Source organism: Elusimicrobiota bacterium (assembly GCA_016218575.1).
Lineage (GTDB): Bacteria > Elusimicrobiota > Elusimicrobia > UBA1565 > UBA9628 > JACRDN01.
Genome location: JACRDN010000016.1, coordinates 114344 through 172014 on the forward strand (window position 1 = coordinate 114344; position 57671 = coordinate 172014).

Genomic DNA, 57671 nt, shown 5'->3' on the forward strand with positions numbered 1-57671 from the left:
CGCGGGAGAAACTGCAGACAACAGACGAACTCTGCTGGTTTACGACAAAATCATTGGTGAGCACGGACGCCAGCTCAACGCTCACGAGACCCGCATATCCTCCCTGGAAAATCGCTCGTAGTCAAAGCCTTGCCCTGCGCCGTTTCTCGCTCTATACTTATTGCCAATGCTGGAATACGCGCTCTTGACCTTCGCCTCGCTTTTCGCCATCGTGGATCCCTTCGCGGCGATCCCGGCGTTCTTGGCCATGACCGCGCAGGACACCGTGGCCCAGCGCCGCCGCATCGCCCAGACCGCCTCCTGCACCTGTGCCGCGGTGATGATGGTCTTCGCCGCGATCGGGCCTGCCATATTCCGGACCTTCGGGATCACCTTGCCGGCCTTCCAGATCGCGGGGGGACTCATCCTCCTCCTCTCGGCCTTGGACATGCTCAGAGCCAAGAGATCACCCCTCCAGGAAACCGCGGAGGAAACCGAGGAAGGGCGCAGCAAGCAGGACATCGCCATCACGCCGCTCGCCATCCCCATGCTTTCCGGGCCCGGCGCCATCACCACGGCCATCGTCTTGGCCGAGAAGGCCCACGGCTGGGGGCATCGGGCCATCTTCTACCTGTGCATCGCGGCCGTGGCCTATTCCACTTATTGGATATTGGACGCGGCCGCCTCCGGCGCGAAAAAACTCGGGCCCACCGTCCTCAACATCATCACCCGCCTCATGGGGCTGCTACTGGCCGCCATCGGCGTGCAGTTCATTTTGACCGCCTTAAAAATGGGATAATCTCTCGTGCTTCGGCTTTTCTTTTTCTCCATCATGGAAAAGATTTGGCAAGCCTTGCGCCCCTTGGCCAGGACTTTATTAGGCCCCCGGCTCTTCCACGGCGCCATGGAATTTTCCGGCCTGCGCCGTCTTAAGAGCCGGTTTTGGCTCCTCGAGACGCGTCTGCCCGACGGAGGCCGCCTCCGGTACCGCCCGCATGACCAATGCGTCATCTCTGAGATTTACGAGCAAGGAATTTACAGGGGAAGCCGCCCTTATCTGGCGGGTCAGACCGTGGTGGACGTCGGCGCCCATATCGGGGTTTTCACGCTTTACGCGGCCCGGCAAGTGGGGCCGAGCGGCCGGGTGGTCTCGGTGGAGCCTGATCCCAAGAACCTCGAACTTCTCAAGGCGAACATCGCCCTGAACGATTGCGGGAATGTCCAAGTCCTTCCGGCGGCTCTCTCGTCCCGGGCGGGGAGTGGCAAGCTCTTCGTGGCGGACAAAAGCTCGGACAACCCCGCGGCCAACACCTTGCATGAAACGCCGGGCAGGCGGGCCATCATGGTGGACGTGCGAACCTTGGACGACACCTTGGAGGGCGTGCCTCGAATAGACCACCTAAAGCTGGACGTGGAAGGCGCCGAGCTCGCCGTCCTGGAAGGAGGGGAAAGGGCCCTCGCCAGGACTTCCCGCGTCATCATGGAGCTTCACCCGAGCCGCGTAGCACCCGACCGAGTCCTGGACTGGCTCACGGCCCGGGGCTTCGACTGCCAAACTCTATGCAAAGAACCCCTTATCGCCGAGGCGCTGAGAAAAGTCCCGGCGGGGCAAAACCAGTGAAAGTCCCCTTGCTCGACCTCAAGTCCCATCATGAGCCAATTCAAGGGGAGCTTCTGGAGGCCGTCCGGCGCATCGTTGGAACCGGGCAATTCATCCTAGGCCCAGAGGTCGTCCGCTTCGAGGAAGCTTTAGCCGACTACTGCGGAGCCCGCCACGCGATCGGGGTCTCTTCCGGAAGCGACGCGCTCCTTCTATGCCTCATGGCCTTGGGCATCGGGCCCGGCGACGAGGTGGTCACCTCGCCCTACTCCTTCTTCGCCACCGCCGGAGTCGTCGCCCGGCTCGGCGCCAAGCCCGTGTTCGCGGACATCGAGCCGGAAAGCTGCAACATGGACCCGAAAAAAATAGAGAAAGCACTCTCCCCAAAAACAAGGGCGCTCATACCGGTACATCTCTACGGTCAATGCGCGGACATGGCCCCAATTATTGAACTCGCCCGGAAGCGGAATATCCCGGTGATCGAGGACGCGGCTCAAGCCGTCGGGGCCGAGCACCCCGCCGGACGCGCGGCAAGCATGGGCTTGGCCGGCTGCCTCTCGTTTTTCCCCACCAAGAACCTGGGAGCCCTGGGAGACGCCGGGGCCGTGCTCACAAACGACCCGGCCTTCGCCGAGAAGGCCCGCCTTTTGCGCGTGCACGGCTCCCAGCCCAAGTATTACCACAAGCTCGTGGGAGGGAATTTCCGCATCGACGCCCTCCAGGCCGCCCTACTGGGCGTGAAGCTGAAATATTTGGATTCTTGGACCCGGAAGCGCCGGGAGAACGCCGAACGTTATCGCCGGCTTTTCTCGGCCGGCGGCTTGGTCAACAAGGGCCCCACCCTACCGCGAGAGGTCCATGCCGCAAAAGGCCTGGTCCTCCCGCATATCTACCATCAATTCGTCATCCGCGCCCCGCGCCGGGACGCCCTGCGGGAATTCTTGCGCGAGAAAGAGGTTGAAACCGAGGTGTATTACCCAATCCCTCTGCATCTGCAGGAGTGCTTCCGCTCCTTGGGATACAAACCGGGGGACTTCCCGGAGGCCGAGAAAGCCGCGGCAGAGACCTTGGCCTTGCCCATCTATCCCGAGCTGTCGGCCAAGCAGCAGGAGTACGTGGTGGAGTCTATCGCGAAGTTCTACCGCTAAGGCCGGCCCTTCAACACATCCTCGATCCTGGGGGTAATCGCGTCCCAGTTCCGCAAGCGCGTCCGTTCCGGGGGCATAAAGCTCTGTTCGTGGGGAATATAGACCAGATAGGCGTCATAATGGCGGTCCCTGGATGGCTTATAAAACATGCCCGACCTCGCCGCGGCGTCGCGCCAGGATCTGCCTTTGATGGCGAAGGAATCGATTCGAGGGTTTCTGCGCCTTAAGAATGAGGGAATGCGCGACTTGTGCGCGTGCATGGCTCCCACCAGGGCCACAGTTTTTCCGTCCAGATTGTGCGTCCAAATCTCGGCGATGCGCTCGGCCATGTACTCCGCCCTTTTGAGATAAAAATCGTGGTCCGTGGAGGAGCGCCTGAGCTCGTCCTTTCCCTTGTCGGCCATGTCTATGAACGTGATTCTGATCCCCTGATCGGCCGCCGCTTTAAGCAAATCCACCCAGATCTTGGTGGAACGCTTGCTGAACTCGATTTTGAAGGGACTGTCGGAAGAAGTCAAATACCAGGACATTTCATTCAGCCCTTTGATGTCGCCCCCGTACTGGTATCTATCAATGAAGCGCTGCCAATCGCGCGGAGCCTCTATAGCCAGATAGGTCAGGCCACCCTCTTTGAGGCGAGGCAAAAGCGCGGTCAGACCCTTGCGGAAACCGTCGTCTTCATGGGTTTCTCCGATGATGACGACGCGGCGCCGCGCCAATATTTTGGCCAACTCGGCATCGGCCGGGACGGCTCTTCCGGCGGGAAACGGATCATCCTCAAAAACCCCGGGAGGGGCGGGATCGGGGCCCCCAGGGAGCCCGACAGGGTCGCGATCGCCCCGGCTGAAGGAATTGGCGCCGGCTGGAGCTTGGAATAGGAATAAAATACAGGAATAGATGAGACAGGCCAGGCTCTTTCGTTTCATTGTGCGCGATCCCCCTATTCTATCGAGCATAACTGAGCATAACGGCGCCGGCTCGGAAATATCAGGGCCATAAGTCCTATTAACGCTTGGGTCTTTAGACCTAAAATCCCGGCCGCCAACGGGTGGAAACTCGCGCATTGACGGCGGCCAAGCCGCGGGATATACTCCCCGGGATGCGGTGGAAAACAGCGATTATCGCGGCTTCCTGCCTGCTGGGAGCGAACCTCCCCCATGCCATGCAGACGGCGTCTGGGATCGCCGAGGCCCGATCAAGCCCCTCTCCTCGCTTCGTCAACGACGTCGTCAAGGCCAACGCCTGGCTGCGCCTGGCGGGCAAGCCTCCTCTCAGCATTCCCAAGCTTATGGCACAATCGCAGCCGGATGCGGCTCTGCGGGCGGCCCTGCTTGGAGCGGCGGCGGAGGTCTCGGGCCGAGCGAGCGCGAACCCCGGACAGGGGCCGTGGGATGCCGGGGCTTTAGCCCTGTTCTCTCCCGAACAGATAAACGCCTTGGCGGCAGAGGCCAAAGCCTTGATCCTGAGCGCACCCGCCGATGATGTCTCCAAGCACCACGAGCAGACCGCGCAAGCGATGGCGGGCAAGTTCGACGGCGCGGTTTCCCGGCACGCCCTCAATGGACCAGGAACAGCGTCTTCCCCGCGCGAGGCGATTCCGGCTTCGGCCATCGAGTTTGCCGCGAAAATCGAGACCGCCCGCCAGAAAATGCTCCGCAATTGGGAAGGGAACCCTGAAAGCGCCCAAGGGCGATACATCACGCCGGATATTCCCCACCCCCGCTCCAAGCTGCTGGAAGAGAACGTGGATTTTATTCAAGCCGGCGGCACCATGCCCAGGACCATACGAACCAGGAATAACGCCTATCTGCATTTCGAGACCGGCACCCCCGGGGTCATCTTGGCCTGGACCACGGACGGCCAACGCCGAGATTATGTCCTGCGCGCCATGGGCGACAGTTACTACGAGGTTTTTCTTCCGCCTGACATAGAAATATTCGCCTTCGCCGCCTATATCTCAGGCTCTCGCGCATTCGGCTGGGGAGAAATCGAGGACGGCCAAAAGCATGTGCAAATTATTCGCGCCGCGGACGACCCATCGGCCTGGCGGAAATGGCTAGAGGAAAAGCTGCGCCCGGAATCGGTCGCCGTCAAGCGGCGAAACTTCCTCTATGGAGCTATGCACGGCCTTTTTCATATCAGGAGAAAGGCCAAGGCCTCAAAAGATCCGGAGGCATTGAAAGAGATGCCTCCCGTGCCCCCCGGCTCGGCGCAGGCCAAAGACGTCATAAAAATATTGGCGCGGTTCTGGGAAGAACAGGGCTTGGAGGAGGTTCACGGCTCCTTCGATTATTGGCTGGTGATGGCCGCCCTATCCGACTTTCAAAGCCCGGCGGTTCTTTGGAAAAATGTCCATCTGCTGATTGCGCTTGATCGCCCGCGGGCCTTCCTTTACATGGCCAAGACCTTGGCCATGCATCTAAGAGCCTTCCCAGGCCATCCTCTCGAGTATTTCGGAGACCCCGGCCGGCCCCAAGTAGGCTTGGTGGACTTGGCGAATTTGGCCGAAATCCTTCCCCGTTTGGTCTCCACCTGCCTTGAAAAGTTCCCGCGGCCCCATACCCCGGGAGAACACGATCCATCACGGGTGGGCGAAAGGGTCCTCTATTTGTGGGTGATCGCCACCTCGTTAGACCCGGCCATATACTTGGAAAGAATGGCCTGGGTTCGCTTCGGCATAGAGCTCCCCTATCGCCAGAATATCATCGAAGGCCTCAAGGCCCTCGGGCGGCCACGGGAGACCGAGGCCCTGCTCCGTGAAATATACGAAACCCGCTGGGAAGACTACGGCTTGGAAAACCCCTGGTCCGCCCTATCGCTTGCCGATGCATCGGACAACTCCGCGGGCAGGTCCAAATTCTACGCTTTATTTCAAGATTCCCGTCCCATCAAATTCCTCGTTCTTCCACCCTCCAGCAGCGAAAAGGAAAAACCATCCTGGCTGGGAGACCCGGGGCTTTCCAACATGAAGCGCAGAAAAAAAGCCCTCACCCACATAACGAGCGATGACCCCGATGGATTCAATTTGCCCGATACCGTGGATGAAAGGCACGCGAATTTCCTTCAGGCTCTGGCCCAGACCGCCGACTCTTTATAACCGACACCAGAGCTCGAGCATGAGCAGGGCCCAGAGGCGGTAGCCGTGGTCGCGGCGGCCTGACTGGTGCTCGACCCAGATCCGGCGCAAGGCCTCCTCGCGGAAATAGCCGCGGGAGAGGGCCTCTGGGGAGATGACATGGCTTTCCCAGTAGCCCTTGAGGGGGCCGCGGAACCAGCTTCCAAGGGGAATGCCGAAGCCCATTTTCCCGCGATTGCAGATCGCGGGCGGGAGCTTGTCCCCAAACGCCTCCTTAAGCAGCCATTTATGCCCTTTAAGTCCCTTGAGCTTCCACTCCCCGGGCAGGCTATAAACCAACTCCACGAACTCGTGGTCCAGAAACGGCGAACGGCCTTCCAGGCCGTTGGCCATAGAGGCGATGTCCACCTTGGCCATCAAGCACTCCGGAAGATAGCTCTTGAAGTCCACGTAAAGCAGGCGATTGACGAAATCTTCCTGCGCGCAGGCTTTAAAGAAGCCTGCGAGATATTCTTGCGCGGACTCAAAGTTCTCTCCCAATCTCTCTCGGAACTCGCTGGTATAGAGGTCGTCCTTATCTTCACTGGAAAAATACCCCACCATCTTGAGATGCCGGCGCGGCAGCTCCGTAAAAAGGGCCGAGCGCAGGAAGCGCTTGAGCTTCCAGGTGAATCCATAGGGGGCCTGGTATTCCGGCAAGCGCTCGGCCCCGGCCTTGAGGGCGGCCCGGACCGGGCCAGGGAGGGCATCGAAAAGCCGGGCGAGCTTCATGGCCCGGTAGCGGACATAGCCCCCGAAGTTCTCATCTCCCCCGTCGCCGTTCAAGGCCACGGTCACGTGCTTGCGAGTCTCGCGGGCCACGTAGTAGGTGGGCAAAGCCGAGGCGTCGGCGTAGGGCTCCCCGTAATGCCAGGCGAGCTTCGGAAGGACCTCGGCCATCTCGGGCTTGACGATGAACTCGGTGTGCCGGCAGCCGTAGCGCTCGGCCACCTCCCTGGCGAAATGGAGCTCCGAAAAGGCCTCCTCCTCGAAGCCGATGGAGAAGGTCTTGACCGGAGCCGGGGAAAGCTCGCTCATGAGGGCCACGATGATGGAGGAGTCTATCCCCCCGGACAAGAACGCCCCGAGAGGAACGTCGGAGATCAGGCGCAGGCGCACGGCTTCCTTAAGCTTCTCCACCACCAGTCTCTTGGCCTCCTCAGGATCCCGGGTGGCCGGAGCCTTGCCCAAAGGCAGATCCCAATAGCGCTCGACATGGGCTTCCCCGTTCTCGTAAACCAGGAAATGCCCGGGAGGAAGCTTCTTCACCCCGCGGTAGATGGTGTGGGGCGAGGGGATGTACTGCAGGGAGAGAAATTGGTCGAGAGCCTCGGGCAGAACCTCCCTCGAAATGTCCGGCCAAACGAAAAGCGAGCGCAATTCCGAGGCGAAGGCCAGAAAGCCCCGGCCCTGGGCATAGACCAAGGGCTTCTTGCCGATGCGGTCGCGGGCCAAAAACAGCCTCTTGCGGCGCTTGTCCCAAATCGCGAGCGCGAACATGCCCCGGAGCTTCCCGAGGCACGCGGGCCCCAGCTCCTGGTAAAGGGCGAGTATCGCCTCGGTGTCGGTCTTTGTCTTGAAACGGCGGCCGCGAGCCTCCAGCTCACGGCGCAGTTCCTGGTAGTTGTATATCTCGCCGTTGAAGACGATCCAGAAATCGCCCTCGGCGTAGGAGAGGGGCTGGTGCCCCGTGTTCAAGTCTATGATGGCCAGCCTTCGCATGGCCAATCCTGCGGGCCCATCCACATAAAAGCCCTCGTCGTCGGGCCCGCGGTGGGCGAGGAGGTCGTTAGCGGTTTTGAGAAGCCCGGGATCCGGGCTTCTCGAGTCGCTGTAGACTATCCCGCAAATGCCGCACATATCGGCGTCACTCCCCCCGGTGCCAGGCACCGGCCGTTCCGGTGCCTGGCACCGGGTGCAGATAATCCCTAATCCAGCGCCGATCCGCGTCTCCCATGAGGCGCCAGAGGCAGGCCCCGTAGAGAGCGCTCCCTCCACTGGCCAGGAGAACGAGCTTGGCCCAACTCGTGGCCCAGGCGTGGAACGGGAACACGGCCGCCAAAAGCACGGCCGCGCTCGCGGCGGGAGCCGAGAGGGCTTCACCGCCGTAACGCCCCAATGAGATTCCCAAGAACTCTCGGTGCACCACGGCCAAATAGACGGCCATAGGAAGGGCCTGGGCCAACAACGAGCCCAAGGCCACGCCCAAGAGGCCAAGGCGCGGAATCAATATTATCCAGGCTGTTACGCTCAAAAGGGCCTGGGCCCAGGTCACGGCGGAGGCGTAGCCGGGCCGGCCGCGGCTCGTCACCACGGAATTTGGAATATACACCAGGATGAAGAAGCCCTGGACCAGCACCAGGATCCGGGCCGGCCAAACCCCAGGACCGGCGAAGTCCCCGCCCAGCCACAGCCCCAAAAACTGCGGCATGAGCGCGAAAAGAAGGGCCAGGACCGGTAAAACGGTGGCCAAAAGCAGCCTCACCGACCTCAAATACATGCGCGCCAAGGTCTCCCGAGCCTCGGGGCCCTGCTCTTGGCTCATCATGGGGATGAGCACGGTCGAGATCACGGCCGGTACTATCTGCAGGCGCTGGAGGAGGCCCGAAGGCACCCCGTAAAGGGTGAGCTCCGCCAGGGAAAGTCGCCGGGCGATCAGAATCTTGTCGAAATGGAAGGTCACGATCCAGGCCAGGCTTCCGAGCCAACCCGCCAGGGCGAAAGACAAAAAAGGCTTGAATCCAAGCCCGGGGCCTTCGGGGAAAGCCCGGAACTTCCTCCAGGTCGGAATCATCAGAAGGACGCCCAGAAGGAAAGCCAGCGCCTGAACCGCGGCATAGCCGAGCCCGACGGCCGAGAGCCCGCCCCCAGCGCGCACAAGCGCAACCGCGGCCAAGGGGAATATCCCCGCCTGAAAGAAGAGTAAGAGGTTTTGCGCGCCGAAGCGCTGGAAGCCCTGCAGGGCGGAGCTCGCCCATTGCGCGCCGAAGAGGCCGAGCCCGGCCGCGGCAGCGCAGCGTAGTATGCGGGCTCCGGCTTCAACGGAGCCCGCGGGAAGATTAAAGATTTTTTCTGCGCAAAACCGCGCGCCCAGGAACAGCCCGGTCGAGCCGGCCGCAGCGCCCAAAGCGCAGATACCGCCGGAATAGGCCAGGACGCGCGACAGGCCCCGCCGGTCCCCGGCGGCCTGGAACTGCGCCAGGTACTTCATGTTGGCCGTGCCGCAGCCCAAGGACAGGAGCAGGAGATAGCTCGCCGCCGCGTGCATCAGGATGTAAAGGCCGTAGGCCTCGACCCCCAAGCGCCAGACCAGATAAGGAACGCAGAAGAAATTGACCCCAGCCACCGCGACCTGGCCCAGGAAATTCCAGCTCAAGTGCCTCGCGAACAGAAGAGATCTCCCTTGGGCCGTCACCGGGCGCGCCCCCCGGCCGCTTCCCGGTAGACCGAGAGGACCTGCCGCGCGGTATTCTCCCATTGGAAGTCCATGGTCCTGGCAAAACCCTTTTTCCGAAGCTCTTGCGCGAGAGCTTGATTCGTCAAGAGGCGACTCAGGCAATCCGCCATTTCCTCCGGGCTGCCTGGGTCGAAATAAAGGCAGGCATCCCGTCCCAACTCAGGAAGCACTCCAGCCCGCGACACGATCGCGGGCGCCCCGCAGGACATGGCCTCGAGCAGGGGCATATTATAGCCGTCGTACCATGAGGGATACGCGTAGGCCGCGGCCATGGTGTAGAGCCCGGCCAGCTCCTCCCGGGACACGTAGCCGGTCCAGATGACGCGCTCGCTAAGCCCGAGCTCGTGGACGCGACGCCTCAAGCCCTCGACGTAGGGGCCTTCCCCGGAGCCGACCAGGACCAAGGAGCATTCCTGGGTCTGAGGCCGGGAGACAAGAACGCGCAAGGCCTCGAGCTCGGTCTCGAGGTTGCGCCGCTCTTCCCATGGTCCGACCGAAATCAAATAGCGCCCGGGAAGGGCGAATTTCTTCCTCAAGCACTCCTGAATTTTCGGTTCTTCAACGGGCTTGAAGGCTTCGTGATCTATCCCGAGATAAACCCGGCGGATCTTCTCCTCGGCGGTTCCGAACCTCTCCATCAAGTCGCGCTTGGTGCATTCCGAGTCAACCATCACGAGATCGGCCCTGCTCACCTGCTCGCGCGAGAAGGCCGACCAGCCGGCGCGCGCCTGGGGCGCCAGGAATTCCGGATGGACCTCGCAGACGAGATCATGGACCGTGATGACGCCGGCCGCGCGGCTCAGATGCGGCAGCCTGGTCGCAGGGGAGTGATACACGGCAACGCCCTCTCCGCGGCAGAAGGAATCAATCACCGGCAGGCCCCACTCCCACTCTAGGCGAGTCACCCAAGATTCAGGCCAGCGCTTCAGCGCTGGCCTGAATCTTGGGTTTCTTGGATAATAGACTTGCTTGTTTTTGCTCTCGAAATCGCGAAAAAAGAACCCGAAGAGCAGGAACTCCTCATCGGCTCCGGAAATCTCGGCCAAGGCCTTGACCAGGCTCCTCACGTAGGTCCCCACCCCGCGCACGCCCCCGAGGTAAATGGCCTGTTCGATGGCGATCCTCATGGAGATTTCAAGGCGACGTAAAGGGAATAGAGCGAAAGATATAGGCTGGGCGACAGCGCGGCCAATAAAACCGTGGAGCGGCGAAATAGGGAGAAGGAAGATCTCCCGAGGCCGGGAGCGCCTGCGGCCCAGGTCCGCCAGGCGGCCGCGGGATCGCCCTTCAACGCGTGATACAGGACTTCGCGGCGCCACAGCTCGAGGCTCTCCAAGGCCTTGGCTCGCGGAGAAAACTCCAGCCCCCTCTCGGCGAGCCTCGGCTTCAAATGTTCTCGAAAAATTCGCCTCATCCTGAAGTCCATCTCTAGCTTGCGCGCGTCCGCGTAGCCGCCGGCGCAAAAATTGGCCCCATGAAGCCGGTGCCGGCCCAGGACCTTGGAAAGATTGGCCAATTCCTTCTGGAAGAGCACCCCGACGCTCAAGAAATCGTCCAAATAATAGAAGAGCTCGCCTGGGATGGGCAGGGCCTTGAGCAAATCCTGCCTGCGGAAGGCCAGGGCGCTGGTCGCGGTGAACTGCGTCCGGCCGTCCAAGAAATCGGCCAAGGCGTAGCGCGGCGGCCAACGCGGGAAGGTCTGGGGGAGGGGCTTGAGTTCACTGTCCGCGTCGCGCAGCCAATGTTGAGCGCCCCCCACCTGTTCGTCATCGAACAGGGGCGCGATGGCGGAGAGCTTCTCTCTCTCCCATGAATCGTCCGAGTCCAGGAGGCAAACCACCTCCCCCCGCGCCTCCTCGAAGCCCCGGTTGAAGGCCGAGGCCTGCCCTCGGCGCTCCTGGAAAACAGCTCTGATGCGCCCCCGAAAGCTCTCCAGAACCTGGCGAGAATTATCGTTGGAACCATCGTCCACGACGATGACCTCTATTTCCTTGGCGTTAAAATCCTGATCCAGCGCGCTTTGCACGGCCGCGTTTAAAAAGCGGCCATAGTTGTGGTTGTCGATGACTACGGAAAAGAAAGGCGCCATCAGGGCTTGCGCCCGCGCACGATCAAGTTGGGCGTGAGGAGGCACTCGCCATGCGCGTAAGATTCGGCGAAAAGGTAAGCCTTGAGCGCAATCTTGAACAAATTCCAGAGGATCACCCTCGCGGCGCTTCTGACTCCGGTGACCACCGGCTCCTCGGGGGAAATTTCCACGTCCGCGAAATCCGCGGCCGCCATCAGCTGCCAGGCGCTGGATTTGGTGAAGGAAATCTCATGGGTAAGATCCCCGTAGCGCAGCCGCCCCGCGAAAAGCCCGTCCGCGTTTGGCGCTCGCCAAACAAAAACGCCGCCGGGCTTGAGCGCGCCCATCACTGAGTCCAGAAGGCCGAAAAGCTCCTCTTTTTTGAAGTGCTCGACCACGTCGATGGCGATCACGCAGTCATACCTCTCCCGAACCCCACTCAAGTGCTTGAGCGCGTCGCCGCAGGCCGCCTCGGCAACACCGAACCTCCGGGCCGCCACGACATGCTCCGGATCCTGCTCGAGCCCGGCGACATTCTTATAGCCGCTTTCGCCCAGGAAATAAAGGAAAGAGCCCGAGCCGCAGCCGAGTTCGAAAATAGCGGCGTTTTTATCCGAGGGCAGGAGCGGGCCGAAAACCTTCCGGAAAACGCGGGCTTCGTAGCGCAGCCCCTCCAGGGTCAAGGGGGAAACGTCTTTGATATGCGTCGAGCGGTAGCGGCTATAGATGCGCTCTCGGTAATCCACCGAAAAGTATTTTACATATAATCCGGGCGCGCCCGCGCCGCGGCAGCCTTGACGCGCCATGCCCGGCGGGCTATACTCAATCAATTCCAATGTTCGCAGGGAGAAAGCCCTCATGTCCATAAATGCCCGCCTGGGCGCCGGTCTGTTGAGCCTGGTCGTCGCTCTTGCGCCGCCGCTGTGGGCGGCCGGCGCCGCGGAGGACTACGCGCAGGACAAGGCGGCCGACTACATGGTCGAGTCCGCGACCAAGATTGTGGGCGAGCTCGGAGGCCAAGTGATCGGCGCCGCCAAGACCGGCATCGATCAGGCCTCCGACCTGGCCGGCGAGTACGCAAAGGCGCCCGATGGACAGAAGGCCGCCGCCGTACTGAGCCGGCTGACGCAGATGGGTCTCACCTTCGCCTTCCCGGAGCTGGGCCTCACGCTGAAGGCGGGGAAACTGCTTTACAACGGAACGGCCTACGGCATCGAGGAGGCCCTCTCGCAGGCCCAGCGCCAGTCGCAGACCAACTTAATCTTCGGCAGCGGCTTCTCCTGGGGCTCCGGGATCAACTCCTTGTGCGACTCCTTCTTTGAGAGCGGCACGGCCGCGCATTCGGGGATCACCCCGGACAACATCGGCGAAAAGGTGAAGGACGTGCAGGAACTCGCCCGCCTTTGGGAGGCTTACAAACAGACCGCCATCCTCGGGATGTCCAGCGCGCTCGGACCGAAAGGAAAGCAGGAAGCGCTGCTGGACGCCAGCCGCGCCTACGACATCCTCCACGATTATTGGAGGAAGAGGCGCGCCGACGCGGTCTTGCGAAACTTGGACGCCCAAATCGCCTCCGCGGCGCAACGGCGGGCCGATGAGCTACGCGCGGCCCAAGCCAGGAAGGACTCGGAGAGTTTGGCTGGGATCGCCCCCGACGCAGTCTACATCTTCGTGACGGACGCTTCCTACGGGCTATATCTAGGGACGTCAAAGGAGTTGGAGAAGATCCCCAAGTGCAGATTCCCGGGCGGAGGGCTGGACTGCAGCGCCTTCGTGCGCCCCCACAAAACCCTCGCCGGACCCTTCAAGACCATGACCGAGGCGCGAGCGAAGCTCTGCGAGAGCATCTCGGAGCGAGCCGTCTGGCCCCTGGGCATAGGCCTCAAGGGCCAATGGCGAGGCGACAAGCACCAATGGTACGGACTGTGGCATGAATCGGTGACATTCGATTGTCCAGAGTCGGCCGCGACGCGATGATCCGGCCGCCGCGAGGAGGACGCATGAAAATCAGTCTTGGGCTTCTGTCGTTCCTATTGGCGGTGGCCGCGTCGCAAGCAACCGTGACGGTGCAGCTGCGCAACGGGGAGGTCCGCACCATCGACGTGAACAAGGACGACGTCGTCGGCATCAGCTTCGCGGACGCCGGCGCTTCGGCGCGCCCGGACGGACCGGCGGCCGCCTGCCGCGGCCGAAGCCTCAACACGGAGGTTCAGGCCGTGACGGGCAGCTCCGATGAGAGCAACGCCGGAAAACTGCTCGACGAACACGCGCCCAGCGGGAACTACAGCTTCCACACTGCGCGCGAACGCAACCCGTGGTGGGAAGTGGACCTGGGTGCGGTCTACCGCCTAGACCGGGTCAAGATATTCAACCGGACCCAGCCATATAGCTGCGGGGAAGGAACTTGCCGCGGCAGGGCGAAGACCCTGCAAGTCCTCGTCGCCAAGGATAAGCCGGAAAATCTAAACTCCTGGTATCAGGACGGCTGGACAAAGACGTACGACAACGTCTCGGACAACGGCGGCAGGGAATTCGGCGGCATGGACAGCGACGGCCCCCTCGTCGTCTCCCTCAAGTGCCGCCCCGCCCGTTGGCTGCGCCTCCAACTGGGTCAAACGGGCTACCTGCACCTCGACAAAGTGGATATCTTCGGGACCCCCGCGGCGGAATAGGAGAACGGCCCTTCTTGCCCCTCTTCCACGGCCGAGGCCGTCGACGCTGCCGTTTCCTGATTCAACAATAGCGCCGCCCCGCCCTCTGGGACTTATCCACCGAGACTTCCCGGGAAGTTTTGGTGGATAAGTTTCCGGTATAGCTCCTCGTAAATTCCGGCGATCGGAGCCATGGCGTATCTTCGACAGGCTTTTTGCCGGGCCGCTTGGCCCAAGATAAAAACAGGCTTTTCAAGGAGGCGTTCGATCCGGGACTTTAACTCGGCGCCATCTTTGGGATCAAAGAGAACACCCTCCCTCCCCTCTTCTACGACCTCGATGGTGCCCCCCACGCGGCTGGCCAGAATGGCCAGGCCGCTGGACATGGCTTCGAGAAGTGCGTTCGATAATCCTTCCGAAACTGATGGGAGAATGAATATATCGGCCGCTTGGTAAACCTTCTCCAAGCCTTCTCGGCGCCCGTGGAAGAAGACGCGGCCCGGGACGCCGAGATTCCTGGCCGCGGCGCGCATCGTCTCCTCTTGCTGGCCCTCGCCCACGAAGGCCAGAAAAGACCGCTCGGCGGCCCGGGACGCTCCCGCCCAGACTTCGATGAACCTAAGCAGGTTCTTCTCCCAGCTAAAGCGGCCCGTATATAGGAAGCACAGGCCCTCCTCGGGCCAGCCCAGCTCCCGCCGCAAAGCCGACTTCCCCTGGGGGGAAGCCGGCTGGTAGCGCTCAGAGTCCACGCCGTTCGGGATGACTGGAATAGGAACAGGCCCCAAATACCGTGCTCCCTCCTCCGCCAACTCCCGTGCCACGGCTATGACTTGGGGCTTAAGCCGCGCCAAGAGCCGGAGCTTGAGCCGCCCGCCGAAGGTGCGCGCCGAGGCGGCGAGCTCTCCGATCCCCTTGCCCCCTCCGAGTTTGACGACCACTGGCTTGCCGAGCAGGCGGCCCGCGAATGCCGCAGCTAAGGCGGGCGAGCCGGCTAAATGGACGTGAATTACGTCGTATAGAGGAGCCTGACGCCAAAGGTAGATGAACAGCGAGGCCATGAAACTAGCCGCATTTAAAAATCCGGCTCCCCTGCAGGGGAGCCGGATAACGGGAATCCCCCTCACGAATTCTCGACAAGAAAGGCCCGGAAGCTTTCTGGTCAGGACGCGCACTCCCAGCCCGCGGCGCTGAAGCGCCACGGACAATTCCAACGCCTGATTCTCCGCTCCCCCGATGGATGGATGGAAGCTCGCGCTCACCATCACGACGCGCAAGGCCGCTTCAGCCATGCTTGCGGCCGAGTATCCCGGGCTTGGGGACAAGCCCATGGGCCAAGATCTTGAGCGGGTCAAAGCCGGCCTCCACGAACCAGGAGGCGAGCTCCTCCTTGGTGTGGTGGTATTGGTAGGGAGGGGCCAGCCAATCGAAGTTTTCTATCAGCCTCACGCGAAAGCGGGGGTGAACGGAAAAAGTGAGATACTTGATTCCCGGCAGGGCCCCGGCAAGGGCCAGAGGAAAGCACAGGACGTAGAGCAGGGGGATCGGTAGGCGAGTAGTGAACATGCGCAGAAAGTCGCTGATCCAATGCCGCAGCGTAACAATGACCCAGGCCAGGCGGCGCCGCCGCCGGACCCAGGCGCGATCCTCCCGGATGGGGTTGGTCGCGAACTCCTCGAACTTTCCCGCCTTGCCGTAAACCCAGACGCTTAAAAATCCGCCAGGCCTGACTCTTTGCGCGACCTGGCGGAAGGCTTGCCCCGTGCCGGGAGCATGATGCAGCACTCCCTGGCTGTAGACGATGTCGAAGGCCCCTTTCTTCAAGGGCAGGCGCAGGAGGTCTCCCTGCACCAGGTGCAGTCGGGGCTCGGCCTCGGCCGCTTGGCGCAGGCGCTCGAGACTTTCGGAAAGGTCCAGGGCCACGACCTCGGCCCCCAGGCTCAACGCCTCCAGGGCGTAACGCCCCATGCCGCAGCCCGCGTCGAGCACGAGCTTGCCCGCGAAGGCCTCGGCGGGTAGCTGGGTCTCCGCCAGGAATACCGCGCGGTCCTCGGGAAAGGACCCCGGATAGCGCATCCATTCCCACGCGAAGCTCTTGGCCGTGCGCCGATCCCGCCGGTCCTGCCCGGGGCCCAGGAGGCGGGGAATGCCGCCTCTAATCGGATACTCCTTCCCGCAAGCCCGGCAGGCCAAACTCCCGAATTGCAGTTCGGTGACCTCCCGGGTCGGGTATTTCTCAAGCGCCGCGAATTTCATCTCCATGGCGCAGCAGGGAGAGGAAAGCCAGGTCAAAAGGCGCGGCTTCATCGCCGCGCCTTTTCCAGGCCCGCCTTGAGCTCGCCCAAGGAAAGCCCGACGCGGTAAAGGAAAACCAAGCCCAAGAGCGTCACTATGAGGTACGACAGCATATGGCTGAAAAAAGCGTAGGCGAGAGCCTGATGGGGGCTCGCCCCGAAGGACTGCAAGAGGGACTTTACCATGGCCTCGAAGGTGCCGAAGGCCCCGGGAGCCGCGGGCAGGGCCGCCCCGGCTCCGGCCCAGGACAAAATCAATATAGAGCGCGGGTAATCCACCATGGTCCCGAGGCCCAGGGACTGGGCTACGGCCCAGTAGAGCCCGGCGTCCACCCCCCAGAGGCCCAGGCTGAGCAGCGCGGCCTCGAGAGCGGTTTTAGGATCGGCCAGGGCCGCGGCTCCCTGCGCCAAGGGCAGGACCAGGCTTTGGACCTTGGGCCAGGGCTTAAGACGCTCCCTCAAGGCTCCCCCCGGTTGGAGCAGGCGCCTGGCCAAAACCAGGAAGCACAGGGCGCCGGCGATTCCGCAAAGGAGCAGGAGGGCTGCGCGGCGCAGGGCCGCCGGAACCAAGGGCGAGCCGACGCTGGCCGCGCAGAACAAGGTCAGAAGCGCGGCCACGTCCAGGACCCTTTCGACGGCGACGCTCGCCAAGGCGGTCAGCCAGGAAATTCCGAGCTCGCGCCCGGCCAGGAAAGCCCGGGCCAACTCGCCCAGGCGCAGGAAGAGCACGTTATTGACGGAAAGCCCGATCGCCTCGAGCCTCAGGCAGGCCCAAAAGCACTCCTTTTTGGATAACAGCAAGGTCCAGCGCCGCGAGCGCACCACGAGATCAAGGAGAACGATGCCCGACATCATGGGCACCCAGCGCCAGCGCGCGCAGGCCAGAACCAACCAAAGCTCGGAAAGCGCCACGTTGCGCAGGGCCAGCCCCAGGAAAACCGCGGTGAAGGCCAGCCCCCCCGCCATGGAGAGAGCCTTGCCGTACTTCATGCCAAAAACCTCCGCGTCCAGAAAACGCCGCCGTAGATCCAGAGCCCGACGCTGAGCATGACCCAAACCGGCCAAAACGTGGGTCGGAAAATAATATCGATCTCTGCCGTGGAGGAATGGAAGTCGGCAGCATTCAAGAACTGAAGGAAGCCCTCCCAACGGCCAAGCGGAACCTCTTGGCCGTTTACATAGGTCCTCCAGCCCGGGTAGAAAGGCTGGGCCAAGACCAGGCTCCCGGCCTCGCCGGGGACGCGGGCCCGCAGACGCCAATGCTCCGGGCGCGCGATTTCGAGTTTCACGTAATTTTTGACGGCGGCCCCGGAAAGGCCGACGAAATAAGCCAAAGGCAGGGCGGCGGGATTATGACGCCATTGCCCGTCTTCGGCCAGGAAATATTTCACCCCCAGACGGCTCATCTCGAGAGTTTCGTGGCGGCGCAGATAGCCTCGGCTGGCGTCCACCGCGGCGCGGCCTTCGCTCTTGGCCGCGTACTCCGGGAAAGCCGAGAGAAAAAAAGCCTCGTAGCCGTTCACGTTCATGGCGCGGTAGAGCATGGTTTTATTGGGGTTGGCAAGCTCTGGATCGGTAATGAGCCGCCAAGCGCCTCCCCCCATTTGCTGGGCGAAGCTGGCGCTAGGCCTAAGATAGGGCAGGTTCTCCTCGGGGCGCAGATATGCCCAGTCCCAAACCAGGAGGTCCAAAGCCAAAACGGCAACCAACGTTCCCCCAGCTCCAGCGGAAAACCGCCTTCGCCGCTGGAGCAGCTTCCACCCCGCCCCTGCGGCCAGGATCAAGCCCCAAAGGCATAAAAACAAATAGCGGGAGGGAGTCCTTAAAAACCCGAGGGGGGTCCAAGACAGAAGGGCGCGGTAGAAGGGATTGCGGCCGCCAGAGGCCAGGAAGAGGCCCGCGCCCAATAAAATCCAGCTCCGCCGCGCCTTGCCCGAACAGAGACCGAAAGCCGCCAGGACCAGGCCCAAAAGCCCTACGTAGACCCCGGAGGTCTCGAAAAATACCGAGGGAGGGCCGGAGTAGCCGCCGCCCACCGGACTGCCCCAGGCTCCGGGGAAGAGCCACGAGGCCAAGGTTTTCAGCTCGAAGGAGTAGCCCAAGGCGAAGTCGAGCGGCCAGCCCCGGCGCCCCGATTGACCCAAAAATTCCAAAGTGGGCGCGGACTGGACCGCGCACAAGCCCAAAGCCAGGAGACCCTCGCGCGCCAAGGCGCGCCCGGTCTTGCCGATGGAGGGCGAGGAAGCGGCCCAAAGAGCCAAGGCCATGGCGTTGGCGATCATGAACTGCGGGTGCCCGGAAAGGAACTGCAAAGCCCAGCAGGCGGCAAGGGCCCCAGGGGCGCCGCTGAGCCACGCGAGCCAGCACCAAGGCGCCCAGGCCAGGCTCGAGAGCAGGGTGGGGATCCCCTCGGTTATCCGGTACACCAAGAAGGGGGAGAGGGCGTAGGCCAAAGATAGGGATAAGGAGCCGGAGCTCGATAGCCTTTGGCTCCGGCTCAGAAGAAAAATCCCCAATCCCGACCAGAACACGTGGAAAAGACAATCCCAGCTCAACGCCAGGCTCAGCGGGAATATCCCGCATAGCGCGGAAACGGGATAAAAAAACGCCGCTTGGGAATTGGCCAGCAGGGGAAGGCCCGCGAAGATGTAGGGATTCCAGAAGGGCAGGCGCCCGGCCTGGAGCGAGCTCCATGCCAGGTGGCGCAGGGGATAATGGTAAGTATAGAGGTCTCCAAAATTTTTGAAGGAAAGGCCCGGGCAGAGCCAGACTGGAAAAGAAATCGCCAAGATGAGCAGAGCCCAGACAACGAGCAAGGAAAAATCCCTGGGTGTCATTTTTGGAGCGCCATGAAAAGCCGCGCTCGATTATACCAATAGCGGGCCAGCGCCAGGAGAGAGGCTAAAGTCAGAGCCAGCCCCCAGCGGAAGCTCGCTGGCCGGTAGAGGAAATGAAGGGTCCACGGCCCCGGAGGCGCCAATAGCTTTTGGAAGGCCCCCAAGGCGGGAAGGCTGTCCACCTCGGCGGCCCGGGGCGGAGCCTCAAGCCATGACCGCCACCCGGGATAGCGCGGCAGGGAAACGTAGATCCAGCGCGGCTTGTCCTCGTCGCCAAATATCTGGAGCCGGTCCTCGCGCGGGCTCTGCCAGGCAAGTGGCGAGCCTGGCTCGCCGTCGAGCCAGGCGATAGAAAGTGCTTCCGGAAGTTTCTGTCCATCCTCCAGGCTCAACGCGTAAGCTCGCGAGATCCGCCCCTTTTTCCGGTAGATCCGCCAGAGAACGCTTCCCTCATGACTCAGCCCCGGGGATCCGGCCAGGGGCTTCGGCGTCATCAGATAACGGATGCCGGCCCAGGGAAAAAAGGCCGCGGCGGCCTGCGCGCTCGGCGCCCGGTAAAGGGCGTCCATCCACTCGTAGTTGCGCCGCGGCACCAGGGGCTCCCCGAAGTTGGCGGCAGCACTCAGGCGGAAGGGGGCGTTGGTGAGGCCGTAAAGCCGGTGCTTCCAATCCCAAACGTCGGAGCCCTCGTGCTTTTCCAAGGCCAGGGGAGAGAGAAGATACCGGTCGGGGCCTAGGCGATTTTGTAGCAGTCGCACCAAGGGCCCGGCCGATGTGAAGAGTCCCCTTGGTGCGGTGGGTGAGCCTCCAATGGCGTACAGGAAAAGTTCGCCAGCTATCGCCGCCAAAATCCAAGGAGAGCGTTTGCCCATTCCCACTGCCGTCAACAGGGCCAAGGCGGGCAAGGCTAAATAGGCCATATTCCCCGGATAGCGCACGAAGCGCAGAGGCGCGAAATGAGCCCAAAGCCAAGCCGAAGCCACGTTGGAGTCTCCCAAAAGAAGGAGAGCCGTGAACGCCAAAAAAACCGCAAGAAGCGCGGCCCTCCGAGTCTTGAGCCCCGCCAGGCCCAGCACCGCCAGGGAAAATCCCGAGAATCCGATATAGCTGCATTGCCACCATCGCCTCGCCGGATCGAAGCTCCGGGAGAGCCACGGACTCACCCATTGCCACAAATCCCTCGGCGCGTAGCCAAAGCGCAGGGCCTCCTCCAGACCGAGGCCCCCCGAGCGCCTGGAATTGGCGAAAAGCTCGAGGGCTGGAAGTAATAGGCAAGCCGTTAAAAGAAGAGCCTGTGCCCCTCCCAGCGTCCAAGCTCTGGCGGCTTCCAAAATTGTCTTGCCCTTCCGAAAATTGGCGAGCGCCAAAAATAGAATCCAAGCCGCCGCCATGGACCCGGCCAGGAAGGGCGGATAGCCCGCCCAGAAGGCTAGAGACAGCGACAAACCTAGAAGAGCGGGCCGTCGGAAAAATAGAAGAAAAGCGGGAACCAAAGACAGCAAAGCCAGATGATTGAGAAAAGGCAGGCGGCTGGCAAGGAACCCTCCCAGCCCGTAGCAAAGTCCCCCGGCCCAGCAGGCCCGGCGCGGAAGTCCCAGGGACCTCAGCCATAGAGCCGTCAATAAGCCCGCCAGCCAATAATGGAAAAGCTGAAACAGGGCCGCGGCCGTGGCGAAGCCGAAAATCATGAAGAGGGCGTTTCCCGGGTAGAAAAAGGAGTCCTGCATGGTGGCGGCCTGGGGCATGCCCATGTAGAGGTAGGGATTCCAGAGAGGGACCCGCCCTTGGGCCAAAGATTGGGCTTGGAACGCCTTCCAGGGATGGTGGATGTAGGTAAGGTCTCCCCAGAAAAAAGAAAGGCCGCGGCACCAGACCGGCAAAAACAACGCCAATAGGACGCAAAGCCAAAGCCCCGCCGCCGCGAGATCGCGGTCCCTCATGGCCGGGCGGCGCGCAAGGCCGGGCAGAATAGAGCTCCATGCCCCATGGCTTGGAGGGCTCTCCCGGGCTCGCCCAACTCCAGGTAGACACGACTGAGCGCCGACCAGGATGAGGCGCGGTAAGGGTTGAGTTCCGTGGAAACCTCGAGGTGCGCCGCGGCCCGGACCAAATGAGCCCCGCGGTCGGGACCGGCCTTGGCCAGGCCCATCTCCATCTCCGCGGCGTAACGCTCGGTCTCGGGATGGCGCAAGAGGTGAGACGAGCCCTCCAAAAGAGACAAGACCTCCCCCGGGGGGGCTCCGCTCTTGGCCTTCTCGACGGCTTGGGCCTTGAGCCTGTCGGCTTGCCACCCTCTCCAGGTCCAGGAGCAAAGCCCGTAAGCCAGAGTCGCGACCAAAAGGCCCAAGGGGAGCTTGCGCCCGGAGGCGATGTTTACCCCGCGCTTGCTTTCCGATATGGTCGAGGCCGAGAAATAGCAGAAAAGCCAGAAATTAGCCGGGATGGAGAGGGAATAGTCCCATAGGGATTGGATCAGGATGGCCACGGCCCCGAAGCGCTTATGGGAGCCCCCGCGCCGCAGACAATGCAGAAGCCCGGCCGTCCAGATCAGCACATAGGGTAGCCCGCTTTCGGCGGCCGTTTCCAAGAAGTGCTGGTGGGCATAAAGCGCGGAGAGATCCACCCCCGGCCTCTGATAGGCAGGCAGGGCGTAGGCGAAGCTATTCGGACCCAGGCCCAACCAAGGCCGGTCCCAAACCATGCGCAGGGCCGCCTGCCACCAGTACCAGCGATGCAGGACGTCCGGCGACTTGAGCTTGGCGTATATGATGACCAGACAGACCAGGCCGATGGCCGTGCCCACGCGGTAGGCCGCGGAGCCGGCCTGGCGCCGGTTGAGCGTCAAGGCCCCGGCCAGGCCCAGCCAAGCTCCGACGCTGCGCGACCAAGCCAAGGCGCACAAAAGCCCGGCGCAGAGGATCCAGTCCCTCTTTTGAACGCAAAGGGGAAGCAGCATGAGCACCGTTCCCGCGAAAATATTCTGGTTGAGGAAGGCGCTGGAAGGCCTTTCGATCCCCTGCCGGAAATGCTGGTAGAACGCCAAGAGGACCAGGACCCAGGCGACGGCGCGAACGGCCTCGTCCACGGCCGAGCGCTCGTCCTTGGAGACCGCCATGATCGCCGGAAAAATCCACAGTCCCAGGAGGAGGGCCCTCCAGGCCGGGATGGAGTAGCTCGCAACCGGGCTTGAGAACGCCGCCCAGCCGGAGAGTGCGGCCAAGACTCCGGTCCAGGCCAGGTTCCTGGTGGAGGGAAGGGGAAAGTAGCCCACGAAGAGCCGAAAAAGGACCCATAGGGCGGATCCGCAGACGACCGCGATAAAAAGGAGGGATTGCGCCCAAAGGTCCCAACTCCCCCGGAGCAGCGGGCCCCCCGCGACCAGGAGCCCGATGAGCAGCGGAAGCACGATGAGAGCGCTAGTCCTGGAGAATCTTGGTCGTGACGAAGATCAAGAGCTCGTTGCGGGTCCTGGTCAGGGCCTTTTTCTTGAAGAACCAGCCCAAGAGCGGAATGTCCCCGAGCAGGGGAACCTTGGCGATGGTGTTGCTCATGGTGTCGCTGATGAGGCCACCAATGACTATGGTCTCGCCGTCGCGCACCAGGATGGTGGTCTTGGCGTTGCGCGAGTCCACGGCCGGGGCCCCGGTGGCGCTGGCCGCGATCGTGGAGGAAGGTTGGCTCACCACGGGGTTGAGATCGAGGGTGATGCGCCCGTCGGCGTTGATGCTGGGGGTCACCGAGAGCTGGATGCCGGTGACGGCGTAGGACACGGTCTGGGTCTGCACGCCGGTCGAGGCGACGTTGGAGGTGACGTAGGGAATCGAGGTCGTCACGTTGATGTTGGCGGCCTGGTTGTTCAAGGTCGCGACCTTGGGGTCGGAGAGGACCTTCACCTTTCCTTGGGTCGCGGCGGCCGAGAGAGTGGCGGAGAGGAAGTACGTGTTCGTAATGCGCCCGATCGTAAGCGCCCCGAATATGGAGGAGGCCGGCAGGCTCACGCCCGTGCCCCGCCCTCCAGCGCCCGGCCCGACCACCGCGGGCGTGGCGTTAAGATCCAAGGGCCTGGCCTGAGCCGTGGCGACGGGGCTCTCGTTGGTGCCGATGAGGTTGGTGCCCTGTTTGCCGCCGATGCGGGCCGGATCGAGGGACTTGTAGTCCCATTGGATGCCGTAGTGAAGGGAATTATTGAGGCTGACCTCGATGAGCTTGACCTCGATGAGGACTTGCTTGGGGCGCACATCGAGCTGGGCCACCAGGCGCTCGGTCTCGGCCAGGCCCTCGATGGAGTCGGTGACGACCAAGGAATTGGTCTTGGCATCGGATAGGGCCACGCCGGTGCTGCGCCCCTGGGCCAGGCGCACTTGGTTGACCATGGACAGGATCTCCGAAGCCTTGGTGTAGTTCAAGGGCAGCACCTTGGTGACGGTGGCGGCCGCGGACTGGGCCTTGGCCAGGGCCCCGGGAGTCAGAATCCTGAGTATGTTGTCTCCCACCTGGGTGGTGGACAGGTTGGTCATGGAGAGAATGGTCCGAAAGGCCTCGTTGAAGGGGACGTCGGCCAGATGCAAGGTCAAAGTCCCGTTCACGTCGGGTCCGTAAATGATGTTGATCTTGGCCTTGGCCGACAGGAGCTTGATGATATCCTTGATGTCGGTGCCGTCGAAATCCAGGGAGACCGGATCCTTGGGCAGGCGGCTCATGATGTCGGCCCTCGGCGCCCGCGGACTCCCCGAGCCGGCCTTGGCCGGGCGCGCTTCCGGCGTCGGCGGCGGCTCCTTGGCGGCTTGCTCATCTATGTTGACGTCGGACTTGGCCGCCATGGCGGCAAGCTCCGAGGCCGCCTGGGTATTGACTCCTCCCGCCTCGCGGGCCGGACCGGCCGCGGCTGGGACCTGGACCTTGGGCCGAGGCTTGCCCTCGGGGTCGGGCCCCAAGCGCACGGTAAGGACGTTGTCCTCCTTGAGGACCTTATAGCCCGCCGGCTCGGAGAGGTCCATGACCACCCTCGCGATCATGGCGGGGCTCCTCTGGAACTGCCCGACGCGCACGCCCTTTAAGTATTTCCCCTTGCCGGCCCAAGACTTAGCACCCAGGCTGTTCTCGGCGCCCATGAGCTCCAGGACGACGCGAGGCGAGGGGGAGGCCGTGGTGAAGGCGTTGTACTCGGCCTCCTCGCTCAACAAAACTTGGACTTGATCGGGGCTCACCTCGAGGCTGGTGAGATACGCGGTCTCGGCGGCCCACGCCGGCAGGGCCGCGCCGCCGGGCAAGATCAGGACGACCGCCAGGACCCAGGCCAGGCTTTTCTTGAGTAGTGTCACTTTGGCTCCTCCTCCCCTAATCGGAAAACCTGCACGTCCTTGTCCTCGGTCATCAGATGGGCCGTCTTCTTTTTCACGTTGATGGAGCCGGCCACGCCCGCGACCATCTTGCCCCGATCGTCGTAAAGCTTCCCCTTGCGAAGAATGAAGCTGACTCCGAAATTGTTGTCGTTGAAAAGGGCGTACTCCACGCCGGAATCCTTCATGATCCCCTTGAGAGAGAGGTTGTGAATGTTGAAATCCTCCCGGTCGAAGGGCTTGCCGGTGTTGGCGCGCGATGAGCCGCTGGCGGCTGGGGTGAAGGGATCGCGCAGCTTTTCCACGGTATAGATGGAGCCGACGCTCGGCGCCGGCGCCGTGGAGGCCTTGACCTCGACCGGTTTGCCTCCCGGCTCGAGAGCTTGAGTCGAGACTCCGGCTAGGAACATCAAGACAGCCAAAACTTTCGCCATGTCCATCAGCCCTTGTATTGGTACGAGATCAAGGTGAAGCTTATCTGCATCTGCCCATCGGGGCCCGGCTCGGCGTAAACCACGTTCTGGACGTTGAATATCCTCTCCTCGAGCGCCAGGCCCGCCAGGAAGCGGCCGATATTGTGGTACGAGCCGCGCACCGAGATGGGATAGGAAAGCTCGATAAAGAAGGGCTTGTCCGTCTGGCCTCCGGGCGTAAAGCTCAGAAGCGAGACATGATGCTTGTCCGCCAACCCGCTCAAGGTCACCAGAATGTCGGGCACCGACTTGTTCTTGGGCAAACGCCTCTCCGCCTCCACCGCCTTTTGGCTGAGCTCCACCAGCTCGGCCTCCAGGCGCGGCAGGCGCGCGGCCTGCCGGGTGGCCTTCTCTATCTTGGCCTCGACCTCCTCGGTCTTCTTCTTGGTATCGGCGATGCGCTGGGAGACCGGGGACCAGAAGAACATGAAATAGCTGTAGCCGAAGCCCCCCAGGAGGAGAACCCCCAGGGCCGCGTACTTCTGCTGCTCCTTGGTCAGCTTGATCTTGGCCATGTCAAAGCTGCGGCGTGTAAACCGAAATCAAAGTGAAGGTGTAGACCCGCTCCGCCCCGTCCACGGCGGTCACCGGCCCCATCTCGACTTGTCCGAACCGCCCGGACTGCTCCAGCTTCTTGATCCAAGCCGCGATATCCTCGTTGCTGCGGGAATCGGCGGACAGAGAAATCTTGAGCGGCCCGGCAGCGCTTCCCCCTCCCGAGGTGCTCAGGCTTTTCACGCGCACTCCCATGGGCACGCTGCGCACGAAATCCGACATGAAATACGGGTAAAGGGGGCGACCCTTTAGAAGGTCCGTGATCACGGAGAGCCTCGAGCGCACCGCCCCCGCCGTCTTCTCGAGCTCCTCGACCTTGGCCACGACCACCTCGAGCTTCTTGAGCTGGGCCTGCTGGGTCGCGGCATGTCTCTCCAGCCTTTTGAGTTTGAACCAATGCGCCACTGAAATGCCCACGACGAGCAGCAGGATGAACCCAGCCCCCACGCCGGCCTGGATCATCTGCTGTTTCTGCTGAGCCTTGGCCAGGATCTCAGCCGGAACAAGATTGATCTTGATCATGCTTGTCTCACACCCAATCCCGGTTGCGCCTGAGCGCCAATCCCAGGGCCACGGCGAAATCCGGGGCCAGCTCCTTGGGGAAATCCGCGGGAATCTGCTTCAAGAATGATAGAGGATCAAGCACGCTCACCGGCACCTTGAGCTCGGCGGTCAAATGCTTGGCGAGGTTCTTGACCTTGGCCGTTCCCCCCATCAGGACGATTCGCCCGATCGAGCGCTCGGCTCCCTGAGACAGATAAAAATCCACGGACCGATGGACTTCCCCGACCAGATCCTTGACCACGGTGACTATGGTCTGGGAAACGGCGAGCGCCTCCTGCTGGCCCTGTTCCACGGCCTTCTCCTTTTCCGCCGCCTCCAGGACTATCCCATGCGCCTTCTTAAGCTCCTCGGCCTTCATGAAGTCGTTCTGCATGGCCTTGGTGATCGCCTTGGTCAAGGTCGCGCCCGATATGAAAATATCGCGCACCACGCGGGTGACTCCATTCTCGATAATGGAGAGGTTGGTCACCATATGCCCCAGGTTAAGGTAAAGGGTGGCGCCCATCTCGGATTTGGGGTCGCGCAACCTTTCATAAATGTTCTCGAGGGCGAAGGAATCCACGTCCACGATCGTGGGGAAGAGCCCCGCGGCCTGGAGAATCTCGAGCCGGGCCGCGATCAAGTCTTTCTTCGCGGCCACGAGGACGGTTTCCATTTTTTTCTGGCCTTCCTCTGTGATCTCGCTCAGGATGTGGGCGCCTAACTGGACCTCGTTGATGTCGAAAGGAATGAAGGGCTCGGCCTCGGTGGGCAAGGTCGCGGCGAGCTCCGTCTTGGTCAGCCTGGGAAATTTGACGTAGCGCACGATCACCGAGTTCCCGGAGAGAGTGGTGGCCGCGTCCTTGATCTTGACGCCCTTCTCGACAAGGAAGGCTTTAAGGGAGTTGATGGTCTGGGCCTTGCGCTCGTCGGCCGTGGCCTCGGGCTTGATGTTGAGGGGGAGGTGCCCCCAGGTCTTGAGGACCGGCCCCGCGCTTTCCTGCTTGACGTGGGCGATCTTGATGGCGTAATTGCCCATGTCCACGGCCAGGAGATCGGGAGAGCCCATGAGGAACTCCGAGAACCCCTTGGCCTTCTTGAGGGCTTCTCCCAGAGCTTCCTTTACCTTGTCCAATTTTATAGGCATAAAAAAAGCCGAAAATCCCCTCCGTTTCAGGGGGGTGTACTCGGCGTTTTTGCCGTCGTGAAAAGCGACGGCAAGTGCATTTATAACAGGTATGGGGAGCTTTGTCAAGACAAAGCAGTTACATAATTATTAAGGAAAGGAGACAAGCCAGGATCAATGATTTTTGTATAATAGAAAAATGCCTTTTATTTTGTTCGATTTCGGGGGAACCTTGGATGGTCCCGGAACTCCCTGGCTTGAGCGTTTCCACGGCATTTACCGCGCCGAAGGCCTGGATTTCGCGCGCGAGCGCTTCAGCCAGGCCTTTTACCGGTCGGATGACGAGCTTGCCTCGCGCTTTTCCCTGCGGGGCTTGAGTCTCGCCGAGACTTTGGAGCTGCAGGTGCAATGCGTTTTGGAAATTTTAGCTCCCGAAAAAATCGGGCTCAAGAGCCGCCTGGCCGGGCTTTTCCTAGAGGAGTGCCGACGCCATTTTCGCGGAAATCGCCCCATCCTCGAGCGCTTGAGCCGCCGCCACGGCCTCGGCATAGTTTCGAACTTTTACGGCAACCTTCGAAGCGTCTTAGATAGCGAGGGACTCCTGTCCTTCTTCCAATGCGTGGCCGATTCCGGGGCGCTCGGGATGGAGAAACCCCAGCCCGGCATATTCTTGGAAGCCCTCAAGGGCTTGAAGGCCGCCCCCGAGGAAACCTTCATGGTCGGCGATTCCGTGGCCCGGGACATGCGCGGCGCGGAAAACCTGGGCCTCAAACACGTGCTTCTATCCCCTTCCAAAAAAACCCGCTGCTGCCCGCAAGGCCTGCGCATCGAACGACTGGACGAGCTCGAGGCGGTCCTGCCGTGATTCGACACGCGGGCGTCATAGCGGCCGGAGACGGCCTCCGGCTCCAAGGAGCGATCGGGGCAACGGTCAAGCCCATGGCTCCCGTGGCCGGGGTCCCCTTGGTCCATTGGGTGGTGCGCTCCCTGCGCGGGGCCGGCATCGAGAGCTTCACGGTCATACTCAATTCCCGGGGAAACGCCGCCAGGGAGAGCCTGGTAAGGGAATTCCCTGCCGTGTCCTGGACCTTCCTGGTCCAGGACACGGCTTCCTCATGGGAAAGCTTCAGGCTGGTGGCCCAAGCCCTCTCCCAAAAAGCCGACATCTTTCTCATGAGCACGGTAGACGCCCTGATGCCTCCCCAAGAGGCCGAGCGCTTCGCCCGGGAGGCTGCGACGAGCCCCGCCCCGGCGGGGCTGGCCCTCACCTCCTTCATGGACGACGAGAAGCCGCTTTGGGCGGAGCTGGGGGAAAACGGCCTGGTCTCGGCCTTGGGGCCTTCCTGCCGAAGCCGCTCCCGGGCCACGGCGGGGCTCTATTTCTTGACAAAGGCCGTCGCCGACGCCATGCCCGCGGCCGAGCGTCATTCCAAGCTGCGGGACTATTGGCAGTCCCTGCTCGATTCGAAGACTCCCGTGGCCGGAATCGCCCTGGGAAAGACCTTGGACGTGGATAGGCCTCGGGATCTCGCGGCCGCGGAGCGTTTCGCCACATGGTGAGCGCGCTCGGCATTTTCCGCGAGCTCCATAACTCCCCCAACCGGGAGAACGACGACGCGGCCATCCTCAAGGCCGTCATGGAGCAGTTGGAGCTCCTGAAAGTCCGGGCCATGGTCCTGGATCCCGAGGCCGCGGACCAGCAGGATTTGAAGGCCTGGGACATGCTGGTTCCCATGTGCGAGTCCTATGCCAGACTCATGCGCCTCAAGGCCTTGAAGGGTTCCGGGGCTCCCGTCATCGTCAACTCTCCAGAAGCGGTGCTGGCCTGCTACAGGACCGAGATGCTGGCGGCCTTCGAGCGCTCGCCCGAGCTCGATTTCCCGGAAACAGAACTGAGAATAGTGACGGGCGATCGCCCGCAGCCTTTCCCGGCTTTCGGCTCGTCCACGGGGGTATGGGCCAAGCGCGGGGACGTGCACAACACCCGCGGCGGCCGCGATGTGGTCTTCGCGAAGTCCTCCCAGGAGCTCGAGGCCGTCCGCAAGGATTTCGCCCGACGCGAGATCACTCACATGCTTCTGCAAAGGCACGTCGACGGAGACCTGATCAAATTCTACGGGGTCGGGCCCGGCCAGTGGTTCACCTGGTTCTATCATGACCCCGCCTCGGCCCGCAGGCTCTCCTTCGAGGTGGAGGAGCTGGCCCTCCAGGGAGAGCTCGCCGCGCGAGCCGTGGGGCTCGAGGTTTTCGGCGGCGACGCCATCGTGTCGGCCGCTGGAACGATTTGCGTCATTGACATCAACTCCTGGCCGAGCTTCGCCCGCGTGCGGGCCGAGGCCGCGGTGCAGATCGCCAGGCACCTGCGCAAGAAGCTCACGACCCTGCGGGTCCCGGGAAGACAACCATGAATATCGCGTCAGAATCCAGCGCCGCCGGTCCCAAATCACAGGCTCTATTCGAGGAGGAGCAGGCCTACATCGCTCCCGGCCTGCAGTCCGTGGCCCTCTATTCGAGAATCGCCCTGGAGGAGGGGCGGGGCGTCTGGCTCACCGACGCGGACGGACGGCGCTACCTGGACTTCATGGCCGGAATCGGAGTGGCCTCGGTGGGACATGCCCATCCCGAGCACGCCAAAGCCCTGGCAGAGCAGGCCGCTAGGCTCAGCGTGGGCTCCTTCACCACTCGGAGGCGCCTGGCCTTCCTCAAGAACCTAGCCTCGGTGACTCCGGCGGGCCTTTCCAGGGTCCAACTCTACTCCTCCGGGGCCGAGGCGGTGGAAGCGGCCCTGCGCCTAGCCAAGAGCCACACCAAGAATTTCGAGATGATCAGCTTCTGGGGCGGTTTTCACGGCAAGACCGGCGGGGTTATGGGCCTTTTGGGGGACGGCTTCAAGCACGCCTTGGGGCCCTTGATGCCCGGCCTCTACCTCTCTCCCTATCCCGACCCACGCCGCTGCCCCTTGGGCGCGCCGGAACCCCATGACTGCGCGGCCCACTGCCTCGAGTTCCTGCGCGAGATGATCCAGCGCGAGACCTCCCGCTCCATAGCGGCCATTATCCTCGAGCCCATCCAGGGCACGGCCGGCAACGTGGTTCCTCCTCCGGGATTTTTCAAGGGAGTGCGGGACATCGCGCGCGAGAACGGAGCCCTATTCATCTCTGACGAGATGATCACCGGGTTCGGCCGCACCGGGAAATGGTTCGGCTGCGAGCACGAGGAGGTCGTCCCCGACATCATGACCGTGGGCAAGGGCATGGCGGGAGGCTTCCCCCTATCGGGAATCGTCACGAGCGACTCCATCGCCCAGGCCAAGCCCTTCGCCAACCCGAGCGGCTCCTCATCGAGCTACGGCGGCAACCCCTTGGCCGCGGCCGCGGCCGACGCCACCCTCTCAATCATGAAAAGGGAGAACCTGCCGGCCAACGCGCAAAGAGTCGGCGCGGCTCTGTTGGCGCGCCTGGGGGAGCTGCGGAGCCGTTCGCCCCTCGTGGGCCGGGTGCGCGGGCGGGGGCTCATGATAGGCGTGGATCTGGTCCATCCCAAGACCGGAAAGCCTCTTCCCGGGCCTCTCTGCCGGGAGCTTTTCAGCGACTGCCTGGACCGTGGCCTTCTCAGCATGTGCTACAGCCCGGCTCTGCGCATCAACCCGCCCCTCACCATCACCGAGGCGGAGGCCCTTCAGGGAGCCGACATCCTGGAGGACTCCCTAGGCGTCCTGGCGCGAAGGCACGGCATTTAATGAAGAACCGCCTCAAGGGAGCCTTGGCCGGCTTCGGGCAAGTGGCCCAAAGGGCCCATGCCCCGGCCTTCGCCTCGTCCGAGCATTTCTCCATCGTCGCCGTGGCGGAGGAGAATCCCGCGCGTCTGGAGGCGGCCAAGGCCTTCTTCCCGCGAGTCCGGCTCTATTCCAGCCTGGAGGTTCTCTTGCGCTCGGAAAGCGAGCTGGATTTCATCTCCATCGCCACCCCCCCCTTCCTGCACGCGCCCCAAACCCTGGCGGCCTTGGAGCGGGGCTGTCATGTGCTCTGCGAGAAGCCATTGGCCTTGAGCCGAGAGGAATTGGACGCCATGGAGGAACTCGCCCGAGCCCGCGGCCGCGTCGTCTTCACCGTCCACAATTGGGCCCATGCCGCCCAGTGGAAGAAAGCCTTGGATTTGATCCAGGCCGGAACCTTGGGCGAAATACGCCACGCAGAGCTGCACGTCCTGCGCCAGAAGCCGGCCTCGAGCGCGCTGGCGGATTGGAGGCGCGACAGGAGCCTCGCCGGCGGCGGGATACTCCTCGACCACGGCTGGCACAATCTTTACCTGATCTACCGCCTGCTAGGCTGCCCAGAGGCGCGGCCCAAGGTCAGCGCCAGGTTCTGGCGGGAAAGCCCCTCCCATGTCGAGGACGAAGCGACCGTGCTCCTGGATTTTCTCGCCTCCTCCGCCCTTCTGCACCTAAGCTGGAGGTCCTTTGCCCGGACCAACTGGGCCGTGGTTTACGGGACCCGAGGCAGGCTTGAACTCGCGGACAACGAGCTCCGGCTTGAGCTGTCCTCCGGCCATTGCGAAACCTTCCAGTTCCAGGAAAAGCTCTCCCAGCTTTCGGCCCACCCGAGTTGGATGGCCTCTCTCATCGAGGAATTCCACTCCGAGCTCCTGCAGCCGGGGCCCCGACGCAATCTGGCGGAAGCCCGTTTTTGCCTGTCCGCCATAGAGGAAGCCTACCGCCAAAGCCCTGAGCCCTGCCCGGCCGGAGCGCCCGCGTGAGCCAAGCTTCCCGGGTCGTCCTGGTCGTGGCCCATCCCCGGCTCGCTTTCGAGCGTTTGGGAGGGCTCACCATCTTGGAAAGGCAGCTTTTCACCTTGGCGCGCGCCGGGGCCGGAAAGGTTTGGATCGCCATGCCCAAGCCAGACGCCGCGGCGCTTTGCGCCCTGCGCCTGCCTCCGGGGCTCGATCTCTCATGGTCCCACCGCTCCGGCCTGGTCCCGGGAGAGTGCGAGCCGCCGTATCTCACTTTGTCGGGCGACCACCTCCTGCGCCTGGAGGCATTGCGCGGCATCCTCTCGGCCGAATACGCGGCCCATTCCCGAATGGTCGACGCCGAGGGCCGGACCGTGGTCCAGGCCGTGCCGTTCCGGTCCGAGACCATTCCTCCCGCCCATGAGGAAAGGCTCTCACAGGGAGCCTTCCTCCATCTGCGCATCCCAGCCGGGCAGGGGTCGAGCCTCGATTGGCTCATGGCCTCTGGAGGCAAGAGTCAGGACGGCTTCATGGCCCGGAACTTCGACCGGCACATATCGCTCGCCTTGTCGCGATTTCTGCTGGACACCCGGGTGACCCCCAACATGATGACGTTGTTTAGCTGCGCCTTGGGGCTCTTCGGCACTGTCTTCTTCCTAAACCCCAATCATCACGCCATGAGCTTGGCCGGGGCCTGCTTGATATGGCTTCACTCGGTTCTGGACGGCTGCGACGGGGAATTGGCGCGGCTGAAATTCCTGGAAAGCCCTCTCGGAGCCGACATCGACTTTTGGGGCGACAACCTGGTGCACCTGTCGCTTTTCGGCTGCCTGGCCTGGGGCTTCCACAAAGCCGACCACAGTCTCCTGCCGCTGATACTGGGAACCTCGGCCTGCCTGGGTGCCCTGGGCTCGGCCCGGCTGGCATACGTTGATAGACGCTCTAAACGGCAAGCCCCCGCCTTGTCGAGCCCGGTGGGCGGCTCGGCGACGGCCTTGCAGCGCCTCGAGACCATTTTAGCTCAAAGAGACTTCATCTACCTTCTGCTGCTTCTGGCCTACTTCGACAAGACCTACGAGGTCCTCTGGGCCGGAGCCGTGGGCTCCGTCCTTTTTCTCATCATGATGATGAAACTCAGGAGATCACCGCATGAACACCCGCAAACACGCCTCGAAATCCCCTCCAAAATCCACAGTTGAGCCGGCTTCCGGCCGCTTGGGAGTGCTCCTCCCGGGCATGGGAGCGGTCACCAGCACCTTCATCGCGGGCGTCGAGCTCTTCAAGAAGGGCTTGGGAGAGCCCGTGGGGTCGCTCACGCAGCTGCAGACCATTCGCCTGGGCAAGCGCTATGAGAACCGCAGCCCCCTGATCAAGGATTTCGTGCCCTTGGCGGATTTGAGAGACCTCGTGTTCGGAGGCTGGGACCTCTACCCAGACAACATGCACGAGGCCGCGGTCAAGGCGGAGGTCTTGAGCCCCGCCCAGATCGCCCCGGTGCGCCGGGAGCTCGCGGCCATACGCCCCATGCCCGCGGTGTTCGATCCCGCCTACGTCAAGAACCTCAAAACGGGCTTCGCCAAAAAGGGGAACAGCAAATGGGACCTGGCCCGGCAAATCGTCGCCGACATCCAGGCCTTCAAGAAAAAGAACAAGCTCGAGCGCCTGGTCATGCTGTGGTGCGGCTCGACGGAAATCCTTCCCGAGCCGAGCCACGTCCACGAGACCTTGGCGGCCTTCGAGGAAGGCCTGCGCAGGAGCGCCCCGGAGATTCCCCCCTCCATGATCTACGCCTACGCGGCGGTGAGCCTCGGCATCCCCTACGGCAACGGCGCGCCCAACCTGTCCGCGGACGTCCCGGCCCTGGTCGAGCTCGCCGAGAAAACCGGCGCGCCCATCGCCGGCAAGGACTTCAAGACCGGGCAAACCTTGATGAAGACCACGATCGCCCCCATGCTCAAGGCCCGGATGCTCGCCCTGCGCGGCTGGTACTCGACCAACATACTCGGCAACCGCGACGGCGAGGTCCTCGACGACCCCGGCTCATTCAAGACCAAGGAGAAGAGCAAGATGTCGGTGCTCGACTCCATCCTGGACCCGGGGCTCTACCCCCGGCTCTACGGGCAATACTTCCACAAGGTGCGCATAGACTACTACCCCCCACGCGGGGATGCCAAGGAGGGCTGGGACAACATAGACATCTCGGGCTGGATGGGCATGCCCATGCAGATCAAGATCAACTTCCTCTGCCGCGACTCGATCTTGGCCGCCCCGATCGTCCTGGATCTGGTGCTGTTCCTCGATCTGGCCAAGCGCGCGGGGCTCAAGGGCATCCAGGAGTGGCTCTCGTTCTACTTCAAGTCCCCGCAATGCCGCGAGGACTTGAAGCCCGAACACGATATTTTCATACAGCACCTCAAGCTCAAGAACACCTTGCGCCTGCTCATGGGCGAAGAGGTCCTCGACCACTCGGGGCTAGACTACTACGACGCCAAGAAGGGGACCCCGGTCGCGGCCCCGGCGCCAAAACCGGTCAAGGAAAAGAAGTCAAAGACCCTGGCCGCTAGCGCGCGCCGGGCTTGACCACGGTCCAGCGGAACTCCTTGACGCCATAATTGCCGGCGAGGTCTCCCGCGCTCAGGAGCAGGCGGTGCTCCCCAGGCGCCCGGGGGAATTGATACGGCCCCTGCCATTGAGTTCCCTCGAAGCTGAACCCCAGGTTGATCGAGAACCGTCTTTCCTCATAGTCCCCCCGGGACTGGCTGGGCCAGAAAAGGTCGCGCACGTAGACTTCCTCAGAATTACCCGGCAAGAGGTCGAATTTCCAGACCTGGCGCCATGATCCGTCATCCACCTTGAAGTGAAGAGAGTAAGGCGGTTCGTAGAATTTCCTGTGGTGGATGAGGTCTCGAACCTCAGCCACGATATGGTAATCCGCGGACACCTCGGCGGATTCGAGCCTTCGGCCATCCTGGACCAAGGCGATATCCACGATCTCCGGCGCCGAGACATCGAAGACGGGCTTCAGGAAAATGAGCGGGTTGAGAAGAAGACCGTTTTTATCCAAAATCGTCAAATGGATATGGTTGTATTTCTGATTGAACACTTCAAACTTGGAAGATGACAGCCACTCAACAACCGCACCTAAAATCGCCCCCTCTGGAATGGCCTTGTTTTCGCCAAAGGCCCGATAAATCTCATTAGGAATCGAATCGCCTTGGAGATGCCAATATCTCCACGTATAGCCCGCCTCGTCCTTGACCGCGACCCCGCAATATTTTCCGCAATCCCCTCCGCTCATCTCAACCACTTTCCCTCCCGCCGAGGCTCTGACCACGGCGCCGGCTTCGGCGCGAATGTCTATGCCCCTGTGAAAGTACGGACCTTTGCTATCATCATATTCTGGATAGTTTTGATAGGAGCCGAAAATATGCCCCAAGGTCTTCATTTCGACAGGCCATTCATACTGTTGCCTGGGCGCCGGATAAAGCAACGCTGGAATACGCTCCGGCGGGGTCAATTCCTTGTGGGCAACAGCCTGGGGACCGCTTTCCTCTTTGAGCCCCTGGAGAATAGCTCTTGCGCTGAAGCCTTTGTCGAAATCCACGGCCCCTGCCCCGGACGATGCCCGGGCACAGAGGCTAAGAACCAGCGCAACTAGGCCGTATGCCCTCATGGCTTTAGTGTAGCGGGGGGGCCCGGGGTTGAAAGGGCCGTTATACCCAGATCCAGCTGGGTCCAAAGACCCAAAATGAGAAAAAGTTATCCCCAAGACTTCGCGGCGAAGTTTTGGGGATACCTTGGCCGCCTGGAGCGCTGTGGACGAAGAAGATAGACCGCCCATTGCGCATTTGATATACTTCTTCGTCGTGTATTTTTGGCTGATAAGCGCCGTCTTGGCCGCCGCCGGAACGCCGAGCTGGGGGCAGGCTTTAGCGCCCTCTACCGGGACTTTCACCGGGGCCTCCTTGGACGCCCCCCAAGAGGCGGCGCCGACCCCTCAAGCCTCCACTCCCGGACCCTGGGTCATAGGCGAAATCGCCATATCCGGCAACAAGAATTTGACATATAACGTCATCCGCTCCCATATCAAGGCACGCAAGGGCAGCCTCTACGACCGGGCCGAGCTCGACCATGACATCCAGACCCTTCTGGGCCTGGGAAGCTTCGAGCGCGTGGCGGCCGACATCTCGACGCTCGACAAGCCCGTCCCGGAACCCTACCGCAAAACGGCCGGCACGGACCGCCTCATCAAGCTTTCCTTGCTGGTCCAGGAAAAGCCCCTGGTGCGCAAGATCAAGTTCGAGGGCAACAAGAAGCTGTCCCGGGGCACCCTCATGGACATCGTGTCCATGAAGCAGAAGGACCCTTTCGACGGGCTCAAGCTCCAGGAAGACCAGGAGAAAATCCTCAAGAAATACCGGGAAAAGGGCTTTCTCGACGCCGCCGTCCAGTACCGCGTGGACAAGGACACCGAGGCCCTCAAGGCCGACGTGACCTTCATCGTCCAGGAAGGCGCCAAGTCCCGCATCTTCTGGGTGGCGCTCAAGGGCGTCAAGTCCTTCAAGGAAAAGAAAATCCTCAAGCTCATGAAGAACCGCCGCAAAAAGGTCTTCGTGGAAGCCGACCTCAAGGAGGACTCAGGCAAGATAGAGACCTTCTACCGCAACAACGGCTTTCTCGACGTGAGCGTGAGCTCCCCCTCGGTTCTCATGAGCGAGGACCAGACCCGCATCTACATAGACATCTCCATCGACGAGGGCCGCTCCTACCGTTTCGGCGACACCAGCTTCTCGGGAAACCTCATCTACACCTCGACGGAACTTGCCAAGGCCGTGGAGTACAAGCGGGGCCGCATATTCAGCCAGGAGAAGTACGAGGCCACCATCAGGTCCATCCAGGAGCTCTACGCCGAGAAAGGCCGCCTGCGCGCCCACATCTCCCCTACCAAGACCCACAATCCGGCCACCGACCTCATGGACGTGCGCTACGACGTCTCCGAGGGGAACATCGTCTACATCGGCCACGTGGACCTGGAGGGCAACAAAGCGACGAAGAAATACGTGCTCAAGCGAGAGGTCGTGGTGAAATCCGGCCAGCCCTTCGCGGTCTCGCGCATACGCAAGAGCGTCGAGAAGCTGCGCAACCTCGGCTTCATAGACGACGTGGACCTCGACATCCAAAACACCCCCGACCCGGACAAGGTGGACGTGACCTTCGACGTGGTGGAGGGCAAACCCGGGGTTCTCACCGCGGGAGCGGCCTACTCCTCGGTGGACGGGCTCATCGGCACGCTCTCCCTGCAGCATTTGAACCTATTCGGCAGGGCCCAGAGGGCCTCGGTCCAGTGGTCCTTCGGGCGCAGGGTCCAGGACTACTCGATCAGCTGGACCACCCCCTGGATCTACAACAAACCCATGAGCCTGGGCTTCGACCTTTTCAACACCCGCCGTATCAGCCCCTTCAGCTCGTCCTTGAGCGGCTTCGTGGAGAAGGACCGCGGGGGCACCATCCGGCTAGGCCCCCGCTTCGAGGAGGACAAATACCAGCTCAACCTCTCATACACCTACTCGGAGATCACGATCACCAACGTGGAGGAGCAGTTCCGCGGCCAGCTGGGCGAGGGCACCAGCGTCTTTTCCTCGGCCGGGGTGGAATTCGCCCGCGACACCCGGGACAACATATGGGATCCCACCAAGGGCTCGCGCAACGCCGTCGGCGTGCAACTCTCCGGGGGGCCTTTCGGCGGCGACATCCACCTCTTCAAGCCGTCCATCTCGAACTCGATCTACTATCACCTGTTCTCGATCGAGGACTACCCCTTCGTCCTGAGCTTTGGAAACCGCGCCGGCTACGTCACCCAGTTCGGCGGGACCAAGGATGTCCCGGTTTTCAGCCGCTATTTCCTGGGAGGCCAGGACACTTTGCGCGGCTATGCCCCGACGGGAGAGGTGGGTTTCCCGTCAGGAGGCAAGGTTTTCGACGTCTTCAACATCGAGTTCGGCTTCCCCCTGGCCCGGGAGCGCAAGAAGACCATAGTCAAATTCGTCACCTTCTTCGACATGGGCACGGCCTGGGACAACGTGCGCGCCGTGCGCCTGCGCCTGGGAACCGGGGAGTCCGATCTCAAGACCAACGTGGGCTTCGGCATTCGCTTCACCACTCCCGCCTTCCCCATTCGCCTCGACTGGGGCTACGGCTTCAACCATAGGCCGGGTGAGAAACTGTATCAGATCAACTTCGGACTGGGGAACATACTGTGAGAACGATACTTTGCCTCTGCCTTTGGGCCTTGGGCGCGGGGGCGCTCCCAAGCTCTGCCGTCGAGCTCGCCCTAGAGGAGAACCGCTCCCAGCGCGGCAACGTGGGCTACGTGGACATGCGCCAGCTCTTTAAGGCCTTCCCGGAGACTTTGGCCGCCAAGGAGAAATTCGAGCTCGCCCTGCGCCAAGGCGAGGAGCAGATCAACATACGCAAGATGGAAGTCCTGCGCCTGCGCCACGAGCTCTCCCAACAGAGGATCGAAAGGGAGTCCCTGGCCAAGGCCGCGGCATCCGCCCCGCCGCCTCCCAAGCCGGCGGAAAAACCAGCCCTGAACCTTCCCGGGGACAGCACGGAACAGGCCAAAGTCGAGCCGCCAAAGACGGAAGCCCCGCAGCCGGGGGCCCAGAGTGCCGCCAACGATGCGATAACGGCCATTGATTCAAAAATCGCTCAGAAAGCCAAAGACCTCGCTCAAAAAGAAAGCTCCCTCAAAGACTATCAGGCCTCCACCGAGAAGGCCCTCCTCCAGCGGGAAAAACGGGAATCCGACATCCTCCTGGGAAGGATCAACAAAGCCATCGAGGAAACGGCCCGGCAGGCCCAGGTGAGCATCGTAGTGGACAAGAGCGCGATCCTCTACGGCCACAAAGCCATGGATCTGACCGACAAAGTGCTCAAGCGCTTGAAGGAGGCGCCTCCGGAAGGAGTCGCTCCGGGAACCTAAGGAAATGGAACAAACCGATCTCCTGGCCGTCAACAAAACCGTCGGAGAAATCGCCGAGCTCGTGGGAGGCGAGGCCGCCGGGGATCCCTCCTTTCAAATCGCATCAGCCGCGGGCCTTTCGGAAGCCGGGCCTCAAGACATTTCCTTCCTGGGAAACCCAAAATACCTCCAAGAAGCCGCGGCCTCCCAAGCCGGCTGCCTGCTCCTTCCGGCGTCGAACCCTCAACTCGCCTGCGCGGCGAAGAACAGGATTTTCGTGGAGGACCCACAGTACGCGTTCTCCCAAATTTTGAGCTTGATCGAGAGCCGGCGCCCCCGGCTTCCCGCCATGATAAGCCCCAAGGCGGAGCTTCACTATCAGGCCCGCCTGGGCCAGGGCGTGGCCGTGGGGCCCTTCACCATCATCGAGCGCGGGGCCGTGGTCGGGGAGGAAACCCGCATCGCCGCCCAATGCTACATCGGAGAAAACACGCGCATCGGCCGCTCCTGCCGGATCTATCCCCAAGTGGTGATCCGCGAAAACTGCGTGATCGGGGACCGCGTGATCCTCCACTCCGGGACGGTGGTCGGCGCCGACGGCTTCGGGTTCTCCACGGACCGAAAAAGCGGCCGGCACCGCAAGATCCCCCAGCTCGGCAACGTGGTCATCGATAACGACGTAGAGCTCGGCGCCAACGTGACCGTGGACCGGGCCACGGTGGGCTCGACGGTGATCGGCGCCGGGAGCAAGATAGACAACCTGGTGCAGATCGCCCACAACGTAAAGATCGGCAAGGGCTGTCTCATCGTGTCCCAGACCGGCATCGCGGGCTCGACCGAGCTCGGGGACCGGGTCATCTTGGCCGGCCAGGCAGGAGTGGCGGGGCACCTGCGCTTGGGTGAAGGCGCCATCGTCACGGCCCAGAGCGGGATCATGGCCGATGTGCCCAAGGGGCAGACCGTCTTCGGCACGCCGGCCCGGCCCCACCGAGAGGCCTTCAAGCTCCAAGTCCTCTACGGCAGGCTCCCCGAGCTTTTCGAGGCCGTCAAGAACATCAAGGAAAGGCTTGGCGTAGCGGAGAAATAAAATGGACGAACTCCAGAGCACGATCAGCCGGGACATCTCCTTGGAGGGCGTAGGCCTCCACACCGGAAACCCCTCCAAAATCACCTTCAAGCCCGCTCCGCCCAACACCGGCATCCGATTCTTCCGGGAGGACCTTGCCGGGACTCCCATGATCCCGGCGCGCCTGCGCCACGTCGTGGCCACGGTGCGCGGCACCAATTTGGGCCTCGGGGAGGCCAAGGTCCACACGGTCGAGCACGTCCTGTCGGCCTGCACCGGGGTCGGGGTGGACAACGTGGACGTCTGGGTCACCGCCAACGAGCCCCCCATCATGGACGGCTCCTCCTTGCCTTTCCTGGAGGCCCTGCTCAAGGCCGGCGTCAAGGCCTATCCCAACGCCCCCAAGCGCTGGCTGCGCCTGCCCGGGGAGGTGGCCTATTCGGACGGAGCCGCCAAGTACCGCGCCAAGCCCAGCGATCATTTCGAGCTCAAGGTCACCTTGATCCACGACCATCCCATGATGCCCAAGATGACCCTTGAGCTTCGCCTTGACCGCCAATCCTACCTGCGCGACATCGCCCGCGCTCGCACCTTCTGCTTCGAGCACGAGGTGGCCTACTTGCGCTCGCAGGGGCTGGCCCAAGGGGGGTCTCTCGACAACGCCATCGTGATCGGCAAGGACCGCTTCCTCACCAATCCGGAGGGCCTGCGCTACAACGACGAGTTCGTGAGGCACAAGACCCTCGACCTCATAGGCGACCTCACCCTCATCGGGCGCTCGCTCTTCGAGATGTCCGTCGAGGCGGAATGCCTGGGCCACGCCCATAACATCGAATTCGCCAAGCGAATCGAAAAGGCCGCCGAAAAAATGCGCAAAAACAACACCGTTCTGGAGGCTCCCAAATGACCACGGAAACGATCTCATCCCAACCACCGGCCCTGCGCACCCTCGACGTCGCGGCCATCCGAAAGGCCATCCCCCACCGATACCCCTTCCTGCTGGTGGACAAGGTCGAGGTCCTCGAGGAGGACAAGAAGGCCGTGGGCACCAAGTGCGTGACCATCAACGAGCACTTCTTCCAGGGGCATTTCCCCGAGCACCCGGTGATGCCCGGGGTCCTCATCCTCGAGGCCCTGGCCCAGACCGCCTGCGTCATGCTCCTTTCCAAGGGCAGCTACGAGAACAAGATCGCGTATTTCATGGGCATAGACGGAGCTAAGTTTCGCAGCCCAGTGCTGCCGGGCTGCGTGCTCAAGCTTAACGTGGAGGTCCTGCGCCTGGGGCGGGCGGGCAAATTCAAGGGCGAAGCCTTCGTGGACGGCAAGATGGCGGCCGAAGCCGAGATGTCCTTCGCCTTGGTGGACAAATAACATGGCCATCCACCCCACGGCCATAGTCCACCCGAGCGCCAATCTCGACCCCTCCGTGCAGGTCGGCCCCTACGCCGTCATCGGCGAGGACGTGGAGATCGGCGCCGGAAGCGTGGTGGGCCCGCACTCGGTCGTTGAATTCGCGTCGCTCGGCAAGGAAAACCGCCTTCACTCCGGCTGCTACGTGGGCACGGCCCCCCAGGATCTCAAATACGCCGGGGAGCGCACGCGCCTGGTGATGGGAGACGGCAATGTCGTGCGCGAGTGCGTGACCTTGAACCGCGGCACCGCCGCCCACGGCGAGACCCGTATAGGAAGCCGATGCCTTTTCATGGCCTATTCCCACGTGGCCCATGATTGCGTGCTGGGAGACGGGGTCATCCTCGTCAACTCCTCGGCCGCGGCCGGGCACGTGGAGCTCGGGGACTACACCGTGGTGGGAGGCATGGCCGGCCTGCACCAGTACGCCAGGGCCGGGCGCTACTGCATGATCGGGGCGGGATCCATGGTGAGCAAGGACGTTCCCTCATTTTGCACCTGCCAGGGAGACCGCGCGACCTTGCGGGGGCTGAACTTGGTGGGCATGAGGCGGGCGGGGCTCGGCCGGGAAATCGTCCACGGGGTCAAGGAAGCCTATAAAACGCTGTTTTTGTCGGGGCTCTCGCTGGAAGAAGCCCTGAACCAGCTCAAGGCCTCTTCCATTACGGAAATTCTGGACATGGTCCGGTTCATCGAGACGGCCAAGCGCGGGATTCTCCGCCCCGCCTCGGGCGCCGCGGCCGAGGAAGAGGTAAGCGTCTGAAGCTCGGGCTCATCGCTGGATCTGGGCGGTTTCCCATCCTGGTGGCGCGGGAGGCCAAGCGCCAAGGCCTGGAAGTGGTGGCCCTGGGCATCCCAGGGGTCACGGACAAGGCCCTGGAGGAGCTCGTCGGTGAAATACATTATTTCAAGCTCGGCCAAATCGACAAGCCGATCCAAACCTTGAAGACGGCCGGAGCCCAAAAGGCGGTCATGGCCGGGAAGATCCAGCACGTTTCGCTCTTCGGCGGCCTCCTCCCCGACATGCGCGCGGCCAAACTGCTGGCTCGCATTCCCGACAAGCGCACCGACACCATCTTGAAGGCCGTGGCCGATGAGTTCGCCAAGGACGGCATCGCGCTTCTTTCCTCGGCAGCCTACCTCTCGCACCTCCTGGTGCCGGAGGGCCCGCTCACCTCCCGCAAGCCCAACCCCTTGGAAGAGGCCGACATCCGCCTGGGCTGGAAAGCGGCCAAGGCCCTCGCGGGCTTCGACATCGGCCAAACCGTCGTGGTCCAGGGCGGGGCGGTGGTGGCCGTGGAGGCCATGGAGGGGACCGACGCCTGCGTGGAGCGGGCGAGCGCTTTGGCCCGCTCTTTCGGCAAGGACCCGCGCCTGACCGTGGTCAAGGTGGCCAAGCCCAAGCAGGACCTGCGCTTCGACATTCCCATCGTGGGCCTCGACTCCCTGAAAACTTTCGCCAAGGCCAACGTCTCGGCCCTGGCCTTGGAGGCCGGGTCCACCTTGATTTTCGACAAGGAGCGATTCCTCGAGGAGGCGGGCGGGCTCAAGCTCGCCATCGCGGGCCTCAAGGCCGAGGCTTTCTCATGAGCTCCATCAAGGTCGGCGTGATAGGGGCGGGGCGCATCGGGTCGCACCACGCGCGCATCCTCGGAAAGACCCCCGACGTCGAGCTCGTCGGGATATGCGACACCAATCTGTGGCGGGCCCAATTCGTGGCTTGGCAAAGCAACTCCATGGCCGTGCGCGAGCATAAGGACCTCCTGGGGCGGGTGGACGCGGTCGTGATCGCGGTGCCGACCCCCATGCACCTCGAGGTAGGCCTGGCCGCCCTCGAAAAGGGAATCCATTGCCTCATAGAGAAGCCCCTGGCATCTTCCGTGGAGCAAGCCAGAAAGCTCTTGGACCTGGCGCAAGCCAAGAAGGTGGTGCTGCAGGTGGGGCACGTGGAGCGCTTCAACCCGGCCGTTCTCGAAGCCATCGGGCACATACGGAACCCGCGTTTCATCACCGTGGAGCGCCTAGGCCCCTACGACCCCCGCACGAGCCATATCGGGGTGGTGATGGACCTCATGATCCACGACTTAGACATCCTGCTCACCTTGGTGGGCTCCGAGATCGAGTCTTTGGAGGCGGTGGGAGCCCATGTCCTGGGCGAGCACGAGGACATCGCCAACGTGCGCGTGCGCTTCAAGACCGGCTGCATCGCGGATTTGACCGCCAGCCGCATCTCCCTCGAGAAATGCCGCAAGCTCCGGATCTTCCAGCAGGACAGCTATATTTCGCTCGACTACGCCAACACCACCCTCAAGATCTATAAGAAGAGGTCTCCAGTCATCAAGAGCCTCAAGGACGTGGAGATATTGAAGCCCAAGCTTTCCGCAGCCGAGCCATTGAGAAGCGAGCACCTTCATTGGCTCGACTGCATCCGCCACAACCGCAAGCCCTGGCCGAGCGGGGAGCGGGGCATGGAGGCCTTGAAGCTCGCCCTCCAGATCGCCGACGAGCTCGAGCGCTACAAGGTAAGCCCCGACAAGCCCGCGCGGTCCATCATACCGAGCTGGGCGCAAGACCTGGGCAAGATCGCCAAGTCCGTGGGCAAGGACATCCTAAGCGATTGAGCCCCAAACGCGTCCTCGTCGTCGCCGGAGACCCCTCGGGAGACCTGCACGCCTCCCACCTGGTCCGGGCCTTGAAGCGCCGCGATCCCGCTCTTGAAGCCTCCGCCGTGGGCGGAGCGGCCCTCCAGGCGGCCGCGGATGAATTCCTGGAGGACTTGGCCTCTCGGGGAGTGACGGGATTCTGGGAGCCGGCGAGGCAGCTCCCCTTTCTGGCGAGCTTAAGGCGGCGCTTGAAGGCTTTCATGGCGAAAAAACGTCCCCACGCCCTAATCTGCGTCGACTACTACGGCTTCAACCGCCGGGTCCTGGGTCTGGCCCGTTCCTTGAATATACCGGCCTACTACTACATCAGCCCCCAGGTCTGGGCCAGCCGCCCGGGCCGGGTCCAAACCCTCAAGGCTTTGGTGCGGCGGATGCTGGTGATTTTCCCTTTCGAGGAGGAGCTGTACCGAAAGGCGGGGGTGCCTTGCCTGTTCGTGGGACATCCGCTGCTGGATCTGATACCAGAACCTAGTCAAGCCGTCATGGAAGTGAATCGCCTCTTTAAAGTCGGCTTGCTTCCCGGAAGCCGTTCTTCCGAGGTCTCTAGGCACCTTCCCGTTTTTCTCGACGCCTTCGACGAACTGCGCCGGCGCTTCCCGGCCTCCCGGGCCCTGGTATTCGCCAGCCGGGGGCTTCCCGATTCAGCCTATGACTTGGGCAGGCGCGCTGGAGTGGAGCTGGTCAGGGAGTCAGGCTATGAGCTGCGCGCTGGCCTAGACATAGCGCTCACCTCATCAGGCACCGCGACTTTGGAGAACGCCCTCCTCGGCCTGCCCATGGTGGTGGTCTACAAGATGTCCTGGCCCACCTACGCCCTGGCGCGGCTGCTCGTGCGCGTTCCTTATATCGCCATGGCCAACCTTTTGGCCGCCAGAGCTTTGGTTCCCGAGCTGATCCAAGGCCAAGCCACCCCCCGGAACGTGGCGGACGCCGCGACCGAAATACTGAGCAGCCCAGGGCGCCGCGAAGAGATCCGCCGCGCCCTGTTGAGCCTGCGCGGACTCCTGGGCCAAGCGGGAGCGGCCGATAGGGCGGCCGAGAGCATCCTAGGCGACATCTGATGAGGGCTCTGCGCCGCTTCCTCAAGTACCTCAAGCCCTACCGCAGGCGCTGCGCCTACGCCACCCTCTCCATGTGCGCCGTGGCCCTCTTCAACGGCACCGCGGTTCTCCTGCTGAAGCCCATCGTGGACAAGGTTTTCATCGCCAAGGACTTCAAGATGCTGCGGCTGGCCGTGCTCGCCGTGCCTATCCTCGTCGCCTTGAAGACCGCCGCCTCCTACGCCCAGAACTACCTGATGGGATGGCTCGGCCAGAAGGTGGCGCAGGAGATCCGAGAGGACCTCTTCCGCCATCTCCACGCCCTGCCCCTGGATTATTTCGCCCGGCACCAAAGCGGGGAGATCTTGGCGCGGGCGACCTCCGACCTCTCCGCCGTGCAGTGGGCCTTGACCTCGCTTCCGATCTACCTCATCCGGGACTCCATGACCGTGCTCGTTCTCTCGATTTCGCTCGCCTGCCTCGATCTCCACGTCGCCCTGCTCTCCCTTCTGGGCCTTCCCCTGGTAGTCTTCTTCTCCGTTATCCTGAGCAAAAAGATGCGGTCCGCCAGCCGCCAAAGCCAGGTCATCCTAGAGCACCTGACGCAGAGATTCCAGGAGAGCGTCCAGGGCATGGACATCATCAAAGCCTTTAATTACGAGGACGGACTCATCGAAAAATTCCAGGACGAGAATCACTCATTCTTCGTGCCTGTGATGCGCTTCTTGAGGGCCACGGCCCTGGCCGCGCCCCTCATGGAGCTGTGCGGGGGCGTCATCGCGGCCTTGATCTTGTATTTCGGAGGGTCGGAAGTCATCGAGGGCCGCATGACCCCGGGAGCCTTCTTCGCCTTCCTGGGGGCCTTTTTCGCGGCTTACGCCCCCATCAAGAACCTGGCCCGCTCCAATTCCGAGCTTCAAAGGGCCTTGGCCTCGGCCGAGAGAATTTTCCAGCTGCTCGATGAGCGCCCCGCCCTCCAGCACTCGGCCAAAACCGCGCCCTTCACCGAACTCAAACAGGGAATCCGCTTCGAGAGCGTGAGCTTCCTCTACCCGGGGCGCCAGGAGCGGGCTTTGAGCGACGTCGACATTTTCCTGCCCAAAAACTCCTGGACGGTCTTGGTCGGCCCGAGCGGCTCGGGGAAAACCACCTTGGGAAGGCTCCTCCTCGGCCTGCAGGAGCCAGCGCGGGGGCGCATTCTGCTGGATGAGACGCCGCTATCCAGCCTAGACCCCAAGGCCCTTAGGGCCCGTATCGGCTTGGTGAGCCACAACACCCTCTTGTTCAACGCCACCGTCTTCGAGAACATCGCCCTGGGACAGGGCGTGGTGACTTTGGGCGAAGTGGAAAGGGTCTGCCGCCTCACCGGAGCCCAGGAGTTCATCGAACGCCTGCCGGAGGGCTACCAGACGCGCCTGGGCGAATCTGGGCTGGCGCTTTCCGCCGGGCAAAGGCAAAAAATCGGCCTGGCCAGAGCCCTCATCAAGAATCCGCCGATCCTGATCCTCGACGAGGCCACATCCAATCTGGACGCCGCGAGCGAAGCCGAGATATTGGAGACCCTGGAGGCCCTGATCCCGGGACGCACCGCGGTCATGATCTCGCATAATCTGCAGAATCTGAGCCGAGCCGACCGCGTTTTGGTCTTCAAGCAGGGCCGCCTGGTGGAGGCCGGGAGCCATGCCAGCCTGTTGGCGCTCGGCGGCTTCTACCGAAAGCTTTATGAATTCCAGAAGGCGGAGCCCACGGCCCTGCAGTCCCCTCAAGCCTCCGGAGCCGCCCATGCTTAGGGTGTTCACAGCGCTCGCCGTGCTCATGACTTTCGCGGGCGGGCTTCTGCCGTTTTTCAAGGGCCTGCTCTCGCGCCAAGGGATCACTCATCTATTTTGCCTGCGCGCGGGAATTTTGCTCTCGGTATCGTTCACGGAAATCCTGCCGGAGGCCTGGGCCACCCACCATGCCTGGGGCGGCTGGGGAGCTCTCGGGGCCTTCGTTCTCCTCTTCGTCATGGGAAATTTCGCCATGCTCGATTCCTGCCCGGAATATTTGGAGGAATGCCGCGTCCATTACCTGGGCTGGACGGCCCTCCTGGCCCTCTCGACTCACTCGTTCCTGGACGGCTTCAACCTCGCCGTGGCCTTCTCGGCCGGAGCCAAGGCCGGGCTCGCGGTGGGACTCACCTTGGCGCTGCACAAGCTCGCCGACGGGTTCACCTTGATCTCGCTTTTCGAAACCAGCGCCTACAGCCGAGCCCAAAGCCTCTTGGGCCTCTCCTGCGTGGCGGGCATGACGCCCTTGGGAGCGCTCTTGAGCTCCTGGGGATTCGCTGGACTTCCGCGTTCGGCCGAGGCGGGCCTCATGGGATTTGCCGCCGGCTCCTTCATATACATCGCCGCCGCCGACATCCTGCCCAGGCTCCACAAAAAGAGGGACAAGGCCGGACTCCTCTACTTTAGTCTCGGCATGTTCGGTATGGCGGCCTTGAAGATTCTGTAGCATAATATCGCAGAGACGGCCCCGGCCGCGCGCCCATGGAAAAAGAAGAGATTCTCAAGCAATTCTCCGCCTATTCTCCCCACGTCGACACGGCCATGCTCGCCAAGGCCTACGACTATTCGACCAAGGCACACGCCAACCAGGAGCGAGCCTCCGGAGAGCACTACTTCGTGCATTGCGGGGCGGTGGCCCAGTCCCTCGTGGAATGGAAGATGGACCTGCCCACCATCTGCGCCGGGCTTCTCCACGACGTCCTCGAGGACACCCCCGTCACCGCCGAAGCCCTGCGCGCGGAATTCGGAGAGGAGATCACCAAAATGGTCGAGGGACTCACCAAGCTCGACCGCCTGCAGTTCTCCTCTCTGGACGACGCCCAGGCGGAGAACTGGCGCAAGATGCTGCTGGCCACCGCCCAGGACATCCGCGTCATCATGATCAAGCTGGCCGACCGCCTGCACAATATGAAGACCTTGGGGTATTTGAGCCGCGAGAAGCAGGAGCGCATCGCCCACGAGACGATCTCCCTCTACGCGCCCCTGGCCCACCGCCTCGGCATTTTCAGGCTCAAGGGCCAGCTCGAGGATTTGGCCTTCGCGGCCCTGCACCCCAAGGAGCACGAAAGCCTGAACGCCAAGGTCAACGCCCAGGTCGCGGCGCGAGAGCTCTCCCTCAGCAGGTTCAAGGAGGCCGTGGGAAAGGCCTTGGTGCCGAGCAACATACCCCATCGAATCGTCGCCCGCACCAAGAACCTCTACTCGATCTACCACAAGATGCTGCGCCAAGACAAGCCTTTCGAGGAGATACAGGACGCCCTCGGGGTGCGCATCATCACCGACACCATCGCCAACTGCTACGCCCTCCTGGGACTCGTGCACACCTATTTCAAGCCCGTGGCCGGGAGTTTCACGGACTACATATCTCTTCCCAAGATGAACCTTTACCGAAGCCTCCACACCACGGTCATGGGGCCGGGCGGAGAGTTCGTGGAGATACAGATCCGCACCGAGGAGATGCACCGCACCGCCGAGTACGGAATCGCGGCTCACTGGCGCTACAAGCTGGGCGAGCACTCCAAGGACGTTCATCTCGAGGAGAAGCTCAATTGGCTTCGGCAATGGATCGAATGGCTGCAGGACTTGAAAAGCCCGCGGGAGTTCCTGGACAGCCTCAAGACCGACCTTGAGTTCAAACAGGTCTTCGTCTTCACTCCGGCCGGGGAGGTCAAGGTCCTGCCCTCCGGCGCCACCCCGCTCGATTTCGCTTTCGCCGTCCACACCGCCATCGGCGAGGCCTGCGTCGGGGCCCAGGTCAACAATAAGATGGTCAAGCTCGACTACCAGCTCAAATCCGGCGACATCTGCCGCATCATCACCAAGAAGGGCTCAGTCCCCAAGAAAGATTGGCTCACCGTCGTCAAGACCGCGCGGGCCCGCTCCAAGATCCGCCACTACCTGCGCGAGCACGGTATCGTCGTTTAGATGCCCTACTTCGCGCAAGCGGTCGCTAGGCGCAAGACGGTAATACAACCTGCTTAGACGACTTATCCACCAGACTTCGCCACGAAGTTTTGTGGACAATTGGGGCTGCTTATAAGAAGGAGCCGCTCCAGCGTTAAAGTCCCGGCCGCGGGGCGGCGAAAGTCTGCTGCCTCCTCTTTTCGGCTTCCAAGAGCGGCAAGGGGATCTCTCCCAGACGCAGGGCCTCGTTGCGCGCCGCGTCGTCCTTGGGCAGCCAGTAGCGGTACTCGTGGGCTTTAAGCCATTCAGCCGGGACGAACTCGCGATCCACGAAAAGCAGGGCCCGCCAGTCCCAGTAGACCAAGGCCCAGCGCTCCCGGGGCATATAGAACAGATACCAGGGCCTAGGGAAGGACTTCCGTCCGCCGCCGGGATAGGCCCGCTCTGTCGGGAATCTCAGGTCCAGGTTGTAAGTAAGGACCCCGGTGAGCCCCTGCTTCTTTAAATACTCCTGCCAGGTATGCGAGTTCGAGATGGCCCGGGCCTGCTCCAGCAGTTGGGGATGGAAGATATAACGCCCGTCGCTGAATACCCGGTACCAAGGCCCGAGCTCCCAACCAAGATAGCCTCCCCATTCCCAGGGATTGTAGAGCCTGAGCCTCTCGATTACCGGCTTTTCCCGCGCCAAGAACCGGGCGGCCTCGACCGGGACATGCCTGTGGCTGAAGAAGGGCTCTGACCATGAGAAATGGGTCAGAGTCCATACAAGAAACGCCGCGTAGGCGAGAAAGATTTGTGGAAGTATCTTTAATCGCCATTTTTTTGAATGAAGCATGCCGTCGCCGAATTTTACGATGAGAAAAGTCGAGGCGATCCCGGAAAATGCGGCCAGGCGCGCGTGAGCCAGGGCGCCCAAGCCCAGATAAAGCGCCGCTAGGGCGGGCCCCCAAGGAAGCCTCCGGCGCCGTTCTGTCTGCGAGACCGCATGCAAGACCAAACCCGCCGCGGCCGCGAGCAGGACCCAAAAGGGCCAATGCAGGGGGTTCTCAAAGGTCGTGGGATGCCATTCCTTTATATGCTGAGAGAGAAAGGCCCTCTCCCGCCAATGACGCAGAATCACGAGGTGAGGGCCCCAGCCATAAGGATTGAAAAAGCTGCCCGCCAGGGCAGCCAGGAAAAAAAATCCCAGTTCTCGCAGGCTATCCCAACGGCGTTGGAAGACTTCAGCCACGGCATACAGCAGGATCAGGACGAGCCCCAAAGCGAACCCGCCGTGCAGATTAGACCAAAGCGCAAAAGCCGGAAAAAACCAAAACCATGGGTGAGTGTTTCTCCTCTGCGCTTGCGGGAAGTGGCTTTCAAGCTCCCAAAGGAGCCACGAGAAGAGAAGAATGGAGAAAAGCTCCGGCCGAATGTCCGAGGCCGGGAGCAAAGCTGCGGACCATAGTACCAGGGCCGCTGCGCGGCCCTGGTAAGAAATGCCATAGGCCTTTAGGGTCTTGTGGAAGAAAAACCACGCTCCAAGAAGGATTCCGGCCTTGGCTAGCCACAGCCCCCACATTCCCCCGCAAGAACGGCAGAAAAAGAAGAGGATTTGGGAAAGCCACTCAAAATCCGCCCAGGACGCTTGCCCGGCGGTGAAGGAGAGAAAGTCCCGGGCCGGCCAAGCCCGGTGCTCCAGCATCCAGCGAGCGGCGGAAAAATGCCAGAAGATATCCGGGTTATAGGCGGGAACAATGAAGGCCGGAAGAGCCAGAAGTGTTGCGACGAGCCAGTATTTCTCCTCTTCTTCAAGAGGAGGCAATTACCGGACCGGGCGAACCGCGCGACCAGACCGGATGCAATCGGTGCAGACGTAGCCGGTTTGGGTCTTGCCTTCCAGAACGAACTTCTGCCTCTGCAGGTTGGGCCTGAAGGTGCGCTTGGAGGCCTTGTGGGAGTGACTGTAGCTAAATCCCCCCACGGGCCCCTTGGCGCAGATAGAGCACTTAAATGCCATAAATGCTATTTTAACAAATAGACGGGCCATGGTCAAACTTTCCCTCGACAATCCCATACAATATTTCAAAGGGGTCGGCCCCAGACGCGCGTTGTCGTTCCAGAACCTAGGAATACTCACCGTGGAGGATCTCCTCCACCATTTCCCCCGCGAGTGGCAGGACCGCCGCCAAACCAAGGACCTCTCTTTCCCCACTGCCTCGGGCCTGACCGTGGTCAAGGGCCGAGTGCTCAAGGCGAGGCTTATCCCCGCCGGCCCGCGCCTTGCCCTCTACAAGGCCACTCTCAGCACGGGGGAGTCCCGGGTCGAGGCCGTATGGTTCAAGCACTTGAGCCCCCGCTTCGACGTCTTCGCCTCCCTCAAGAAGGAGGCGGCCCCGGGAGAGGATATTTGGCTCGTGGGACGGGGCGAAAGCCAGCTTCTCGACACCCGGGAAATCAAAGTCGAGGAGCATTACCCGGCCTTGGAGGAAAAAAGCCTCCTGCACGTGGACCGACTGACTCCCATCTACAGCCTCACCGAGGGACTGACCCAGCGCTTCCTGCGCGAACTCGTGCACAAGGCCCTGCAAGAGGCCGGGCCATCGGCCGCGGAGATCCTGCCCCGACGCCTCCTGGAAAAACGGGCTCTCTTGGCCGCGCCTCAAGCCTTGCGCGCCGTCCATTTTCCCGAATCCCAGGCCGAGCTCGAGGCCGCCCGCGAACGGCTCGCTTATGAGGAGTTTCTACTTCTCGAGCTGGCTTGGACGCTCAAGCGCAGACAAACCAACGCCTTGAAGAAAAGTTTCGGCTATACGCTGAGAAAGAACTTGCTCACTCCCTTCAAGGAAAGGCTTGGATTTCACTTCACCTTGGCCCAGAAAAGAGTGATAAACGAGATTTTCGCGGATATGCAAAAGCCCTCTCCCATGACGAGACTTCTCCAGGGAGACGTGGGCTCGGGAAAAACCGTGGTGGCTTTGGCCTCCCTGCTCCTAGCCGTTGAGAACGGCTTCCAGGGGGCCTTCATGGCGCCCACCGAGATACTGGCCGAGCAGCATTTCGCGACTATCCAAAAGTTCTTGAAGGGCTTGCCCGTGAAAACCGCTCTCCTCACCTCCCGGCTGAAGGCGAAGGAACGGGAAAAGATTTTGTCGGAGCTCTCAGCCGGCAAAATCCAGATACTAGCGGGCACACACGCCCTGCTGGAGGAGGATGTGCTTTTTTCGCGCCTGCGCCTGGCGGTCATAGACGAACAGCACCGTTTCGGGGTGCGCCAGCGCGCCACTTTGCGCCGCAAAAACTCCCTTCTCGACCTCCTGGTCATGACCGCCACGCCGATCCCGCGGACCTTGGCCCTGGCCCTCTACGGAGACCTCGACGTCTCCACCTTGGACGAGATGCCCCCCGGCAAAACACCGGCAGAGACCGTCCTCGCCGCGGAAGGAGAGGCCTTCGAGCGCGTGCGCCGAGAGGCGGCCCTGGGACGCCAGGCCTATGTGGTCTACCCCATCATCGAGGAGTCCAGACGCCTCGACCTGCGCTCGGCCAAGGCCGAGTTCGCGAGGCTAAAACAAGACATCTTCCCCGATCTGAAGGTGGCCTTGCTCCATGGGGCCATGCCGAGCCGGGAGAAAAACAAGGTCATGGCCGAGTTTGCGGCCGGCGCCTGGCAGGTCCTGGCGGCGACCCAGGTCATCGAGGTGGGCATTGATGTCCCCAACGCCACCGTCATGGTGATACAGAACGCGGAACGCTTCGGCCTAGCCAGCCTCCATCAGCTGCGCGGGCGCATCGGCCGCGGGCAGGCGCCCTCCAAATGCTTCCTCGTAGCGGATCCCAAAACTCCGGAGGCGCGCAAACGCCTAGAGACCATGGCCGCCGTCCACGACGGCTTTCGCATCGGCGAGGAGGACTTGAAGCTCCGGGGACCCGGGGAGATGCTGGGCACGGCCCAGCATGGGGAGCTCGCCCTCAAGGTGGCCGATATCTTCAAGGACTCGGCTTTGCTCGCCCGGGCCAAGCAGGACGCCGAAGAGCTCCTCGCGCAAGACCCCAGACTTCAGGATCTCAGCTGCCGCTCCCTGCGGGAGCGGCTTATCGCCCTCTACCAGCGCCGCTGGGATTGGGTAGACCTCTCTTAATTCTCGGGAGACGGATTCAAGGAACCGCCCTCGCAACCGGGGCGGAAGCGGCCATTTTTCTTGGTCGTCGGCACGCCCAGGCATTCCCGCCAGAGATGCTCCAGACTCTTTCCCGTGTACTCGACGAACAGCTTGCTCACGGGAAGGTCCTCGCGGCCTTCGGGACCCTCCTTGGCTTTCCCAAGGCGCATATCCCGGGCAAGTCTTTTCAGGTCCAGTCCGTATTTCCAAACCGCGTAGCCGAGCAAGGCCGCGCCGCAATTGTAGCCCTCGGAGTAGTGCGTCATCGCCCCATCGCAGCCGTACTCTCCACCGGGATAAGCCAGGCCCCTGGAATAGGCCAGATGGTCCGCCACGGCCTCGTCGAGCCACTTCGGCCAATCCACGCGCTCATGCCCGTACCATAGGACCACGTGGGTCAGCTCGTGGACGACGTATGACCGGATCTTCACGGCATCCTCTCCACCCACCCAACGGTCCGCCCTGCAGGCCACGAGATTGCCCCCGAACCAAACCGCGGCCTGGCAATTGGTGTCGAGCCTCTTCTCCAATTTGCCTGGATGTAGAGCATATTCATCTTTATATTGAGGACGGGTCGTCAGTATCTTCCTGAGCACCCGCGGCGGAAGAAAATCGATAACCGCGGGCCTGCCGAGCCTCATTTCTCCTGGGCGGGCGGATTCTTTCCCGAACAGCTCGCCCTCTATTTGGGGAAGCCTCTCGCGACAAGCCAGGGCCGCGGTTTCAGCCACTGTTTTAAGGCGCGGCTCGCTTTTAGGATAGCGAACCTGGCAGACCATATCCCCGGAGTCGTCCAAAGCCTGAAGAATGACGCTGACCCGCCCCGGAATCTCGATGAGTTGCGGCGCGGCCCAAGCCGCGGCCGGGAATACCAAAGTCAGAAAGCAAAAAGATGCCCTCATTGCTTGCAAGTATAACGACTGCATCGGCACGAGGCAAGGACATGGAGGATATCGTCGCGCTGCTCGACGGCTGTCCGGACGCCGAGAAGAGAATTGACGCCGCGCCTGGAAATGCGCGCGCCTACCTGGCCGCGGAGTTTTCGCGAATGCTGGCAGACGATCTCTTCCTCCTGAGCCTCGAAGGGCACTTGCGGCCCGGCGTCGAGGGCATCGAACGGATTGATCGTTGTCTCGCAATCATGCGGCGAATAGCTGGAAGCGGCCGCACAAATCAATGGGCAAATGACGGCGAAATGACGTTGAAGTGACGAGCGTTATGCGCTAAACTATCCGAACCGCAGTGAAACCCTGGGATTTCAAGAACCGCGGCCGCGAAGAAGAGCTTCAGACCCTCCTTAAAGAGCGGATACTGCTGCTCGACGGGGCCATGGGCACCGCGATCCAGGCCAAGGACCTATCCGCCGCCGACTTCGGAGGCGCCAAGCTCGAAGGCTGCAACGAGAACCTGGTCCTGACCCGGCCGGACGTCGTTTCCGAGATCCACGAGAGCTACCTGGAGGCCGGCTCGGACATCCTAGAGACCAACACCTTCGGGGCTATCCGCCATGTCCTGGCCGAGTATGATCTCGAGGACTCGATCCTCGAGATCAACCGCAGAGCCGCAGAGCTCGCCCGCGACGCGGCCAGGCGGCACTCCACGGCCCAAAAGCCCCGCTTCGTGGCGGGAGCTTTGGGCCCCGGCACCAAGACCATCTCGGTCACGGGAGGCATCACTTTCGAAGAGGTGCGTGAGGCCTACGCCGAGGCTTCCCTCGGCCTTCTCGAGGGCGGGGTGGACCTTTTCCTTATTGAGACCCAGCAGGATACCCTCAACATCAAGGCATCCCTCTTGGGCATTCTGGACACCTTCCAGAGCATGGAACGGTCCGTGCCCATACTGCTCTCCGCCTCGATCGAGACCATGGGCACCATGCTGGGCGGGCAGACCGCGGAGGCCCTCTGCGACTCGGTGGCCCACTTCCCCCTCCTGGCCCTGGGGCTCAACTGCGCCACCGGGCCGGATTTCATGACCGACCACATACGGACCATCGCGCAGTCCTCTTCCTTTCATACGCTCTGCTACCCCAACGCCGGCCTGCCCGACGAGAACGGGCATTACAACGAGACCCCCGAGATGGTGGCCAAGAAGCTCGACCGCTTCTGCGCCGCGGGCTGGATCAACATCGTGGGTGGCTGCTGCGGAACCACGCCCCGGCATGTGCGCCTCTTGGCCCAAATGGCCGAGGCTCGCAGGCCCCGCGCGCTCCCGAAAATCAGGCGCTCGACCGTTTCGGGGCTTGAATCCCTCCGCTTGGACGAGGATAGGCGGCCCGTACTAGTCGGGGAGCGCGCCAACGTGATCGGCTCGCGCCTTTTCAAGGAGCTTATCGTCAAGGAATCCCACGAGGAGGCCTCCGAGATCGGGCGACGGCAGGTCCGCAACGGGGCCCATATCTTGGACGTGTGCCTGGCCAATCCAGACAGGGACGAGCAATCGGACATGATCCGCTTCCTTGACTTTCTGACTAAGAAAGTCAAGGTTCCTCTCATGATTGATTCCACCGACGCCGCCGTGATCGAGGAAGCCTTGAAGCGCTGCCCGGGCAAGTCCATCGTCAACTCGATTAACCTGGAGGACGGTGAGGAGCGCTTCGAGAAGGTGGTGCCTCTTCTCCGCCAATACGGCGCCGCCGTGGTGGTGGGGACCATAGACGAGGACAAGGCCCAGGGAATGGCCCTGACGTCCCGGCGCAAGCTGGAGATCGCGCTTCGCAGCCACGAGCTTCTGACCCGCAAGTACGGCCTCGCCTCCGAAGACTTGATCTTCGACCCCCTGGTCTTCCCGTCGGGAACCGGGGACAAGAATTACTGGGGCTCGGCCATGGAAACCGTGGAGGGGCTCAAGCTCATCAAAAAGGCCCTTCCCTCATGCAAGACCATTCTCGGCGTCTCCAACGTCTCCTTCGGGCTCCCGGCCCCCGGCCGAGAGATACTGAACTCGGTTTTCCTGCATCTCTGCGTGGAGGCAGGGCTGGATTTGGCCATCGTCAATTCCGAGAAGATAGCCCGCTACTCATCCATTCCGGAGACGGAAAAGAAGCTTTGCCTGTATCTCCTCTCCTGGAAGGGTCCGATGGACCCTTCCAGGCCACAGGGCTACGACGCCGTGGCCGAGTTCTCCGCTCACTTCCGGCAGGCCGTGGCGCAAAAAAAAACCGAGTCCGAGCGCTTAAAACTTCCGATAGACGAGCGCCTGGCCCGCAACGTGGTCGAAGGGTCCAAGGAAGGGCTTCTGCTTGATCTTGAGGCCCTCCTCAAGGAGCGAAAGCCCCTCGAAATCATCAATGGCCCCTTGATGAAAGGCATGGACGAGGTAGGCCGGCTTTTCGCGGCCAACGACATGATCGTGGCCGAGGTCCTGCAGTCCGCCGAGGTCATGAAGGCCGCGGTCTCCTTCCTCGAGCCCCACATGGACAAGGCCGACGCCGCCTCCCGCGGCACGGTGCTTCTGGCCACGGTCAAGGGAGACGTCCACGACATTGGAAAGAACCTCGTCCACATCATCCTCAAGAACAACGGCTACCGGGTGGAGGACCTCGGCATCAAGGTGGCTCCCGAAACCTTGATCGAGGCGATCAAGAGGATATCGCCGCATATCGTCGGTCTCTCGGGCCTCCTGGTCAAGTCCGCCCAGCAGATGTCGGTCACGGCCGAGGATCTGGCCAATGCGGGCGTCAAAATCCCCATTCTCGTAGGAGGAGCCGCCCTCTCGGCCAAATTCACGGCCGCGAAAATCGCTCCCCGCTACCCCGGAGCCGTGCTCTACGCCAAGGACGCCATGACCGGCCTCGAGTACTCTAACCAGCTCCAGGATCAAAAGCGCCGGTCGGCGCTTTTGAAAAAAAACAAGGAGATTCAAGACCATCTGGCAGCACCCGTCAGGCCCAACGCATCTCCTAATGGGCCCGAAAGCGGCGCCGCTGCCGCGGCGGCGCCCATCATCGGCCAGGATCATAATATCCCCCTGCCGCCCGACCTCAAACCCCACGTCCTGCCGGACTTCTCGGTCGAGGAGATATTCGGCTACATAAACCCCATCATGCTTTACGGCAAGCATTTGGGGCTTAAGGGCAGCCCAGAACGGCTGTTCCAGGAAAGCAACCTCAAGGCCTTGGAGCTGCGCCGACAAGTCCTGGATTTGCAAAGTGAAATCCTGGCCAAGGGCCTGATTAAAGCCAAGGCCGTCTACCGTTTTTATCCCGCCCAGGCCGAGGGGAACAAGGTTCTTTTATACCGATCCCCCTTGGAGACGGCCCCCTTGGAGGCTTTCGAATTTCCGCGGCAAGACTCCGGCGACAAGCTTTGCCTGGCCGACTACGTGCGGCCTAAGAGCGCCTCCAAGGACTTCATCGCCTTGTTCGTGGTCACCTGCGGCTCCGGCGTGCGCGAGCTCTCGGACTGCTACCGGGAGAAAGGGGAGTATTTCAAGTCGCACGCCCTCCAAGCCATCGCGATAGAGGCGGCCGAAGGCTTCGCCGAGCTCCTGCACGAGCGCCTGCGCGCCATGTGGGGCTTCGCCGA

50 protein-coding genes (2 of these 50 running past the window's edge) are annotated in these 57671 nt (G+C 62.3%); 29 read left to right on the forward strand and 21 right to left on the reverse strand.

Annotation, left to right across the window (positions count from 1 at the left end; all coding sequences use genetic code 11):
• The 4 genes in view from HY921_05565 to HY921_05580 are tightly spaced (at most 39 nt apart) and all read left to right on the forward strand, a layout consistent with a single transcriptional unit that may run on beyond the window.
• Nucleotides 1-121 carry the final stretch of a hypothetical protein gene (locus HY921_05565; GenBank protein ID MBI5630333.1) on the forward strand. Its footprint begins 296 nt before the window's first position, so 121 of the gene's 417 nt are visible here — the last part of the coding sequence; its start codon lies off the left edge, out of view; its stop codon occupies nt 119-121.
• 39 nt (nt 122-160) lie between these two features.
• A complete protein-coding gene (locus HY921_05570; protein MBI5630334.1) occupies nt 161-778 on the forward strand; it encodes a MarC family protein in 618 nt (205 codons plus the stop codon).
• 33 nt (nt 779-811) lie between these two features.
• Nucleotides 812-1600, forward strand: coding sequence for an FkbM family methyltransferase (locus tag HY921_05575; GenBank protein ID MBI5630335.1), 789 nt, complete (start codon nt 812-814; stop codon nt 1598-1600).
• Entirely contained in the window at nt 1597-2727 is a 1131-nt protein-coding gene (locus HY921_05580) for a DegT/DnrJ/EryC1/StrS family aminotransferase (GenBank protein ID MBI5630336.1), read from the forward strand. Before HY921_05575 ends, HY921_05580 begins: the two co-directional genes overlap by 4 nt.
• Here HY921_05580 and HY921_05585 read toward each other — a convergent pair.
• A complete protein-coding gene (locus HY921_05585) occupies nt 2724-3653 on the reverse strand; it encodes a hypothetical protein (GenBank protein MBI5630337.1) in 930 nt (309 codons plus the stop codon). The genes HY921_05580 and HY921_05585 overlap by 4 nt on opposite strands.
• A gap of 173 nt (nt 3654-3826) precedes the next feature.
• Between HY921_05585 and HY921_05590 the strand changes: the two genes are divergently transcribed.
• Complete coding sequence (locus HY921_05590; protein ID MBI5630338.1) at nt 3827-5824, forward strand: hypothetical protein; 1998 nt, start codon at nt 3827-3829, stop codon at nt 5822-5824.
• Here HY921_05590 and asnB read toward each other — a convergent pair.
• From asnB to HY921_05615, 5 genes are read right to left on the reverse strand one after another with little or no spacing between them, the layout of a single operon-like run.
• Complete coding sequence (gene asnB, locus HY921_05595; GenBank protein ID MBI5630339.1) at nt 5819-7702, reverse strand: asparagine synthase (glutamine-hydrolyzing); 1884 nt, start codon at nt 7700-7702, stop codon at nt 5819-5821. The genes HY921_05590 and asnB overlap by 6 nt on opposite strands.
• A 7-nt stretch (nt 7703-7709) precedes the next feature.
• Nucleotides 7710-9257, reverse strand: coding sequence for an oligosaccharide flippase family protein (locus HY921_05600; GenBank protein MBI5630340.1), 1548 nt, complete (start codon nt 9255-9257; stop codon nt 7710-7712).
• A complete protein-coding gene (locus HY921_05605) occupies nt 9254-10426 on the reverse strand; it encodes a glycosyltransferase family 4 protein (protein ID MBI5630341.1) in 1173 nt (390 codons plus the stop codon). The genes HY921_05600 and HY921_05605 overlap by 4 nt, the downstream gene beginning before the upstream one ends.
• Nucleotides 10423-11388, reverse strand: a complete 966-nt coding sequence (locus HY921_05610) for a glycosyltransferase family 2 protein (protein ID MBI5630342.1) — start codon at nt 11386-11388, stop codon at nt 10423-10425. The genes HY921_05605 and HY921_05610 overlap by 4 nt, the downstream gene beginning before the upstream one ends.
• Entirely contained in the window at nt 11388-12113 is a 726-nt protein-coding gene (locus HY921_05615) for a class I SAM-dependent methyltransferase (protein MBI5630343.1), read from the reverse strand. The genes HY921_05610 and HY921_05615 overlap by 1 nt, the downstream gene beginning before the upstream one ends.
• Nucleotides 12114-12225: 112 nt before the next feature.
• Between HY921_05615 and HY921_05620 the strand changes: the two genes are divergently transcribed.
• Both HY921_05620 and HY921_05625 read left to right on the forward strand, forming a co-directional pair.
• Nucleotides 12226-13344, forward strand: coding sequence for a hypothetical protein (locus tag HY921_05620; protein ID MBI5630344.1), 1119 nt, complete (start codon nt 12226-12228; stop codon nt 13342-13344).
• A 23-nt stretch (nt 13345-13367) separates the two neighbouring features.
• Nucleotides 13368-14039: a hypothetical protein gene (locus HY921_05625; GenBank protein MBI5630345.1), complete on the forward strand. Its 672-nt coding sequence runs from the start codon at nt 13368-13370 to the stop codon at nt 14037-14039.
• A gap of 92 nt (nt 14040-14131) precedes the next feature.
• On the opposite strand, the gene HY921_05630 is transcribed toward HY921_05625, so the two are convergent.
• From HY921_05630 to pilM, 11 genes are read right to left on the reverse strand one after another with little or no spacing between them, the layout of a single operon-like run.
• Nucleotides 14132-15307 carry a glycosyltransferase family 4 protein gene (locus tag HY921_05630; protein MBI5630346.1) on the reverse strand — a complete coding sequence of 392 codons (1176 nt, stop codon included), beginning with the start codon at nt 15305-15307 and terminating at the stop codon, nt 14132-14134.
• A complete protein-coding gene (locus tag HY921_05635) occupies nt 15300-16322 on the reverse strand; it encodes a methyltransferase domain-containing protein (protein ID MBI5630347.1) in 1023 nt (340 codons plus the stop codon). The genes HY921_05630 and HY921_05635 overlap by 8 nt, the downstream gene beginning before the upstream one ends.
• The gene (locus HY921_05640) at nt 16319-17299 is read right to left on the reverse strand and encodes a flippase-like domain-containing protein (GenBank protein MBI5630348.1); all 981 of its coding nucleotides are present in this window, start codon (nt 17297-17299) and stop codon (nt 16319-16321) included. Before HY921_05640 ends, HY921_05635 begins: the two co-directional genes overlap by 4 nt.
• Nucleotides 17296-19146, reverse strand: coding sequence for a hypothetical protein (locus tag HY921_05645; protein MBI5630349.1), 1851 nt, complete (start codon nt 19144-19146; stop codon nt 17296-17298). The genes HY921_05640 and HY921_05645 overlap by 4 nt, the downstream gene beginning before the upstream one ends.
• A complete protein-coding gene (locus HY921_05650; GenBank protein MBI5630350.1) occupies nt 19143-21086 on the reverse strand; it encodes a hypothetical protein in 1944 nt (647 codons plus the stop codon). The genes HY921_05645 and HY921_05650 overlap by 4 nt, the downstream gene beginning before the upstream one ends.
• The gene (locus HY921_05655) at nt 21083-22552 is read right to left on the reverse strand and encodes an O-antigen ligase family protein (protein ID MBI5630351.1); all 1470 of its coding nucleotides are present in this window, start codon (nt 22550-22552) and stop codon (nt 21083-21085) included. Before HY921_05655 ends, HY921_05650 begins: the two co-directional genes overlap by 4 nt.
• A 10-nt stretch (nt 22553-22562) precedes the next feature.
• Nucleotides 22563-24467 (reverse strand): type IV pilus secretin PilQ, encoded by a 1905-nt coding sequence (gene pilQ / locus HY921_05660; protein ID MBI5630352.1) that lies wholly within the window; start codon nt 24465-24467, stop codon nt 22563-22565.
• Nucleotides 24464-24919, reverse strand: coding sequence for a hypothetical protein (locus HY921_05665; protein MBI5630353.1), 456 nt, complete (start codon nt 24917-24919; stop codon nt 24464-24466). Before HY921_05665 ends, pilQ begins: the two co-directional genes overlap by 4 nt.
• Nucleotides 24920-24924: 5 nt before the next feature.
• Nucleotides 24925-25473, reverse strand: coding sequence for a type 4a pilus biogenesis protein PilO (gene pilO, locus HY921_05670; protein MBI5630354.1), 549 nt, complete (start codon nt 25471-25473; stop codon nt 24925-24927).
• 1 nt (nt 25474) lies between these two features.
• Nucleotides 25475-26035 (reverse strand): PilN domain-containing protein, encoded by a 561-nt coding sequence (locus HY921_05675; GenBank protein ID MBI5630355.1) that lies wholly within the window; start codon nt 26033-26035, stop codon nt 25475-25477.
• Between the two features lie 7 nt (nt 26036-26042).
• Complete coding sequence (gene pilM, locus HY921_05680; protein MBI5630356.1) at nt 26043-27203, reverse strand: type IV pilus assembly protein PilM; 1161 nt, start codon at nt 27201-27203, stop codon at nt 26043-26045.
• 178 nt (nt 27204-27381) lie between these two features.
• Between pilM and HY921_05685 the strand changes: the two genes are divergently transcribed.
• Genes HY921_05685 through HY921_05715 form a run of 7 tightly spaced genes read left to right on the forward strand, consistent with a single transcriptional unit; the run spans nt 27382 to nt 34490 of the window.
• Nucleotides 27382-28047 carry an HAD family hydrolase gene (locus tag HY921_05685; protein ID MBI5630357.1) on the forward strand — a complete coding sequence of 222 codons (666 nt, stop codon included), beginning with the start codon at nt 27382-27384 and terminating at the stop codon, nt 28045-28047.
• Nucleotides 28044-28742 (forward strand): NTP transferase domain-containing protein, encoded by a 699-nt coding sequence (locus HY921_05690; protein ID MBI5630358.1) that lies wholly within the window; start codon nt 28044-28046, stop codon nt 28740-28742. The genes HY921_05685 and HY921_05690 overlap by 4 nt, the downstream gene beginning before the upstream one ends.
• Nucleotides 28736-29590 (forward strand): hypothetical protein, encoded by an 855-nt coding sequence (locus HY921_05695; protein ID MBI5630359.1) that lies wholly within the window; start codon nt 28736-28738, stop codon nt 29588-29590. The genes HY921_05690 and HY921_05695 overlap by 7 nt, the downstream gene beginning before the upstream one ends.
• Nucleotides 29587-30921: an aspartate aminotransferase family protein gene (locus HY921_05700; protein MBI5630360.1), complete on the forward strand. Its 1335-nt coding sequence runs from the start codon at nt 29587-29589 to the stop codon at nt 30919-30921. Before HY921_05695 ends, HY921_05700 begins: the two co-directional genes overlap by 4 nt.
• Nucleotides 30921-31937, forward strand: a complete 1017-nt coding sequence (locus HY921_05705) for a Gfo/Idh/MocA family oxidoreductase (protein ID MBI5630361.1) — start codon at nt 30921-30923, stop codon at nt 31935-31937. Before HY921_05700 ends, HY921_05705 begins: the two co-directional genes overlap by 1 nt.
• Entirely contained in the window at nt 31934-33109 is a 1176-nt protein-coding gene (locus HY921_05710; GenBank protein ID MBI5630362.1) for a CDP-alcohol phosphatidyltransferase family protein, read from the forward strand. The genes HY921_05705 and HY921_05710 overlap by 4 nt, the downstream gene beginning before the upstream one ends.
• Complete coding sequence (locus HY921_05715) at nt 33060-34490, forward strand: inositol-3-phosphate synthase (GenBank protein MBI5630363.1); 1431 nt, start codon at nt 33060-33062, stop codon at nt 34488-34490. The genes HY921_05710 and HY921_05715 overlap by 50 nt, the downstream gene beginning before the upstream one ends.
• Here the strand turns inward: HY921_05715 and HY921_05720 are convergent.
• Nucleotides 34471-35244: a hypothetical protein gene (locus tag HY921_05720; protein MBI5630364.1), complete on the reverse strand. Its 774-nt coding sequence runs from the start codon at nt 35242-35244 to the stop codon at nt 34471-34473. The two genes, HY921_05715 and HY921_05720, sit on opposite strands and share 20 nt — an antisense overlap.
• Before the next feature lie 532 nt (nt 35245-35776).
• Here HY921_05720 and bamA point away from each other — a divergent pair.
• From bamA to HY921_05780, 12 genes are read left to right on the forward strand one after another with little or no spacing between them, the layout of a single operon-like run.
• Complete coding sequence (gene bamA / locus HY921_05725) at nt 35777-38170, forward strand: outer membrane protein assembly factor BamA (protein MBI5630365.1); 2394 nt, start codon at nt 35777-35779, stop codon at nt 38168-38170.
• The gene (locus HY921_05730; protein ID MBI5630366.1) at nt 38167-38895 is read left to right on the forward strand and encodes an OmpH family outer membrane protein; all 729 of its coding nucleotides are present in this window, start codon (nt 38167-38169) and stop codon (nt 38893-38895) included. The genes bamA and HY921_05730 overlap by 4 nt, the downstream gene beginning before the upstream one ends.
• A 4-nt stretch (nt 38896-38899) precedes the next feature.
• Nucleotides 38900-39961 carry a UDP-3-O-(3-hydroxymyristoyl)glucosamine N-acyltransferase gene (gene lpxD, locus HY921_05735; GenBank protein MBI5630367.1) on the forward strand — a complete coding sequence of 354 codons (1062 nt, stop codon included), beginning with the start codon at nt 38900-38902 and terminating at the stop codon, nt 39959-39961.
• Nucleotide 39962: 1 nt separating this feature from the next.
• Entirely contained in the window at nt 39963-40847 is an 885-nt protein-coding gene (gene lpxC, locus HY921_05740; protein MBI5630368.1) for a UDP-3-O-[3-hydroxymyristoyl] N-acetylglucosamine deacetylase, read from the forward strand.
• Nucleotides 40844-41311, forward strand: coding sequence for a 3-hydroxyacyl-ACP dehydratase FabZ (gene fabZ, locus HY921_05745; GenBank protein ID MBI5630369.1), 468 nt, complete (start codon nt 40844-40846; stop codon nt 41309-41311). The genes lpxC and fabZ overlap by 4 nt, the downstream gene beginning before the upstream one ends.
• Before the next feature lies 1 nt (nt 41312).
• Nucleotides 41313-42113, forward strand: coding sequence for an acyl-ACP--UDP-N-acetylglucosamine O-acyltransferase (gene lpxA / locus HY921_05750; GenBank protein MBI5630370.1), 801 nt, complete (start codon nt 41313-41315; stop codon nt 42111-42113).
• 41 nt (nt 42114-42154) lie between these two features.
• A complete protein-coding gene (lpxI, locus tag HY921_05755; GenBank protein ID MBI5630371.1) occupies nt 42155-42940 on the forward strand; it encodes a UDP-2,3-diacylglucosamine diphosphatase LpxI in 786 nt (261 codons plus the stop codon).
• Entirely contained in the window at nt 42937-43971 is a 1035-nt protein-coding gene (locus tag HY921_05760; GenBank protein MBI5630372.1) for a Gfo/Idh/MocA family oxidoreductase, read from the forward strand. Before lpxI ends, HY921_05760 begins: the two co-directional genes overlap by 4 nt.
• The gene (gene lpxB, locus HY921_05765) at nt 43968-45074 is read left to right on the forward strand and encodes a lipid-A-disaccharide synthase (protein ID MBI5630373.1); all 1107 of its coding nucleotides are present in this window, start codon (nt 43968-43970) and stop codon (nt 45072-45074) included. Before HY921_05760 ends, lpxB begins: the two co-directional genes overlap by 4 nt.
• Nucleotides 45074-46843 carry an ABC transporter ATP-binding protein gene (locus HY921_05770; GenBank protein ID MBI5630374.1) on the forward strand — a complete coding sequence of 590 codons (1770 nt, stop codon included), beginning with the start codon at nt 45074-45076 and terminating at the stop codon, nt 46841-46843. Before lpxB ends, HY921_05770 begins: the two co-directional genes overlap by 1 nt.
• Nucleotides 46836-47549, forward strand: coding sequence for a ZIP family metal transporter (locus tag HY921_05775; protein ID MBI5630375.1), 714 nt, complete (start codon nt 46836-46838; stop codon nt 47547-47549). Before HY921_05770 ends, HY921_05775 begins: the two co-directional genes overlap by 8 nt.
• A 35-nt stretch (nt 47550-47584) precedes the next feature.
• Nucleotides 47585-49027 (forward strand): bifunctional (p)ppGpp synthetase/guanosine-3',5'-bis(diphosphate) 3'-pyrophosphohydrolase, encoded by a 1443-nt coding sequence (locus tag HY921_05780; GenBank protein MBI5630376.1) that lies wholly within the window; start codon nt 47585-47587, stop codon nt 49025-49027.
• 133 nt (nt 49028-49160) lie between these two features.
• Here HY921_05780 and HY921_05785 read toward each other — a convergent pair whose 3' ends face one another.
• The gene (locus HY921_05785) at nt 49161-50810 is read right to left on the reverse strand and encodes a hypothetical protein (protein ID MBI5630377.1); all 1650 of its coding nucleotides are present in this window, start codon (nt 50808-50810) and stop codon (nt 49161-49163) included.
• The gene (locus tag HY921_05790; protein ID MBI5630378.1) at nt 50811-51005 is read right to left on the reverse strand and encodes a 50S ribosomal protein L28; all 195 of its coding nucleotides are present in this window, start codon (nt 51003-51005) and stop codon (nt 50811-50813) included.
• A 28-nt stretch (nt 51006-51033) separates the two neighbouring features.
• Here HY921_05790 and recG point away from each other — a divergent pair, with 28 nt between their 5' ends.
• Entirely contained in the window at nt 51034-53127 is a 2094-nt protein-coding gene (recG, locus tag HY921_05795; protein MBI5630379.1) for an ATP-dependent DNA helicase RecG, read from the forward strand.
• Here recG and HY921_05800 read toward each other — a convergent pair.
• Nucleotides 53124-54050, reverse strand: a complete 927-nt coding sequence (locus HY921_05800; GenBank protein MBI5630380.1) for a hypothetical protein — start codon at nt 54048-54050, stop codon at nt 53124-53126. The genes recG and HY921_05800 overlap by 4 nt on opposite strands.
• A 41-nt stretch (nt 54051-54091) precedes the next feature.
• Between HY921_05800 and HY921_05805 the strand changes: the two genes are divergently transcribed.
• Nucleotides 54092-54358, forward strand: coding sequence for a hypothetical protein (locus HY921_05805; GenBank protein MBI5630381.1), 267 nt, complete (start codon nt 54092-54094; stop codon nt 54356-54358).
• Nucleotides 54359-54477: 119 nt separating this feature from the next.
• Nucleotides 54478-57671 carry the 5' portion of a methionine synthase gene (gene metH, locus HY921_05810; protein MBI5630382.1) on the forward strand. 250 nt of this gene lie beyond the right edge of the window, so the window shows 3194 of its 3444 coding nt (coding positions 1-3194); the start codon lies at nt 54478-54480; the stop codon falls past the right edge of the window.

Coding starts and splice junctions, on each gene's coding strand:
- HY921_05575 (MBI5630335.1), top strand. CDS start 812: ATGGAAAAGATTTGGCAAGCCTTGCGCCCCTTGGCCAGGACTTTATTA.
- HY921_05585 (MBI5630337.1), bottom strand. CDS start 3,653: ATGAAACGAAAGAGCCTGGCCTGTCTCATCTATTCCTGTATTTTATTC.
- HY921_05590 (MBI5630338.1), top strand. CDS start 3,827: ATGCGGTGGAAAACAGCGATTATCGCGGCTTCCTGCCTGCTGGGAGCG.
- asnB (MBI5630339.1), bottom strand. CDS start 7,702: ATGTGCGGCATTTGCGGGATAGTCTACAGCGACTCGAGAAGCCCGGAT.
- HY921_05605 (MBI5630341.1), bottom strand. CDS start 10,426: ATGAGGATCGCCATCGAACAGGCCATTTACCTCGGGGGCGTGCGCGGG.
- HY921_05610 (MBI5630342.1), bottom strand. CDS start 11,388: ATGGCGCCTTTCTTTTCCGTAGTCATCGACAACCACAACTATGGCCGC.
- HY921_05620 (MBI5630344.1), top strand. CDS start 12,226: ATGTCCATAAATGCCCGCCTGGGCGCCGGTCTGTTGAGCCTGGTCGTC.
- HY921_05625 (MBI5630345.1), top strand. CDS start 13,368: ATGAAAATCAGTCTTGGGCTTCTGTCGTTCCTATTGGCGGTGGCCGCG.
- HY921_05630 (MBI5630346.1), bottom strand. CDS start 15,307: ATGGCTGAAGCGGCCTTGCGCGTCGTGATGGTGAGCGCGAGCTTCCAT.
- HY921_05635 (MBI5630347.1), bottom strand. CDS start 16,322: ATGAAGCCGCGCCTTTTGACCTGGCTTTCCTCTCCCTGCTGCGCCATG.
- HY921_05640 (MBI5630348.1), bottom strand. CDS start 17,299: ATGAAGTACGGCAAGGCTCTCTCCATGGCGGGGGGGCTGGCCTTCACC.
- HY921_05645 (MBI5630349.1), bottom strand. CDS start 19,146: ATGACACCCAGGGATTTTTCCTTGCTCGTTGTCTGGGCTCTGCTCATC.
- HY921_05650 (MBI5630350.1), bottom strand. CDS start 21,086: ATGAGGGACCGCGATCTCGCGGCGGCGGGGCTTTGGCTTTGCGTCCTA.
- HY921_05665 (MBI5630353.1), bottom strand. CDS start 24,919: ATGGCGAAAGTTTTGGCTGTCTTGATGTTCCTAGCCGGAGTCTCGACT.
- pilO (MBI5630354.1), bottom strand. CDS start 25,473: ATGGCCAAGATCAAGCTGACCAAGGAGCAGCAGAAGTACGCGGCCCTG.
- HY921_05675 (MBI5630355.1), bottom strand. CDS start 26,035: ATGATCAAGATCAATCTTGTTCCGGCTGAGATCCTGGCCAAGGCTCAG.
- pilM (MBI5630356.1), bottom strand. CDS start 27,203: ATGCCTATAAAATTGGACAAGGTAAAGGAAGCTCTGGGAGAAGCCCTC.
- HY921_05685 (MBI5630357.1), top strand. CDS start 27,382: ATGCCTTTTATTTTGTTCGATTTCGGGGGAACCTTGGATGGTCCCGGA.
- HY921_05695 (MBI5630359.1), top strand. CDS start 28,736: ATGGTGAGCGCGCTCGGCATTTTCCGCGAGCTCCATAACTCCCCCAAC.
- HY921_05700 (MBI5630360.1), top strand. CDS start 29,587: ATGAATATCGCGTCAGAATCCAGCGCCGCCGGTCCCAAATCACAGGCT.
- HY921_05705 (MBI5630361.1), top strand. CDS start 30,921: ATGAAGAACCGCCTCAAGGGAGCCTTGGCCGGCTTCGGGCAAGTGGCC.
- HY921_05715 (MBI5630363.1), top strand. CDS start 33,060: ATGAACACCCGCAAACACGCCTCGAAATCCCCTCCAAAATCCACAGTT.
- lpxD (MBI5630367.1), top strand. CDS start 38,900: ATGGAACAAACCGATCTCCTGGCCGTCAACAAAACCGTCGGAGAAATC.
- lpxC (MBI5630368.1), top strand. CDS start 39,963: ATGGACGAACTCCAGAGCACGATCAGCCGGGACATCTCCTTGGAGGGC.
- fabZ (MBI5630369.1), top strand. CDS start 40,844: ATGACCACGGAAACGATCTCATCCCAACCACCGGCCCTGCGCACCCTC.
- lpxA (MBI5630370.1), top strand. CDS start 41,313: ATGGCCATCCACCCCACGGCCATAGTCCACCCGAGCGCCAATCTCGAC.
- HY921_05760 (MBI5630372.1), top strand. CDS start 42,937: ATGAGCTCCATCAAGGTCGGCGTGATAGGGGCGGGGCGCATCGGGTCG.
- HY921_05770 (MBI5630374.1), top strand. CDS start 45,074: ATGAGGGCTCTGCGCCGCTTCCTCAAGTACCTCAAGCCCTACCGCAGG.
- HY921_05775 (MBI5630375.1), top strand. CDS start 46,836: ATGCTTAGGGTGTTCACAGCGCTCGCCGTGCTCATGACTTTCGCGGGC.
- HY921_05780 (MBI5630376.1), top strand. CDS start 47,585: ATGGAAAAAGAAGAGATTCTCAAGCAATTCTCCGCCTATTCTCCCCAC.
- HY921_05790 (MBI5630378.1), bottom strand. CDS start 51,005: ATGGCATTTAAGTGCTCTATCTGCGCCAAGGGGCCCGTGGGGGGATTT.
- recG (MBI5630379.1), top strand. CDS start 51,034: ATGGTCAAACTTTCCCTCGACAATCCCATACAATATTTCAAAGGGGTC.
- HY921_05800 (MBI5630380.1), bottom strand. CDS start 54,050: ATGAGGGCATCTTTTTGCTTTCTGACTTTGGTATTCCCGGCCGCGGCT.
- HY921_05805 (MBI5630381.1), top strand. CDS start 54,092: ATGGAGGATATCGTCGCGCTGCTCGACGGCTGTCCGGACGCCGAGAAG.